The organism is Mycobacterium sp. NTMscope_MAC_12 (assembly GCF_976985675.1).
Genome location: NZ_CDRJYY010000001.1, coordinates 5813029 through 5869346, shown reverse-complemented (window position 1 = coordinate 5869346; position 56318 = coordinate 5813029). Strand labels below are relative to the sequence as shown.

Sequence of the window (56318 nt, the reverse complement as noted above, 5' to 3'; positions counted from 1 at the left end):
TTCCCATCGCGCGAGTCGCCGTCAGCGACTCCGGCGTGCTGGCCAGCGCGAACCGCTCGTCGATCAATTCGTCGGTGATCAGTTTCTGGTCGTAGACCATCACCCGCAGGAACGCCTCGAGGTTTTCCCGCGTGGGCTCGGCCGAGAACTTGCCCAGCCGCTTGACGCCCTCGGTGGGATCCGGGGCGAACAGGTTGATGCTCAGCCCGCCGGGCCCCATCAACACCAGGCGCCCGGCGTGGTCGGGGTAGTCCAGGGCGAACCGCACCGCGGTGCCCCCGCCCAACGAATTGCCCACCAGCGGAACGCGTCCCAGGCCAAGCTGGTCGAAGAGGCCCGCCAGGGCCCTGGCCGCGTAGTGATTGAACTGCCCGTGCTCGGCGCGCTTGTCGGAATGGCCGTAGCCGGGCTGATCGACGGCGAGCACGTGAAACCGCTCGGCGAGCACCGGGATGTTGCGCGACCAGTTCGTCCAGCTCGCCGCCCCCGGACCGCCGCCGTGCAACAACACGATCGTCTGATCGTTGCCGACACCCGCCTCGTGGTAGTGCAGCTTCAGCGGCCCGTCGACGTCCACCTCGGCGAAGCGGGAAGTCGATTCGAACGTCAGCGCTTCGACTGTGGTCATGGGTTAGACCATCGTGTCGCCGGGCGGCAACCCGAACTCGTTGTTCCCGAAGATCTGGTAGGCCCGCTCGGGGTCGTTGGCCGCGTGCACCCGGCCGGCGTGCGCGTCACGCCAGAACCGTTGCACGGGTTGGTCGTTGGCCAGGGCGGTAGCGCCGGACGCCTCGAACAACCGGTCGATGGAGGCGATGGCCCGGCCGGTGGCGCGCACCTGGTCGCGGCGGGCGCGGGCGCGCAGGTCGAACGGGATCTCCTTGCCGGCCGACAGCAGCGCGTACTCGTCGGCGACGTTGCCGCTCAGCTGCCGCCACGCGGCGTCGATGTCGCTGGCCGCCTCGGCGATGCGGACCTTGGCGAACGGGTCGTCCTTGGCCTTCTCGCCGGCGAACGCCGCACGCACCCGCTTGCCCTGGTGCTCGACGTGCGCGTCGTAGGCGCCGTAGGCCATGCCGACGATCGGCGCCGAGATGGTGGTGGGATGCATTGTGCCCCAAGGCATCTTGTAGACCGGGGCGGTGTTGGTCTCGTACCCGCCGGCGGTGCCGTCGTTCATCGCCTTGTAGGACAGGAACCGGTGCCGCGGCACGAAGACGTCCTTGACGACGACGGTGTTGCTGCCGGTGCCGCGCAGGCCGACGACGTGCCACACGTCGTCGATGCGGTACTCGCTGCGGGGGATCAAGAAACTGCCGAAGTCGACCGGGCGGCCGTCCTTGATCACCGGGCCACCCAGGAACGCCCACGTCGCGTGGTCACAGCCCGAGGACCAGTTCCACGCGCCGTTGACCAGGTAGCCGCCGTCGGTCACCACGCCCGCACCCATCGGGGCGTACGACGAGGAAACCCGGGTCTTGGGGTCCTCGCCCCAGACCTCCTCCTGGGCCTGCTGGTCGAACAACGCCAGATGCCAGTTGTGCACGCCGATGATGGAGCTCACCCAGCCGGTGGAGCCGCACGCGCTGGCCAGCCGCCGGACCGCCTCGTAGAACAGCGTCGGATCGCACTGCAGCCCGCCCCACTGTTCGGGCTGCAACAAAGTGAAGAAGCCCACGTCCTGCAGGTCCTGGACGGTCTCTTCGGGCAGCCGCCGCAGATCCTCCGTCGCCTGAGCGCGTTCCCGAATCCGCGGGAGCAGATCATCGATGCCAGCCAAAACCGACTGCGCATCACGCTGTTGAATGGACGTCACTTAAGTTTGCCTCCTGGGCCAGACTTACACAGCGGACTTACACCAGAGACTAGAACACGTTCCGATTTGTGTCGAGCAGGGTATTCCTGCGGCTGGTAGCGATACGAATCCACTTTTCTGTAACATGTTCTAGTTGCCCGTGGCGATCGCAAGAGCGGCGGAGCCGGTCGCAGCGGGTCGACACGTTTTGCGACGAAAGGAAGGCACGGGCCTTGACCGAGGCGGATCTGGACCAAGCAGCCGACGAGCCACTCGGTGACCACGTCCTTGAACTCAAGATCGCCGAGGTCATCGCCGAGACCGACGATGCGCGCTCTCTGGTGTTCGCGGTGCCCGACGACGAAGGGGATCCCGGCATCCCGCCCGAGCGGCTGCGGTACTCGCCGGGTCAGTTCCTGACGCTGCGCGTTCCCAGCGAGCGCACCGGGTCGGTGGCGCGCTGCTATTCGCTGTGCAGCTCGCCGTTCACCGACGACGCCCTGGCCGTCACGGTCAAACGAACCGCCGACGGCTACGCCTCCAACTGGCTGTGCGACAACGCGCGGGCGGGCATGCGGATCCACGTGCTGGCGCCGTCGGGCAACTTCGTGCCGAAAACGCTGGGCGACGATTTCCTGCTGATGGCCGCGGGCAGCGGGATCACCCCGATCATGTCGATCTGCAAGTCGGCGCTGGCCGACGGCGGCGGACAGGTGACGCTGCTCTACGCCAACCGCGACGAGGATTCGGTGATCTTCGGCGAGGCGCTGCGCGAGTTGTCCGCCAAGTACCCCGACCGGCTCACCATCGTGCACTGGCTGGAATCGCTGCAGGGCCTGCCCAGCGTCGCCGCGCTGGCCAAGCTGGCGGCCCCCTACACGGATCGGCCCGTCTACATCTGCGGCCCCGGCGCGTTCATGGATTCCGCCAAAGAAGCGCTGGAAACGCTGAAAGTCCCTGCGCCGCAAATACATATCGAAGTGTTCAAGTCGCTGGAATCTGATCCGTTCGCGGCGGTGAAGATCGAGGACACCCCCGAGGGCGACCAGCCGCCGGCCACCGCGGTGGTGGAGCTCGACGGCGAGACCCACACCGTGTCGTGGCCGCGCAACGCGAAATTGCTCGACGTGCTGCTGGCCAAGGGCCTCGACGCGCCGTTCTCCTGCCGCGAGGGACACTGCGGCGCGTGCGCCTGCACCCTGCGCGGCGGCAAGGTGAACATGGAGGTCAACGACGTGCTCGAGCAGCAGGACCTCGACGAGGGCCTCATCCTGGCCTGTCAATCCCACCCCGAATCTGATTCGGTAGAAGTGACCTACGACGAGTAGTCGCGGGGTTAGGTTCACCCTTGGCGTCAGCAAACGGGGAAGGGGAGCATCGATGATGCGGCTCGTATCGGGATTCGCGGTCGTCGCAACGCTGCCGATGTTGCTGCCCGTTGGGGTGTGCGCCGCGGCGAGCAACACCGCCACCACGCTGTTCCCGCTCGACGGACCCAACCAGCTGGAGACGCGGGTCGTCCTCAACTGCTTCAAATCCGACGGCCACTGCGACTTCACCGCCGGCGCGGACATGCTCACGCCCGACGGCGTGAGCGGCTTCCCGCCCGGCCTGTGGGCCCGCCAGACCACCGAGATCCGATCCTCAAATCGGCTGGCCTATCTCGACGCGCACGCCGACGGTCAGTACGAGCGGGTCCACAAGTCGATGGGTTCCGACGAGATCACCACGATCTACATGGGTGAGGGCCCGCCGGAGAAGTACCAGACGAACGGGCGCATCGACTCCACCGATTGGCAGACGGGACAACCCAAGACCGACAACAACGTCATCGCCTGCAGCCACATCCAGGTCGTCTACTCCGGGGTCAACATCACCTCCCCCAGCACCTGCGCGCAGACGACGTTCTCCTGATTTCTCAGTCCGGGTAGTCGCCGATCGCCAGGTCGTCGAGCAGGCTTGGGCCCGTCGGTTTCCATCCGAGTCGCCGGCGGGTCAGCGCGCTGGACGAGGGCTGGTCGGCGGCGAATATGGCGCCGAGCGGGCCGAAGGCCTCGGCCGGGGCGGATTCGACGGGCACACCGAGCCGGCGGCCGATCACCTCGGCGATCGCCCGCATCGGGTCTCCTTCGTCACCCACCGCGTGCAGTACCGACCCGGCGGGCGCCTGTTCGAGGGCGAGCCGGAACAGCGACGCCGCGTCGTCGCGGTGCACCGCGGGCCAGCGTTGCGCGCCGTCGCCCACGACGGCCGACACGCCGCGCTGCCGCGCAATCTGAATCAGAATGCCGGCGAAGCCGTAGCGCCCGCCGGCGTCGTGGACCGACCGCGGCAGCCGCACCACGGCCGATCGGACGCCTCGCTCGGCCAGGTCGATGACGGCTTGCCCGGTGCGGCCACGCCCGGCCATCGGCGCCTCGGCGTTGAACGGGTCGTCCTCGGTGCTGGCTCGACCGGCCACCGCGGGGGTGCCGCTCGCGACCACCAGCGGCTTGCCGGTGCCGGCCAGCACGTCTCCGAGCGCGGCGACCGCGCGGGCCTCGTCGCCGATCGCGTCCCCGATGGCGTCGCTCGCGGTGAAGTCGTGCGAGAACGCCAGGTAGGCGACGCCGTCGGCGTCGGCGGCGGCGTCGCGCAACACGTCGAGGTCGGCGATGTCGCCGCGCAGCGGCTCGGCGCCGAGTCCGCTGATGGTCGCCGCCGCGGCCTCCGAGCGGGCCAGGCCCACGACCTTGTGATCGGCGGCGATCAATTCCGAGACGACGGCCGAGCCGATTCCTCCGCTGGCGCCGGTGACGAATACACGCACGAGAAGCTCCTTCAGCTGATGCGACAATTGTCCCATCACCCTACACCCCTGATGGGACAATGGTCGCATCACTAGGGTGGGGCCATGGCTCGTTGGGAACCCGATGCGCGCGAGCGCCTGGTCGCCGCGGCACTCGACCTGTTCAACGAACGGGGCTACGACGAGACGACGGTCACGCAGATCGCCGAGCGCGCCGGGCTGACGAAAAGCACGTTCTTCCGGCACTTCCCGGACAAGCGGGACGTGCTGGCGGCCGGCCAGGACGCGATCGCGCAACTTCTGCGCGAGGGCATCGGCGCCGCGCCCGCCGACGCGACACCGCTGGCCGCCGTGTGCGCGGGCATGAGGTCGGCCGCGGCGGCGTTCACGTCGTTCAACCGGGATCTGGCGCCCAGGCTCAAGGCCGCGATCGCGGCCAGCACCGAACTTCAGGAACGCAACGCGCTCAAACAGATTGGGCTAGCGCGCGCGGTGGCCGACGCGCTCCAGGCCCGCGGCGTGCCCGAGCCGACGGCAGTATTGGCCGCCGAGCTCGGTGCGCTGGCGTTCAAGACCGCCTACGCCCGCTGGGGCGAACCGGACGAAGACCGAGACTTGGGCTCGATGGCGTGCGAGGCGCTGCACGAATTGCACGCCGCCGCGGCCGATCTCGACTAGCGGGGCAAACCGAGCAGGCGCTCGGCCGCCACGGTCAGCAGGATCTGCTCCGTGCCGCCCGCGATCGTGAGGCAGCGGGTGTTGAGGAAGTCGAAGACCGCGGGGTCCCCGTCCGCCCGGCGGTCGACCAGGCCGCCGCCTTCGGCGACATCCATCGTGAATTCGGCCAGCGCCTGGCGGTAGCGGACGCCGATCAGTTTGCGCACGCTCGATTGCGCGCCGGGGTCCTGGCCGCCCACCGCGAGCTGAGCGATGCGCTGGTCCAGCAGCGCGCCGGTCTGCGCCAGGATGATCAGGCGCGCCAGCCGATCCTGCTCGGCGACGTCGAGATCCCTTGCCGCCAAGAGCTTCAACAGCTCTTCCATCGGGTTGCCGAGCGCCGTGCCGTTGGCCATCGCCACCCGCTCGTTGGCCAGCGTGGTGCGGGCCAGCCTCCAGCCGTCGTTGACCTCACCGACCACCATCTCGTCGGGCACGAACACGTTGTCCAGGAACACCTCGTTGAACAGCGAGTCGCCGGTGATCTCGCGCAGCGGCCGGATATCGATGCCGGGCGACTTCATGTCGACCAGAAAGTAGGTGATGCCTTTGTGTTTCGGGGCATCGGGGTCGGTGCGCGCCAGGCACACGCCCCAGCGCGCCTTGTGCGCCGCGGACGTCCACACCTTTTGTCCGGTCAGTAGCCAGCCGCCGTCACCGCGCACCGCTTTGGTGCGCAGCGACGCCAGGTCGGAGCCCGCGCCGGGCTCGGAAAACAGTTGGCACCACAGGAATTCACCGCGCAGCGTTCCCGGCACGAATTGCTCGATCTGCTCCGGTGTGCCGTGCTCGAGGATGGTCGGCGCGGCCCACCAGCCGATCACCAGGTCCGGCCGTTCGACGCCGGCGGCGGCCAGCTCCTGATCGATCAGCAGCTGCTCGGCCGGGGACGCGGCGCGCCCGTACGGCTTCGGCCAGTGCGGCGCCTGCAGGCCCGCCTCGGCCAGACCCACCTGTCGCTTTTCGGCGGGCAGCTCGGCGATCTCGGCGACGGCGGCGGCGATCTCGGCGCGCCGGCTCTCGACCTCGGTGAGGTCGATGCTCAGTCGCCGGCGCACGCCGCCCTGGGTGAGCGCGGTGATGCGCCGCTGCCAGCGCTCGGCGCCACCCAGGAACCGGCCGATGGCGTGCGCGCGGCGCAGGTACAGGTGCGCGTCGTGCTCCCAGGTGCAGCCGATGCCGCCGAGCACCTGGATGCAGTCCTTGACGTTGGCCTTCACGGCGGTGATGCACGTGCTCGCGGCCAGCGCCGCCGCGATGGAGAACTGGGATTCGTCGCCCTCGGCTGCGGCGCGCGCGGCGTCGGCCGCGGCCACCTCGGCCTGCTCGGCGCGGCACAGCATCTCCGCGCACAGGTGCTTGATGGCCTGGAAGCTCCCGATCGGCTTGCCGAACTGCTCGCGCACCTTGGCGTAGTCGACGGCGGTTTCCAGCGCCCATCGGGTGATGCCGGCCGCCTCGGCCGCCAGGACGGTCGCGGTCAATTCCGCGACGCGCGCGCCGTCTTCCGATACCAGCGTGGCCGGGGCCGAGCTGAGCACCACCCGGGCCAACGGCCGGGAGAAGTCGGTGGCCTGCAGCGGCTCGAGCTGCACGCCCTCGCCGGCGGTGTCGATCAGCAGCCATTTCCCGTCGGCCGGAGCCAACAACACGGCGCCGTCGGCGACGCCCAGCGCAAGCGGCAACGTGCCCGACGCCGTCGACGTCGCGCCGTCGAACCGCACGTCACCGTCGAGCGCCAGCCCGGCGAAGCGCTCCCCGCCGGCCAGCGCTTCCAGCAGTTCGGGGTCGGCGACGACGAGCGTCGCCAGCGCGGTCGTCGCGACCGGCCCGGGGATCAGCGCTTTGGCCGCCTCCTCGACCATCGCGCACAGGTCTTCGACGCTGCCGCCCGCCCCGCCGGATTCCTCCGGGATCGCGACGCCGAAGATCCCCAGCTCGGTCAGCCGGGAGAACACCGGTCGCCACGCGTCGGGCTCGCCCTGCTCGACGTCGCGGATCGCCGCGGTGCCGCCCGGTCCCGACGTCGCATTGCGGGCCCAATCGCGCACCAGGGCGCGCGCGGCAAACTGCTCATCGGTGACGGTCGCTACCACCTGAGGGGGCCTCCGATCTTTCCGCAAGCGGGGACATCTCCACCGCGAGTTGGCGCGCAACCCGCTCACCGGAGACTAGAACGTGTTCTAATAGTGCCAGTGATCGACCGTGAAGTCGAACGCCATCGCAGCAGCACATGCGCTTGTCCCCGGCGGTATGGAGGTGGGAAATTCACACGCAGAATGCGTATCGTTTGCAAACGAACCGCCCGGAACAGGAGCAAACCGTCACATGCCAGCCAGCGCCAACGCCAAGGCCACTTCCAAGGCTAGTTCCGACTCGCAGCCGCGCGAGGTCATAAACGTGGCGGTGCTGGCGGAGTCTGAACTCGGGTCGGAGGCGCAGCGGGAACGCCGCAAGCGCATCCTCGATGCCACCATGGCCATCGCGTCCAAGGGCGGCTACGAGGCGGTTCAGATGCGTGCGGTGGCGGATCGCGCCGACGTGGCGGTGGGGACGCTGTACCGGTACTTCCCGTCGAAGGTGCACCTGCTGGTGTCGGCGCTGGGCCGCGAGTTCGGCCGCATCGACGCCAAGACCGACCGCTCGGCGATGACCGGGGGCACGCCCTTTCAGCGGCTGAACTTCATGGTGGGCAAGCTCAACCGCGCGATGCAGCGCAACCCGCTGCTGACCGAGGCCATGACGCGCGCCTACGTGTTCGCCGACGCGTCGGCGGCCAGTGAGGTCGACCAGGTCGAAAAGCTGATCGACTCCATGTTCGCGCGCGCGATGGCCGACGGCGAACCGACCGAGGACCAGTACCACATCGCCCGGGTGATCTCCGACGTGTGGCTGTCGAACCTGCTCGCCTGGCTCACCCGCCGGGCCTCGGCCACCGACGTCAGCAAACGGCTCGACCTGGCCGTGCGGTTGCTGATCGGCGACCAAGACTCCAAGTAGCGGCGCTCACCCCGGCGGGCCGGCGGTGCGGCCGCGGATCAGCTCGGTGTCGAGGAGTTCGGAAATTTCCGTGACCGGCAGACCCGATCGCGGGGGCGTCAACAACAGCTCGCCCGCGCGGCGGCCCTTTTGCAGGCTCGACTGCGACACCGTGGTCAGGCCGCGGTTGATGGCCTCGGGCACGCCGTCGAATCCGGTGACGGTCAGCTGGCCGGGCACGTAAATGCCATGTGCCCGTAGGTAATCCATCGCGGACAGGGCCAAGATGTCCGCGGTGCACAGCAGCGCGGTGATGCGCGGATTGGCTTCCAGTGCCACCCTGGCGGCCGTGCCGCCCGATTCGGCCAGGTGCTCGTAGCTTTCCACCACGGTCAGCGAATCCGGGTCGATGCCGGCGGCCGTCATCGCCTCCCACACGCCGATGATGCGCTCGCGTTGCACGTCGAAGGCGGGCGAGCGCAACCGCTCGGCGTCCACCAGGCCCTGCCGCCGGTCCCGGCCCAGCCGCATGGTCAGCAGCCCGATCTCGCGATGCCCCAGGCCGAGCACGTATTCGGCGAGCTCACGCATGGCCGCGCGGTCGTCGATGCCGACCCGCGAGGCGCCGGCCAGACCCTTGGGCTGATCGACCACCACCACCGGCAGCCGTCGCTGCAACACCACCTGCAGGTAGGGATCGTCGTCGCACACCGAATACACCACGAAGCCGTCCACGCCGGCCGACAGCACCGCGTCCGTTCCCTCTTTCAGGCTGCGGCTTGGCCCCACGGCCACCAGTAGCAGCCCCTGCCCGACCGCCTCGCATGCCTGCGCCACCCCGGTGACGAAATCGCGGGCGGCGGGGTCGCTGAAGAAATAGGTCAGCGGCTCGGCCATCACCAGACCGACCGCGCCGGCCTTGCGGGTCCGCAGCGATCGCGCCACCGGGTCGGGGCCGGCGTATCCCAGCCGCTTGGCCGTCGCGAGCACGCGTTCGCGCAGGTCGGCGGAGAGCTGATCGGGACGGTTGAAGGCGTTCGAGATCGTCGTGCGCGACACGTTGAGCTCGTCGGCCACCGACGCCAGGGTCGCTCGCCGGCGCGGTGTGGGGCTCACGTTCGGTGACGCTACAGCGGATCGGTCCGCGGCCCATGCGCTTCCGCCCGCGGCTTTGTAATGGAAACGATTTTCATTAGTATTGTGGATCGGCTTGCTGGCGGGCGGGAGGAAATCGGACGTGCGCATGGCACTGACGCGTGGGCTGGCGGCCGTCCTGGCCGTGGCCAGCTCGTCGGTGCTGATCGGCTGCGGCGGCCACCAGGCGCATCCGCACGCGTCCGCCGTCGTCGCGTCGACCGACGTGTGGGGCAGCGTCGCGCGGGCCGTCGCGGGCCGCCATGTGCCGGTCAAGTCCATCCTGAGCGGGGCGGAAACCGACCCGCACTCCTATGAGGCCAGCCCCTCGGACGCCGCCGCCATCGCCGACGCCGCGCTGGTCGTCTACAACGGCGGCGGCTACGACGGATGGGTCGACGACGTGCTGGCCCGCCAGCCCGGGGCCAAGCCGGTCAACGCCTACTCGTTCCTCGAGAACGACGGGCAACCGCGCAACGAGCACGTCTTCTACGACCTGGGCGTCGCGAAGTCGGTGGCCGCCACGATCGCCGACCGGCTCGCGACGATCGACCCGGGCAACGCCGCGGACTACCGCGCCAACGCCGCCGCGTTCGAGCGCGACGCCGACGCCATCGCCGGCACCGAACACGGCGTCGCCGCCACCCATCCGCACACCCCGGTCGTGGCGACCGAACCGGTCGCCTTCTACCTGCTCAAGGCGACGGGCCTGCTGAACCGGACTCCGCCCGCCTTCGCCGCGGCCATCGAGAACGAGACCGACCCCGCGCCGGCCGATCTGGCGTTGGTCCTCGACCTGATCGACCGGCACCAGATGTCGGCGCTGATGGTCAACCCGCAGACGTCGACGGCCGCGATCGCCAGCCTGCGCGACACCGCGCGGCGCGCGGGTGTGCCGGTCACCGAGGTGGCAGAGACTCTGCCGGACGGCGCGGATTACCTGAGCTGGCAACGCAATACGGTCGACCAGCTGCTGGCCGCGCTCCAGTCGAGCCGGCCCGTCTAGCCGTGACGATCGAAACGGCGCCCGCCGTTGACGGGCAAGCGGACACCGTCTCACTGCGCGGGGCCCGCCTGGCGTTCGGCGACCGGGTGTTGTGGGACCACCTGGACCTGTCGGTGCCGCGCGGCGAGTTCATCGCGGTGCTCGGCCCCAACGGCAGCGGCAAGACGTCGCTGCTCAACGTGCTCCTCGGGCAGCTGCCACTGAGCGCCGGCGTCGGGTTGGTGGACGGAAGACCGATCTCCTCGGGCAGCCGGCGCATCGGCTATGTGCCGCAACACCGCCCACTGGATCACGACGTGATGCTGCGGGGGCGGGATCTGGTTCGGCTGGGTATCGACGGGGCACGCTGGGGCGCCGTCCCGCTGCGGCCCCGCGACCGCGCCCGGCGGCGCGAAACCGTCGCCCGGGCACTGAGCCAGGTCAACGGCGAGCACCTGGCGGATGTGCGGGTCGGCGTGATGTCGGGCGGCGAGCTGCAGCGGGTGCGCATCGCCCAGGCACTGGTCAGCGACCCGACGCTGCTGCTGTGCGACGAGCCGCTGCTGACGCTGGACCCGGCGAACGCGAAGCTGGTGTCGGCGCTGATCGAGCGGCGCCGCCGGGAGGCGGGGACCACGGTCATCGTCGTCACCCACGAGATCAACCCGATCCTGCCGTATGTGGACCGGGTGCTATATCTGGTCGACGGCCGGTTCAGGATCGGTGCCGTCGACGAGGTGATGACCAGCCAGACGCTGTCTGCGCTGTATCGATCCGACATCCAGGTGGTGAAGGTCAAGGACGGCTACGTGGTGGCCGGCGAGCGCACCGACGGGCACGGCTGATGGAGCATCGGCTCGCCGACATGGGACACCACCTATTCTCCTTCGACATCACCGCGCATCTGCTCAGCCACGACTTCGTGCAGCAGGCGCTGGTGGCGGCCGCCCTGCTGGGGTTGGTGGCCGGGCTGATCGGTCCGTTCATCGTGATGCGGCAAATGTCGTTCGCCGTGCACGGGTCCAGCGAATTGTCGTTGACCGGAGCCGCTTTCGCGCTGCTGGTCGGGTTCGGGGTGGGTGTGGGCGCGCTGATCGGCAGCGCCCTGGCGGCGGCGCTGTTCGGCGTCCTCGGCCGGCGCGCCCGGGAACGCGATTCGGTGATCGGGGTGGTGCTGGCGTTCGGCCTGGGCCTGGCGGTGTTGTTCATCCACCTCTACCCGGGCCGGACCTCGACCAGTTTCGCCTTGCTGACCGGCCAGATCGTCGGGGTCGGCTACACGGGGCTGACGATGCTGGCGCTGGTCTGCGTGCTCGTCATCGCCGTGCTCGCAACGTGTTACCGCCCCCTGCTGTTCGCCACCGTCGACCCCGACGTCGCCGCCGCCCGCGGCGTGCCGGTGCACGCGCTGGGGATCGTGTTCGCCGCCCTGGTCGGGGTGGTGGCGGCCCAGGCGGTGCAGATCGTCGGGGCGCTGCTGGTGATGTCGCTGCTGATCACGCCGGCGGCCGCGGCGGCCCGGGTGGTCACCTCACCGGCGGCGGCCATGCTGACCTCGGTGGTGTTCGCCGAGGTGGCCGCGGTCGGCGGGATCGTGTTGTCGCTGGCGCCGGGCGTGCCGGTGTCGGTCTTCGTCGCGAGCATCTCGTTTCTGATCTACCTGGTCTGCTGGCTGGTGGGGCGCCGACGGGAGGCGGCCACTTAGGCTGGCCGCACACATCGTCGGAAAGGCCGGGAAAGGCTGGGAAAGACCATGGCGCGCAGGCGAATCGCGGTTCTGGTGCAGGCGGCGGTGTCCACCCTCGCGGTCGGCTGCACCACCGTCGTCGCCGGCAGCGCTGTGACCGCAGACACCTCCGGACCGCTGCCGCGGACCCCGGTGGCCGTCGCGGCCCTGGACGGCCTGCTGCTCGACGTGAACGAGATGAACTCCGCGCTCGGGGCGGGGATGCGGCTTAGGAACCGGACGGAGGCGATGTGGGACGCGAGCCCGACCTTCAGCGACAGGGGCTGCCTGGCGATGGACGGCCCCGCCCAGCAAGCCGTGTACGCGGACACCGGCTGGACCGCGATGCGCGGCCAGCACTTCGACGACAGCTTCGACGACCCCAGGGTCCGCAATGATTCGGCCACCGAGGCGGTGATCGCCTACCCCACCGCGCGCCAGGCCAACACCTTCTACGACGCCTCGGTGCGACGATGGTTCGCCTGCGCCAATCGCAAGTTCTCCGAACATCCCATGGACAAACCCGAAGTCGTGTGGACCGCGGGCGACGCGCACAAAGTCGGCGGCACGCTCAGCACGTCGGAAGTTCAGGAATCCAGCGACGGCTGGACGTGCCAGCGGGCGCTGACCGTGCGCAACAACGTCGCCATCGACATCGCCACCTGCGGCTCCTTCCTGGCCGGCGGGTCCGCCGTCGACATCGCCCAGCAGATCGCGGCCAGGGTCGCCGGGCAGTAGCCCGACCCATAAGCTGATCGGGTGGCCGGTATCGACCTCAACGCCGACTTGGGCGAGGGCTTCGGCGTCTGGCACCTCGGAGACGACGACGCCATGCTCGAAATCGTCACCAGCGCCAACGTGGCGTGCGGGTTCCATGCCGGGGACCCCGCCGGGCTGGTGCGGGTATGCACCTCGGCCGCCCGGCGCGGGGTGCGCATCGGGGCGCAGGTGAGCTACCGCGACCTGGCCGGGTTCGGCAGGCGCTTCATCGACGTCGCCGCCGATGACCTGATCGCCGACGTGGTGTATCAGATCGGCGCGCTGCAGGCGATCGCGCACGCGGCCGGTTCTCGCGTGTCCTACGTCAAACCGCATGGGGCGCTGTACAACACGATCGTGACCAACGGCGAACAGGCCGCCGCGGTCGCCGAGGCGGTGCGCCTGGTGGACGACGGCCTGCCGGTACTGGGCATGGCCGGTTCGGCGTTCTTCGACGAGGCCGCCCGCCGCGGTCTGCGCACCGTGGACGAGGCGTTCGCCGATCGGGCCTACCGGCCGGACGGCCGGCTGGTCCCCCGCCGCGAACCGGGCGCGGTGCTGCACGATCCGGCGGCGATCGCGGAGCGCGTCGCCACCATGGTGGCCACCGGCCAGGTCACCGCGGTCGACGGAAGCCGGCTCGATGTGAGCGTGGAATCGGTTTGCGTGCACGGTGATTCGCCGGGAGCGGTGCAGATCGCCGCCGCGGTTCGCGATCGCCTCACCGCGGCCCGCACCGACCTGCGGGCCTTCTGCTGATGCGGCTGAAACTCGGGCGCCCCGACATCGCCCGGTACGCGGACCGATTCGACGCCCCCGCGGCCGGACCCGACGCGCTCTCGGTGACCTGGATGGGCGTGGCGACGCTGCTGATCGACGACGGCTCGTCGGCATTGCTGACCGACGGCTACTTCTCCCGGCCTGGCCTGGCCAAGATCGCGGCCGGCAAGGTGGCGCCGTCGCCGGCGCGCGTCGACGGATGCCTGGCCCGGGCCAAGGTGTCGCGACTGGCGGCCGTCATCCCGGTGCACACCCACATCGATCACGTGCTGGACTCCGCGTTGGTCGCCGACCGCACCGGAGCCCAGCTGATCGGCGGGCAGTCCGCGGCCAACGTCGGGCGCGGCTACGGCCTGCCGGAGAATCGGATCGTCGTCGCGGTCGGCGGGAAGCCAATTCGGTTGGGCGCCTATGAGATAACGCTGGTGGAGTCCCACCACTGCCCGCCCGACCGGTATCCCGGGGTGATCGACGAACCGCTGATCACCCCGGTGAAGGCCTCGGCGTACCGCTGCGGGGAGTCGTGGTCGACGCTGGTGCACCACCGGCCGACGGGCCGGCGGCTGCTGATCCAGGGCAGCGCCGGTTTCGTCAAGGGGGCGCTGGCCGGCCATCGCGCCGACGTCGCCTACCTGTCCGTTGGACAGCTGGGGCTGCAGCCGCGGTCGTATCTGGTCGACTACTGGGCCGAGACCGTCCGCGCGGTGGGGGCCCGCCGGGTGATCCTCATTCACTGGGACGACTTCTTCCGCCCGCTGACAAAGCCGTTGCGCGCCTTGCCCTATGCGGGCGACGACCTGGACGTCTCCATCCGCATCCTCGACGAGCTGGCCGCACAGGACGGTGTCGCGCTGCACCTGCCCACGGTGTGGCGGCGCGAGGACCCGTGGAGCGAAGCGGTCTAGACATTGGCCCTGACCGTTGCGCTGTTGCTGCTCGCCGTTGTCCTGGGGTTCGCGGTAGCGCGCCCGCGGGGCTGGCCGGAGGCGTTGGCCGCGGTTCCGGCCGCGCTCATCCTGATCGGGATCGGCGCGATCTCGATCCATCAGGCGGAGAAGGAGATTGCCGACCTGTCCGGGGTGGTCGCCTTCCTGGGCGCGGTGCTGGTGCTGGCCAAGCTGTGCGACGACGAGGGCCTGTTCGAGGCCGCCGGCGCGGCGATCGCGCGTGGACGCGTCGGGTCGGGCGCGCTGCTGCGGCGGGTGTTCGTGATCTCCTCGGTGATCACCGCCGTGCTGAGCCTGGACGCCGCCGTGGTGCTGCTGACCCCGGTGGTGCTCGCCGCCGTGCGGCGACAGCGCACCCGGGTGCGGCCCTACGCCTACGCCACCGCCCATCTGGCCAACGGCGCCTCGCTGTTGCTGCCGGTGTCCAACCTGACCAACCTGCTGGCCTTCCACACGGCGAACATCTCGTTCACCAAGTTCACGCTCGTGATGGCGCTGCCGTGGCTCGGCGCGGTGGCCACCCTCTATGTGATCTTCCGGTGGTTCTTCGCCAAAGACCTGCGGGTGCAGCCGGAGCCGGAGCAGCTCGGCGCGCCACCGCGCCCACCGGTGTTCGTGCTGACGGTGGTCGCGCTGACGCTCGCCGGGTTCGCGGTCGCCCAGTCCGTGGGGGTGGCGCCGGCCTGGGTGGCGCTGTGCGGCGCCTCGGTGCTGGCGGTGCGCAGCCTGCGCCGCAGGCACACGTCGGTGTCGGAGATCGCGCGCTCGGTCAATGTGTCGTTCCTGGTGTTCGTGCTGGCGCTGGGCGTCGTGGTACAGGCGGTCATGCTGGGCGGGATGGACCGGGCGATGTCGGCGGTGCTGCCGTCGGGCTCGAGCCTGCCCGCCTTGCTGGCGATCGCCGCGATCGCCGCCACGCTGGCCAACGTCGTCAACAACCTGCCGGCCACGCTGGTGCTGCTGCCGCTGGTCGCGCCGGCCGGGCCGGTGGCGGTGCTGGCGGTGCTGATCGGGGTCAACATCGGGCCGAACCTGACCTACGTCGGGTCACTGTCGAACCTGTTGTGGCGACGCGTGCTTCGCAAGCACGACGTCGACGCCGGTGTCGGCGAATACACCCGCCTCGGGGTGTGCACCGTGCCCGCCTCGCTGGCGGTGGCGGTGCTCGCGCTGTGGGCGTCGGCGCGGCTGCTGGGCCTCTAGCGCCGAGGGTATGCCGGCGGCAACGACATGGACAGCTCGGCGAGGACGCCGCGCAGCACCGTCGGATAGTCGGTGATGATGCCGTCGACCCCGTACCCGATCTGCCGGCGCATCGCGTCGGCGTCATCGACGGTCCACGGAATGACCTTGAGCCCCAACGCATGCGCGCGCTCGACGTAGGGTTCGCCGGTGACCAGACGGTAATCCGGTGAGACGGTGTCGGCGCCCACCGCCAGCGCGTCGATCACCGGATCACCGGGAGTCTGCTCGTCGTACAGCGCCACCAACGGAATCGACGGTTCGGCCCGGCGCACCAGCGGCAGGGTGCGCCAGTCGAAGCTCTGTATCTCCACACGCTCGGTCTTGCCCGCGGCCCTGACCGCGGCCAGTATCACGTCGACGAACTCCTGCGGCTCGGCCGACGCGCCGGGCTCATCGGCCTCCACCTTGGTTTCGATGTTGTAGCGCACGGCGTCGGCGCGGTAGGAGTCGGCGAGCGCGAAAACCTCGGGCAGCGTGGCGATCTTGTTGCCCCGCACCACTTCGGCGTGCGGGAAGTCATCCAGCCGGCGCCCGCAGTCCAGGGTGCGGAGCTGCGCCAGGGTGAGCTCGTGCACGAGTTTGCCGACGTAGGGATACTGCGGGTCTCCGGCGAACGCGGGCGCGGTGTCGCTGCATTTCTGGGCGGCGATCGCCGGATCGTGCCACACCAGCGGTTGCCGGTCCCGGGTGAGCACGATGTCGAATTCCAGTGTGGTGACGCCCAATTCGAGCGACCTGGCGAAGGCCCGCAACGACTGCTCGGTGGCCTCCCCGCGTCCGCCGCGGTGGGCCTGCAGGTCGAAGCCGAGTGCTTGCGCTGATGCGGCCGGCGACGCCACGAGCACCGTCGCCGCCAGCAGGGCGGCGACGAGGCGGGCGATCACCTAACCCCTGCGCTGACGGGAGATTTCGGCGAGCACCACCCCGGCGGCCACCGAGGCGTTCAGCGATTCGGCATTGCCGGCCATCGGAATGGACACCACCTCGTCGCAGTTCTGCCGCACCAGCCGCGACAGCCCCTTGCCTTCCGACCCGACGACGACCACCACCGGGTCGGTGCCGTCGAGGTCGTCGAGCGTGGTGCCTCCGCCGGCGTCCAGCCCGATCACCCGCAGGCCGCGATTCGCCCAATCCGTCAGTGTCCTGGTGAGATTGGTGGCCCGGGCCACCGGGACCCGGGCGGCCGCCCCGGCACTGGTGCGCCAGGCCACCGCCGTCACCGAGGCCGACCGGCGCTGTGGGATCAGCACACCGTGACCGCCGAACGCCGCGACCGAACGCACGATGGCGCCCAGGTTGCGCGGATCGGAGATGTTGTCGAGCGCGACCAGCAGCGCGGGTGGCGAACCGGTCGCCGCCTCGAGCAGGTCGTCGGGGTGGGCGTAGTTGTACGGCGGCACCTGCAACGCGATGCCCTGGTGCATGTGGTTGCTGGTCATCCGGTCCAGGTCGGTGCGCGGCACCTCGAGGATCGCGATGCCCAAATCTGCTGCGCGGGAGACGGATTCGGTGAGCCGCTCGTCGGCTTCGCTGCCCAGCGCCACGTAGAGCGCGGTCGCCGGCACACCGGCGCGCAGGCATTCCAGCACCGGGTTGCGCCCGAGCACCGTCTCGGTCTCGTCGGTCCTACCCCGCGCGGGCCGGCGTGACGCCGACTGGGCGCGCTTGGCGGCGGGGTGGTTGGGGCGCATGTGTGCGGGAGGCGTGGGGCCGCGGCCCTCCAGCCCGCGGCGACGCTGGCCGCCCGAACCGACGGTCGGGCCCTTCTTGGTGCCTGCCTTGCGGATTGCGCCACGGCGTCGCGAGTTGCCGGCCATATACGTGGTCCCTTACTGTTCCGGGCCGGCCTGCAGCGACCACTGCGGCCCGTCGGCGGTGTCGGTGACCTCGATGCCGGCGTGCTTGAGCCGGTCGCGGATCTCGTCGGCGAGGGCCCAGTTGCGCTGCTCGCGCGCCTTCTCCCGATTCTCCAGCTCCGCGTGCACCAACACGTCGACGGCGGCCAGCGCCGCCGACGTCTCGTCGCGGGATTCCCAGCGCTCGTCGAGCGGGTCGCAACCCAGGATGCCCATCATCGCGCGGATCGCCCGGGCATGGCGCAGCGCGCCCTCGTGATCGCCGGTGTCCAGCGCGCGGTTGCCTTCGGCGCGGGCGGCGTGCACCTCGGCGAGCGCGGCCGGCACCGCGAGGTCGTCGTTGAGGGCCTCGGCGAACCGCGGCGTGCATTCGCCGGGCTCGACGGCACCGACCCGTACCCGCACCCGGTGCAGGAATTCCTCAACGCCGACATAGGCTTTCACCGCGTCCTGCAGGGCGGTCTCGGAGAATTCCAGCATCGACCGGTAGTGGGCGCTGCCCAGGTAGTAGCGCAACTCGGCGGGGCGCACCCGCTGCAGCATCGCCGGGATGGCCAGCACGTTGCCCAGCGATTTGCTCATCTTCTCGCCGCCCATGGTCACCCAGCCGTTGTGCAGCCAGTAGCGGGCGAACCCGTCGCCGGCGGCCCGGCTCTGGGCGATCTCGTTCTCGTGATGCGGGAACACCAAATCCATTCCGCCGCAATGGATGTCGAATTCGGTGCCCAGATAGGTGCGGGCCATCGCCGAGCATTCCAGATGCCAGCCCGGCCGGCCCCGGCCCCACGGGGTGGGCCAGGACGGCTCGCCGGGCTTGGCGGACTTCCACAGCGTGAAGTCGCGCTGATCGCGCTTGCAGGTGGCCGAGCCCTCGCCCTGATGGACGTCGTCGATCTTGTGGCCGGACAGTTGCCCGTATTCCGGGTAGCTGAGCACGTCGAAGTAGACATCGCCGCCGGCGGCATACGCGTGCTCGGTTTCGATCAGCCGTTCCATCAATTCGACCATCTGGGTGATGTGGCCGGTGGCCCTCGGCTCGGCCGACGGCGGCAGCACGTCCAGGGCGTCGTAAGCGGCGCTGAAGGCGCGTTCGTAGGTGGCCGCCCACTCCCACCACGGCCTGCCCGCCGCGGCGGCCTTGTTGAGGATCTTGTCGTCGATGTCGGTGACGTTGCGGATGAAGGCGACGTCGCAGCCGCGCGCGATCAGCCAGCGGCGCAGGATGTCGAAGGCCACCCCGCTGCGGACGTGGCCGATGTGCGGCAGGCCCTGCACGGTGGCACCGCACAGGTAGATCGAGACGTGGCCCTCGCGCAGCGGAACGAAATCACGCACGGCACCGGCTGCCGTGTCGTGTAGCCGCAAGCGGGCGCGATCGGTCACGACGTGCCAGCTTACCGGGTAGTTCCCCGGCGCCCGGCGCTGCGCGGGCTTAGCCGGTGGGGACCACGAGCGCGGTGGCGATGGCGGCCAGGCCCTCACCGCGTCCGGTCAGCCCTAACCCGTCTGTGGTCGTCGCCGACACCGACACCGGCGTCCCCAGCAATTCCGACAACACTCGCTGCGCCTCGGCGCGGCGCGGGCCGACCTTCGGCCGGTTCCCGATCACCTGCACGGCGGCGTTGGAGACCCGGAAGCCTTCGCCCGACGCCAGGTCGGCGACGTGGCGCAGCATGTCCGCGCCGCTGATGCCCTCGAAGCGCGGATCGTCGACCCCGAACACGGCGCCCACGTCGCCGAGCCCGGCCGCCGACAGCACCGCATCACACAGCGCGTGCGCCCCCACGTCGCCGTCGGAATGGCCGGCGCAGCCGTCGGCCTCGGCAAAGAGCAGACCGAGCAGCCAGCACGGCCGGCCGGGTTCGATCGGGTGCACGTCGACGCCGAGGCCGACCCTGGGAAGGGGAAGGGGCGCGCTCACCGGCGCACGATCGCGTCGGCCAGCATCAAATCGAGCTGAGTGGTGATTTTGAAGGCCAGCGGATCGCCGTCGACCACCTGAACCTGCCCGCCGACGTGCTCGACCAGCGACGCGTCGTCGGTGAATCCGGTCGCGCCGGCGGCGGCCCGATAGGCGCGCAGCAGCAGTTCGGTGGCGAACCCCTGTGGCGTCTGCACCGCCCGCAGCCCGTCGCGCTCCGGCGTCCCCAGGACCACCCCGTTGGCGTCCACGGCCTTGATGGTGTCATGCAGCCGCAACGCGGGCACGACGGCGTCGTGGCCGGCGCGCAGGGCGTCGACCACGCGGGTGATCAACGTCGGGGGAGTGAGCGCGCGCGCCGCGTCGTGCACCAACACGAACGCGGGGCTACCGGCGAGGGCGGCCAGGGCCAGGTCGACGGATTGGGTGCGGTCGGGCCCGCCGGCCACGACGGTGGCCCGGTCGGCAAGGACGCGCTTGGCCTCATCGATCCGGTCGGCGGGGACCGCCGCCACGACGTGATCGACCACGCCGGATTCCAGCAGGCCGGCGACGGCGCGCTCCAGCAGGGTGCGGCCGGCAACCTCGCAGAATGCCTTGGGAATTCCCGCCGCCAGCCGTTCGCCCGACCCTGCGGCCGGGACGACGGCGATCACGTTGCCCGAGGTGCCCGTCTCCGGGGCCACCGAAGCGTCAGGGCCTTCAGGAAGCGGCGGCCAGAACCTCGTCGAGGATGGTCTCCGCCTTGGCGTCGTCGGTGCTCTCCGCCAACGCCAATTCACCGACGAGAATCTGGCGGGCCTTGGCCAGCATGCGCTTCTCACCTGCCGACAGGCCACGCTCCTGGTCGCGGCGCCACAGGTCGCGCACTACCTCGGCCACCTTGTTGACGTCGCCGGAGGCAAGCTTTTCGAGATTGGCCTTGTAGCGGCGCGACCAGTTGGTCGGCTCCTCGGTGTGCGGGGCGCGCAGCACCTGGAACACCTTGTCGAGACCTTCCTGTCCGACGACGTCACGGACGCCGACATATTCGGCGTTCTCCGCGGGAACTCGAACGGTCAGGTCTCCCTGCGCCACCTTCAAGACGAGATATTCTTTTTGTTCCCCTTTGATCGTCCGGGTTTCGATCGCCTCGACTAACGCAGCACCGTGATGTGGGTAAACAACGGTGTCGCCGACCTTGAAGATCATCTGATTCGAGCCCCTTTCGTTACTTCATCCTAACACGGCCGCCTAACCACGCGCGAAGCAACGATGCAGGTCAGGGGCACAACACGCGCAGATTAGGGGTTGACATGGGGAGCAAGTCGTGCAATGGAGCACATTACCAACGCCCCCGTTCGGCCTTCGAGGCGGCTCGGAGGAGGTTTGGGAAGCGGCCTCGAGGCGGCTTGGGAAGCGGTTTGGGAAGCGGCTCCGGCGGCGGCGCGAAAGCCCTCGCGCCGCGCTCCCGCGCTGGTCCCGCGCCCCGCGCTACCGCGGGCACGGCGTGCCTACTACTGTGCATAGTTGCATTAGTCGAACGGGCCGAGCAGGAGGCTGTAGAGAGTGAACCGCTTCAAGATCCGCCTCGGCCTCCCCGCGTTCGCGTCCCGGGTCGCTATCGCCGGCGTGGTGGCCGTCGCGGCCGCGCTACTCAGCGGTTGCGGCGCCGGTCAGGTCTCGCAGATGGCGGTGCAGGAGCCCGCCATCAACGGCAACAAGGTCACCTTCAACAACGTGGCGTTGCGCAACATCCACATCCAGGCCACGCAGACGGGTGACTTCCTGCGGCCGGGCCGGGCGGTGGACCTGGTGCTGGTGGCCGTCAACCAGTCGCCAAGCGCCCCAGACAGACTGGTGGGCATCACCAGCGACATCGGTACCGTGGCGGTCAGCGGCGACACCCGGTTGCCCGCCGGCGGAATGCTGTTCATCGGCACGCCGGAGGGCCAGAAGGTGGCGCCGGGCCCGATCGATTCCAGCACCGCGGCCAAGGCGACCGTCACCTTGGCCAAGCCCATCTCGAACGGCCTCACTTACAACTTCACCTTCACTTTCGAGAAGGCCGGACAGGCCACCGTGCAGGTCCCGATTTCGGCCGGAGTGACCCCGCCGCACCAAAATCACGCGGGGTGACCGCCTGTCGTGACGGGGGCTTGTCGTAGCGGCTCGATACCGTCATCACGTGGCAACCGCGCGCTCGCAATACCGCTGCTCGGAATGCCGGCACGTCACCGCGAAGTGGGTCGGCCGCTGCCTCGAGTGCGGCACCTGGGGCACCGTTGACGAGGTCCCGGTGCTCAGTACCGTCGCCGGGCGCCGCGCCGCCCGGGCGGCCGGGTCGCAGGCCGTGCCGATCACATCCATCGAGCCGGGCGCCAGCCAGCACCGCACGACGGGCGTAGACGAACTCGACCGGGTGCTCGGCGGCGGCGTGGTTCCCGGCTCGGTCACGCTGCTGGCGGGCGATCCGGGCGTGGGCAAGTCGACGCTGTTGCTCGAGGTCGCCCACCGCTGCGCGGAGTCCGGCCGCCGCGCGCTGTACATCTCCGGTGAGGAGTCCGCCGGCCAGATCCGGCTGCGCGCCGACCGCATCGGCTGCGGCGGGGACGAGGTGTACCTGGCGGCCGAATCCGACCTGCACACGGTGCTCGAGCACATCGCCACGGTCAAGCCCGCGCTGGTGATCGTGGACTCGGTGCAGACCATGTCCACCACCGAGGCCGACGGCGTCGCCGGCGGCGTCACGCAGGTGCGCGCGGTGACGTCGGCGCTGACGGCCGCGGCCAAGGCCAACGGGGTCGCGCTGATCCTCGTCGGACACGTCACCAAGGACGGGGCCATCGCGGGGCCGCGTTCCCTCGAGCACCTCGTCGATGTGGTCCTGCACTTCGAGGGTGACCGCAACGGCTCGCTGCGGATGGTCCGGGGCATCAAGAACCGGTTCGGCGCCGCCGACGAGGTCGGGTGTTTCCTGTTGCACGACAACGGGATCGAAGGCGTCGCCGATCCGTCGAACCTGTTCCTGGATCAGCGCCCGGCGCCGGTCCCCGGCACCGCGATCACGGTGACGCTCGACGGCAAACGTCCGCTCATCGGCGAAGTGCAGGCGCTGCTGGCGACGCCGTCGGGCGGCTCGCCGCGCCGCGCCGTCAGCGGCATCGACAATTCGCGGGCCGCGATGATCACCGCCGTGCTGGAAAAGCACGCCAAGTTGCCCGTCGCCGCCCACGACATCTACCTGTCTACCGTCGGCGGCATGCGGCTGACCGACCCGTCATCGGATCTAGCGGTCGCGGTCGCGCTGGCCTCCGCGCTGGCCGATCTGCCGCTGCCCACCACCGCGGTGATGATCGGCGAGGTGGGACTGGCCGGGGACCTGCGGCGGGTCAGCGGCATGGAGCGGCGGCTGAGCGAGGCCGCGCGGCAGGGCTTCACCATCGCGCTCATCCCGGACGGCGACGACCCGCGGAGCGACATCGTGCCGCGCGGGATGCGGGCGCTGCGGGCGCCCACCATCGGCGCGGCGCTCGAGCACATGATCGACATCGCCGGCCGCCGCGGCGGGCCCGCCAAGCCGTACCGGCTGGACGCATGACGCGATGGGCCGCAGAATGCACGCTGTGACCCGTCCGACGTTGCGTGACACCGTTGCCCGCCTGGCACCGGGGACCGGGCTGCGCGACGGTCTGGAACGCATCCTGCGCGGCCGCACCGGCGCGCTGATCGTGCTCGGCAACGACGAAAACGTCGAAGCCATCTGCGACGGCGGCTTCGCCCTGGACGTGCGTTACGCGCCGACCCGGCTGCGCGAGCTGGCAAAGATGGACGGCGCCGTGGTGCTGTCCACCGACGGCAGCCGCATCGTGCGGGCCAACGTGCAGCTGGTTCCCGATCCGTCGATCGCCACCGATGAGTCGGGGACTCGGCACCGCTCGGCGGAGCGGGCGGCGATCCAGACCGGATACCCGGTGATCTCGGTGAGCCACTCGATGAACATCGTGACGGTGTACGTGGGCGGGGAGCGTCACGTCGTCGCAGATTCCGCGACCATCCTGTCGCGGGCCAATCAGGCCATCGCCACCCTCGAGCGGTACAAGATCAGGCTCGACGAGGTCAGCCGGCAGCTATCGCGGGCCGAGATCGAGGACTTCGTCACCCTGCGCGACGTCCTGACGGTGGTGCAGCGGCTCGAGCTGGTCCGGCGGATCGGCCAGGTGATCGACAACGACGTGGTCGAACTCGGCACCGACGGGCGCCAGCTGCGGCTGCAACTCGACGAACTGCTGGGCGGCAACGACATCGCCCGGGGGTTGATGGTGCGGGACTACCACGCCAGCCCGGAACCGCTGTCCGAAGCGCAGATGACCGCGACGCTGGACGAGCTGGATGCGCTCTCGGATACCGAGCTGCTCGACTTCACCGCTCTGGCAAAGGTTTTCGGCTACCCGACGACGACGGAGGCGCAGGATTCGGCGGTCAGCCCGCGTGGCTACCGCGCGCTGGCCGGCATCCCCCGGTTGCAGTTCGCCCACGCCGACCTGCTGGTCCGCTCGTTCGGGACGCTGCAGAACGTGCTGGCGGCCAGCGCCAGCGACCTGCAATCGGTCGACGGCATCGGCGCGATGTGGGCGCGCCACGTGCGGGAGGGCCTCTCGCAGCTGGCGGAGTCGACGATCACCGACTCACTGAGCTGATACGCGTTGGGCTCAGCCGGCCGGGGGCATCGGCGGGGCCTCCGGCTGCGGCACGGCCCCGGGCTGGCCCGGCCCGGGCACGGGGCCCGGCGGCGGTGGGGGCTGGTTCATGATGAACGGCACCGGCATCGAGCGCAGGTTGCCCAGCTGTACGACCAGGTTGTAGGTGCCCGGCCCGATCGCCGGCCGCGGCAGCGGGCAGTGCGGCGCCGAACCCATGCCCGTCCAGGTCACCGCGGTGGTCACCTGCTCGCCCGGCGTGAAGGTCTTGATCAGTGTCTCGTTGGACGGCGCGCAGTCCAGGTTCGACCACAGCCGCTTGTTGTCCAGCGAGTAGACGTAGGCCGCCAGCACCGCGGCGCCGACGTCGCGCTTGCAGGCGACCAGCCCGATGTTGGTGACGACCATGGTGAACTTCGGCTGGTCACCGATGAAGTACTGGGGCGCGTTGGTCAGGCCCTTGACCGCCAGCGTCGAGTCGGGGCAGTCGTCGCCCTCCTTCAGCACCGGCGGCGGCTGCACGGCGGCGGTGGGGGTGGGCGTCTCGGGGCTCTGGCCCTGCGCCGGCGGCGCCCCCGGCGCGGGGCTTTCCGGTCCCGCCGGTGGGGGCGCCTGGGGCGCAGGCGATCCCGGCTTGCTCTGAGCGGAGTTCGGCTTGTCGGTGCTGGCGGGCTTGGCGCCCGAGCTGTGTCCCATGAACGCGATGACGGTGGCGGCCACGATCCCGATCACGACGACCGCGATGCCCACGGCCAGGCCTCTGCGCCGCCAATAGATCTCGGTGGGTAGCGGGCCACGCGGTTCCAGATCGAGCACGTTCGCAGCGTAGGCCCAGGTCACGCCGATTTGGCTGACCCGACTCGGCGTGTCGCTAGGTTTGCCGGCCAATCGCCGTGTTAGTGGCGGCCGATCGCGTGCCCCATTCGCCCGCGATCCGGCCCGCTATTCGCCGCCTATTCGCCGCTTATTCGCCGATGTCGCCGACGTGGTCGCACAACGCCGCCTGCCCGTCGGCGAGGTGGTAGGTGACACCGGCGACCGCCACCGTGCCGTCGGCGATGCGCTCGGCGATCGCCGTGGACCGCGACACGAGCTGCGCCACGGTTTCGCGCACGTGTCGTTCCACGAACTCTTCGACGCGGCTCAGGCCGTCGCGGCGGCCCATGAGGATGGACGGAGCCACCCGCTCCACCACATCGCGCACGAAACCGCCGGGGATGGATCCCTCATCGATCGCGCCCAGGGCGGCCTTGATCGCGCCGCAGCTGTCGTGACCCAGCACGACGATGAGGGGCACGTTGAGCACGCTCACCGCGAACTCGATGGAACCCAGGACCGCGGTGTCGATGGCCTGCCCCGCGGTGCGCACCACGAACATGTCGCCCAGGCCCTGATCGAAGATGAGCTCGGCGGCGACCCGGCTGTCCGAGCAGCCGAACACGACCGCGGTGGGACTCTGACCGGCGGCCAGGCTGGCCCGGTGCTCAACACTTTGGCTGGGATGCTGCGGCTTACCGGCGACGAATCGCTCGTTACCCTCTTTGAGTGACTTCCATGCGGTTACCGGACTGGTGTTAGGCATGGCTGCCATCATGCCGGAACACCCAGAGCCCGGCCCGGCATACATACCAGTTACCAATCTTTTGGCCTGGTATGAGCGATCCCGCCGCGACCTGCCCTGGCGAGAGCCCGGGGTCAGCGCCTGGCAGATCCTGGTCAGCGAGTTCATGTTGCAGCAAACGCCGGTGGCCCGGGTGTTGCCGATCTGGTCGGACTGGGTGCGGCGCTGGCCGACCCCGTCGGCGACGGCCGCTGCCAGCGCCGCGGATGTGTTGCGCGCCTGGGGCAAGCTGGGTTATCCGCGGCGGGCCAAGCGTTTACACGAGTGCGCCACCGTCATCGCGCGCGATCACGACGACGTCGTTCCCGATGACGTCGACACGCTGCTGACGCTGCCCGGCGTCGGCAGCTACACGGCGCGCGCCGTCGCCTGCTTCGCCTATCGCCGGCGGGTGCCGGTGGTCGACACCAACGTGCGCCGGGTGGTGGCGCGCGTCGTGCACGGCCTGGCCGACGCGGGCGCGCCGTCGGCGAACCGTGACCACGCCGACGTGGCCGCGCTGCTGCCCGACGACGAAACCGCACCGCAGTTCTCCGTCGCGCTGATGGAGCTGGGAGCGACGGTGTGCACCGCGCGCGCCCCGCGGTGCGGGCTGTGTCCGCTGGGCCGGTGCGCCTGGCGGCACGCGGGCTTTCCCGCCGCGCAAGGACCGCCGCGACGCGTCCAGACCTACGCGGGCACCGACCGGCAGGTCCGCGGCCGGTTGCTGGATGTGTTGCGCGCCAAGGATTCCCCGGCCACCAGGGCCGAGCTGGATGTCGCGTGGCTGACCGATACCGCGCAGCGCGACCGGGCGCTGTATTCGCTGCTCGCCGACGGTCTGGTGACGCAGACCCGCGACGGCCGGTTCGCGCTGGCCGGCGAGGAGTAGCGCGTCAGGCCCGCGAATCCGGCGCGGCCAGGAAAGCCTCCACCGCTGCGCGGTATTCCTCGGGCGCTTCGTCGTGGATCAGGTGACCCGCCTGCGGAACCTGCAAATACGTTGCCGCGGTGGCGCTTTCGGCCATCCGTTGCATCTGGCCCGGCGGGGTGACCGAGTTGCCGGCCTCGATGAGCAGCGACGGCACACGCACCGCCCGCCACTGCGCCCAGTAGTCGCGGGTACCCCATTCCGCGGCGATCTCGATCCATCGCGAGGTGTGCCCGTGCAGCCGCCAGCCGGTTTCGGTGCGGTCGAACGCCTCCAGGAAATACTGCCCGGCGACGGGCCCGAATTCGGCGAACACCTGCTCGACGGAATCGAATTCGACCGGAAGCGCGTGCAGCCACGGCTCCCACGGGCCGGTGGTGCGGCCACGGAAGTCCGGCGCCATGTCCTCGAGCACCAGGGCGGAAACAAGTTCGGGGCGCTCGGCGGCCAGGCACCACGCGTGCAGGGCACCCATCGAATGCCCGACAATCCTGACCCGCGCGCCCAACGCGCTCACCGCATCACCCAGGTCGGCCACGAACCGCTCGGTGCTGATCGGGTGCGGATCGTTGACGTCGCGTCCCCGATGCCACAGCGCGTCGTAGCTGTAGACGGTGCCCAAGCGGGTCAGCCACGGCAGTTGACGCGTCCACGTGGTCCCGCGCCCCATCAGACCGTGCACCAGCACCAATGGTTCGCCGCGCCCCCCGCGGCGAGTCAACAAATCGCTGGGCATGCCACCATCTTGCGTGGACCGCCCTCGTTGAACGGTGCGGGGGGCGGGGTAGCCTAGCGGCATGCCGCCAGTGGTGAAGATCAACGCAATCGAAGTTCCCGCCGACGCCGGCCCCGAACTGGAGAAGCGGTTCGCCCACCGCGCGCATGCGGTGGAGAATCAGCCCGGCTTCCTCGGCTTCCAGTTGCTGCGTCCGGTCCAGGGCGAGGACCGCTACTTCGTGGTGACGCACTGGGAGTCCGATGAGGCGTTCCAGGCGTGGGCGAAGGGTCCCGCCATCGAGGCCCACGCCGGCCATCGGGCCAACCCGGTGGCGACCGGGGCGTCCCTGCTGGAATTCGAGGTTGTGCTGGACGTTGCCGCAAACAAGCAGGCTGGCTAGCGGGCGGTCGGCCTGGCGCCGCGCGCTGGCGCTGAGCGCCGCCACCACACTGATCGTGACCTCGGCGCCCGGTTGCGCCCCCTCCCCCTCGCCGCAGGCGAACGCGGCGAACGCGGGACGCCAAATCGACACCCGGACCCCGCCCGGCATCCGGGCCCAGCAGACGTTGGACATGCTCAACTCGGATTGGCCCATCGGGCCGGTCGGGGTCGGCACGCTGGCCGCTGCCGACAAGGTCGAGTCGGTGGAAACCACCATGGAGGCGCTGTGGTGGGATCGTCCGTTCAGCCTGGACGGCGTGGACATCGGTGCGAGCGTGGCCACGCTGCACCTGACGTCGTCTTACGGTGCCCGCCAAGACATCCGGATCCACACCGACGACGGCGGGTGGGTGGACCGGTTCGACCTGGACACCCGGGCGCCCACGGTCAGGTCGTGGCAGGACATCGACGCGGTGCTGAGCAAGACCGGCGCGCGCTACTCCTATCAGGTCGCCAAGGTCGATGACGGCCACTGCAACCCGGTGGCGGGCACCAACACCCGCGAATCCCTGCCGCTGGCATCGATTTTCAAGCTGTACGTGTTGCACGCCCTGGCCGGCGCCATCAAAAACGGCACGGTGTCCTGGGATGACCAGCTGACCGTCGCCGACAAGAGCCGGGCCGTCGGCTCGTCGGGTCTGGCGCTGCCCGCCGGCGCCCACGTCTCGGTCCGCAAGGCCGCCGAGAAGATGATCGCCACCAGCGACAACATGGCAACCGATCTGCTGATCGAAAAGATGGGCACGCACGCCATCTCCGAAGCGCTCGCCACGGCCGGCCATCACGACCCGGCCAGCATGACGCCCTTCCCCACCATGTACGAGCTTTTCTCGGTCGGCTGGGGCAGACCCGACCTGCGCGACCAATGGGAGCACGGGTCCCCGCAAGTGCGGGCCCAGCTGCTGGAGCAAGCGAATTCCACGCCGTACGACCCGGATCCGATGCGCGCTCACTCGCCCGCGTCCTCGTACGGCGCGGAGTGGTACGGCAACGCCGAGGACATCTGCCGGGTTCACGCGGCGCTGCAGGCCGACGCGGTCGGCGCGGCGGCTCCGGTGCGCGAGATCCTGTCCGCGGTCGCGGGTATCCAGCTGGACCGCAACGTGTGGCCCTACATCGGCGCGAAAGCCGGTGGCCTGCCGGGTGATTTGACGTTCAGCTGGTACGCCGTCGACAAGACGCGCCAGCCGTGGGTGGTCAGCTTCCAGCTGACCTGGCCGCGCGATCACGGGCCGACCGTGACCGGCTGGATGCTGCAGGTCGCCAAGCAGGCCTTCGCGTTGATCGCGCCGAAGTAGCTGTCACAACCGCAGCGTCCAGCGTTCGTCGCGGAAATGCATGAGGACGCGGCCCGCCGGTGCGACGTCGATGCGCCAGAACGACGCCGGCGGGATGCCCAGCGCCGCCAGGATCGCCGCCCGGATCACCGCGGGGTGCGTCACCGCCACCGCGGGTGAGGTGTTGGCGGTCAACGACTTCAACCAGCCGGCCACCCGGTCGACGAGGTCGGTGATCGACTCGCCGCCGTGCGGCGCCTGGGTGGGATCGGTCAGCCACGCCTCGAGCTCCCCGGGGGGCACGTCCCCGAGCGCCATGCCTCGCCACCGCCCGCAATCGAGGTCGGAGAGCCGCGGCTCCGTGACGGATTGCAGGCCCAGCAACGCCGCCGTCTCCCGAGCGCGCCGCTCGGGTGCGACGAAATAGCGTGCCCCAGCGGGGATTTCGTCGGTCACGGCTTTGGCCTGGCGGCGGCCGACGTCGTTGAGCGGCTCGTCGGCGGGAAACCGCCCGGCCGCCATCGCAGCGGTCATCGCGTGCGAGACGAGCGTCAGCCGGACGACCTGCGTCACGCCGCGGTGCTCGGGGCGCGCTCACTCAGCAGCCGGGACGCCACCACGGAGAAGACCGCGCCGATGCCCGCCCACAGCACCAGCTGAGTCCCCAGCGATACCAACCTGAACTCATAGAGGACGTCGGCGGGAAAACCCGGATAGATGATGGCGCCCGCCGCGTCGCGCAGCGGTCCCGGCGTCTCGTCCACGCCCGGCAGCAGCACCGCCACCACGACGATCGCCACCAGATAGGACCCGGCCGCCAGCAGCCGCGCGTTCCCCACCCCGAAGCGGGCGGTGAGCGAACGCGCCAGCCATGCCGCGCCGATCGCCAACACCATCGACGCCAGCACCATCACCAGATACCAGCCGGTCCGCGCGCCGATCGTGTCGGACTGGCCGACCGCCGGCGGGTTCGGCGGATACTTCAGAAACGGCACCACGTACACCGCCCAGAACGCCCCGGCCGCCAAGAGCAACGAAAGCGCCTGCGGCCGCGCATGATTCGTGCGGGCATAGACGACGCTGAACAGCACGGCGAACAAGGCGCCCATGGCGAGGCCGAAGAGCAGCACCCCGAATCCCAGCCCGGCGTTGGCCTGCACCGTCCGGGTGAACAGCTCGGCGCCGTGCTCGTGCACGCCGTGCGCGTTCTCGGCGTCGGTGCGGCCGTCCTCAAAAGCGATCGCGCGGCCGATGACGGGCTCGGCGCACAGCCGGGCGAATACGAACGCCAGCACCGCGCCGATGGCACCCGCCAGAAGTCCGCCCCCGATCAGGCGTTTCTCCACGAGACCGGCTCAGTGGCAGGGGAAGCCGAGGAGATGGCGCGCGTCGTGCACGAACTCGTGCACATGCGAGTCGCTGCCGAACAGCGACACCGCCCCCTGGTCGACGCCGACGAAGTACAGCGCCAACAAGGCGAGAAAGACGGTCGCCGCCAACCAGAGCGCGGCGCTTGCCGCCGACAGGTCGAGCGAACGGGTGCGGGCTACCTGGGAGTTCGCCACGAGAGCCTCCTTGTGCGGTGCACGCCCTTCTCGACGCGCAAGTGTGAACCCTGCGACGCGGCACACAATCCACGCGCCGCCGGGTTCACCCTACTGCGCGTCCGGCGCCTGCGGTGCGGCGTGCGCCCCGGCCTTGGCCAGGTCCGGCTCGGCCGGCGGCTTGCGGGTGCCGGTGAAGGTGAACTTCGCGTCCTCGCCGGCGCTCTCGCCGTCCCAGTTGTCGACGTCGACCGTGACAACCTGGCCGGGACCGACCTCCTCGAAGAGGATCTTCTCCGAGAGCTGGTCCTCGATCTCGCGCTGGATGGTGCGCCGCAGCGGACGGGCACCCAGCACGGGGTCGAAGCCGCGCTTGGCCAGCAATGCCTTGGCCTTGTCGGTCAGCTCCATCGCCATGTCCTTGCTCTTGAGCTGGTTGCCGACGCGCTGGATCATCAGGTCGACCATCCGGATGATCTCGTCGCGGGTCAGCTGGTGGAACACGATGATGTCGTCGATGCGGTTGAGGAACTCCGGGCGGAAGTGCTTCTTCAGCTCGTCGTTGACCTTCTGCTTCATCCGCTCGTAGTTGTTCTCACCGCCACCCTGGGTGAAGCCCAGGCCGACCGGCTTGGAGATGTCGGACGTGCCGAGGTTCGAGGTGAAGATCAGCACGGTGTTCTTGAAGTCCACCGTGCGGCCCTGACCGTCGGTGAGCCGACCGTCCTCGAGGACCTGCAACAGGCTGTTGTAGATCTCCTGGTGCGCCTTCTCGATCTCGTCGAACAGCACCACGGAGAACGGCTTGCGGCGCACCTTCTCGGTGAGCTGGCCGCCCTCCTCGTAGCCGACGTATCCCGGCGGGGCGCCGAACAACCGCGACGCGGTGAACCGGTCGTGGAACTCGCCCATGTCGATCTGGATGAGCGCGTCGTCGTCGCCGAACAGGAAGTTGGCCAGCGCCTTGGACAGCTCGGTCTTACCGACACCGGACGGGCCGGCGAAGATGAACGAACCCGACGGGCGCTTGGGGTCTTTCAGCCCGGCGCGGGTGCGGCGGATCGCCTTGGAGACGGCCTTGACGGCGTCCTCCTGGCCGATGATCCGCTTGTGCAGCTCGTCCTCCATGCGCAGCAACCGGGTGGTCTCGGCCTCGGTGAGCTTGAACACCGGGATGCCGGTCCAGTTGCCCAGCACCTCGGCGATCTGCTCGTCGTCCACCTCGGCGACCACGTCGAGATCGCCGGAGCGCCACTGCTTTTCGCGCTCGGCACGCTGGGCCACCAGCTGCTTCTCCCGATCCCGCAGGCTGGCCGCCTTCTCGAAGTCCTGGGCGTCGATCGCCGATTCCTTCTCCCGGCGCGCGTCGGCGATCTTCTCATCGAACTCGCGCAGGTCTGGCGGCGCCGTCATCCGGCGGATCCGCATCCGGGCGCCCGCCTCGTCGATCAGGTCGATCGCCTTGTCCGGCAGGAACCGGTCGTTGATGTAGCGGTCGGCCAGGGTGGCCGCCGCGACCAGTGCCGGGTCGGTAATCGAGACCCGGTGGTGCGCCTCGTAGCGGTCGCGCAGACCCTTGAGGATCTCGATGGTGTGCTCCACCGTCGGCTCACCGACCTGCACCGGCTGGAAGCGGCGCTCCAGGGCGGCGTCCTTCTCGATGTACTTGCGGTACTCGTCGAGCGTGGTGGCGCCGATCGTCTGCAGCTCGCCGCGGGCCAGCTTGGGCTTAAGGATCGACGCGGCGTCGATCGCTCCCTCGGCGGCACCGGCACCCACCAGGGTGTGCAGCTCGTCGATGAACAGGATGATGTCGCCGCGGGTGTTGATCTCCTTGAGCACCTTCTTCAGGCGTTCCTCGAAGTCACCGCGGTAGCGCGAGCCCGCGACCAGCGAGCCCAGGTCCAGGGTGTAGAGCTGCTTGTCCTTCAGCGTCTCCGGGACCTCGCCGTGCACGATGGCCTGCGCCAGGCCCTCGACGACGGCGGTCTTGCCGACGCCGGGCTCGCCGATCAGCACCGGGTTGTTCTTGGTGCGCCGGCTCAGCACCTGCATCACCCGCTCGATTTCCTTCTCGCGGCCGATGACCGGGTCCAGCTTGCCTTCCATCGCGGCGGCGGTCAGGTTGCGGCCGAACTGGTCGAGCACCAACGAGGTGGACGGGCTGCCGGACTCGCCGCCACGGCCACCGGTGCCCGCCTCGGCGGCCTCCTTGCCCTGGTAGCCGCTCAGCAGCTGGATGACCTGTTGGCGCACCCGGGTCAGCTCCGCGCCCAGCTTCACCAGCACCTGCGCCGCCACGCCCTCACCCTCACGGATCAGGCCCAGCAGGATGTGCTCGGTGCCGATGTAGTTGTGGCCGAGTTGCAGCGCCTCGCGCAGGCTCAGCTCGAGAACCTTCTTGGCGCGCGGGGTGAACGGGATGTGGCCCGACGGGGCCTGCTGGCCCTGGCCGATGATCTCCTCGACCTGGCTGCGGACGCCCTCGAGCGAGATGCCCAGCGACTCCAGCGACTTTGCGGCGACGCCTTCGCCCTCGTGAATCAAACCCAGCAGGATGTGCTCGGTGCCGATGTAGTTGTGGTTGAGCATCCGGGCCTCTTCTTGCGCCAGGACGACGACCCTGCGGGCACGGTCGGTAAATCTTTCAAACATCGGGTTACCTGCTCTCCCTCAACATCGGTACAAACTGGTTAGCGGCCCTTCTAGCAACCCTGCCGGTTCCCTGTGGCCGGAATCGCGTACCTGCCATCCACTGTAATGGTCGGCTTGCCAGCGGGCCTAACCTTGTGCGGCCTCGTTCGCTGCGGACGCAACTTGGTCCTTCCGGCCGTAAATCTCTCCTGCGACTGCCTGCGGCGTTACGCGCCGTATGGACGCCGTACGGAGAAGAAACGTCGCAAAGTCTCAATTCGTTTCCCGGGACCCCCGTCGATCATTTCGCGGCCAGCGAAATGACAAACCGGCGCCCGGGCGTGGACCCGAGCGCCGGTTCGAAGACTGTCAGGTTGCCGCGTGGAACGCGTCGATGACGTCGGCCGGGATGCGGCCGCGCGTCGACACGTTGTGCCCGTTCCGGCGAGCCCATTCGCGGATCGCTGCGCTCTGCTCGCGGTCGATGGCGCCGCGGCCGCGTCCCGAGCCGGAACGCCCGCGCCGGCGGCCGCCGACGCGGCGGCCGGCTTCCACCCATTGCTTCAGATCTCCGCGAAGTTTCGCGGCATTCTTGGACGAAAGATCAATCTCATAGGTCACCCCGTCAAGCCCGAATTCGACCGTTTCGTCGGCTGCGCCGGCACCGTCGAAATCATCGACCAACGTGACGGTCACTTTTTTTGCCATTGGCTTACCCTCGCATTTCGTCCTGAGCAGTTGCTGAGCAGATTGGAACGACCTCCCCGGTCACCAATGTGCCATAACAACGCAGCATACTCAATCTGTACGGACGCTGCAGCGTTGAGCTTTTCGACTACTAGTGCGGGCGAACAATGGGGAACAAAACTGTCTCCCGAATTGACAGTCCGGTCAAAGTCATCAACAACCGGTCGATACCCATTCCCGTTCCGGTGCATGGCGGCATCGCATACTCGAGTGCGGCGAGAAAATCTTCGTCGAGCACCATGGCCTCGTCGTCGCCGGCGGCCGCCGCGCGCGCTTGGGCGGCGAACCTCTCCCGCTGCACCACCGGATCGTTCAACTCCGAGTACCCGGTGGCCAGTTCGACCCCACGCACATACAGGTCCCACTTCTCTGTGACGCCCGCGATGCTGCGGTGCTGGCGCGTCAAAGGTGTTGTCTCGACTGGGAAATCCCGCACGAACGTGGGTGCGACGAGCGCGTTGCCCACCGTGTGCTCCCACAGTTCCTCAATGATCTTTCCGTGTCCGTAGCCGCGGTCACGCGGAATCTCGACACCGAGCCGGTCGGCGATGCCGAGCAGCTTTTCGACCGTCGCCTCCGGTGTGATCTCTTCACCGAGCGCCGCCGACAGCGACGGGTACATTTCTATAGAAGCCCATTCTCCGTCTATGTCGTAGACACTGCCGTCGGGCAGCGGTAGTTGTCTCGTTCCGATCGCCTCGTCGGCGACCTCTTGAATAAGCTCGCGCGTCACTACCGCCGAATCGTCATACGTTCCGTAGGCCTGGTAGGTCTCGAGCATGGAAAATTCGGGAGAATGCGTGGAATCCGCACCTTCGTTTCGAAACACGCGATTTAGTTCGAAAACTCTGTCGAAGCCACCGACGACGCAGCGCTTGAGGAACAGTTCCGGTGCGATCCTCAGGTAGAGATCGATGTCCAGTGCATTGGAATGCGTGATGAAGGGCCGCGCGGCCGCGCCGCCGGCCAGCGTCTGCAACATTGGGGTTTCGACTTCGAGAAAGCCGCGCCGTTCCAATGCGTTGCGGATGGCGCGGATGACCGCGATTCGCTGCCGGGCCACGGTGCGCGCCTGCGGGCGGACGATCAGGTCGACGTAACGCTGCCGCACCCGCGCTTCTTCACTCATCTCCTTGTGCGCGACGGGCAGCGGGCGCAACGACTTGGACGCCATCCGCCACGAATCGGCCAGCACCGACAATTCGCCGCGCCGCGAGCTGATCACGTTGCCGTGCACGTAGACGATGTCGCCCAGGTCGACGTCGGCCTTCCACGCGTCGAGGGAATCACGACCCACCTTGTCGAGGCTGACCATCACTTGCAGGGTGGTGCCGTCGCCCTCCTGCAGCGTGGCGAAGCACAGCTTTCCCGAGTTGCGGGCGAAGATCACCCGGCCCGCGACGCCGACGAGGTCGTCGGTCGCCGTGTCGACCGGCAGGTCGGGGTGGGCGGCGCGGACCTGCGCCAACGTGTGGGTGCGTTCGACGGCGACCGGGTAGGGATCGCGCCCCTCGGCGAGCAGCCGAGCGCGCTTATCCCGGCGGATCCGGTACTGCTCGGGGATATCTAGGTCGTCGGCACTCACGACGTGCCAGCTTAAATCAACTCTGGTCGCGCCTTTGACCGGCGGGCCGCCCTAGCGGGCCGTCTTCAGCCGGCCGCGCTGGGCGTCGCGGTTGCGTTCGAAGACCAGCCGGAGGCCGTGCAGGGTCAGGTGCTGTTCGTAGTGGCTGACGGTTTGCAGCTCGGGCAGCAGCAGGGGCGCGGTGTGTCCGGTGGCCACGATCGCGACCTGATCTCCCAGGTCGGTGCCGAATCCCGCCACGTCCTCGCGGATGCGCCCGACCAGGCCGTCGACCAGCCCGGCGAATCCGAACACCGCCCCGGCCTGCATGCACTCGACGGTGTTCTTGCCGATCACGGATCGGGGTCGGGTCAGCTCGACGCGGCGCAGCGCGGCCGAGCGGGCCGCGGCGGCGTCGGAGGAAACCTGCAACCCGGGCGCGATCGCGCCGCCGAGGAACTCACCCTTGGCCGACACGACGTCCACGCAGATCGAGGATCCGAAGTCGATGACGATGGCGGCCGTGCCGAACTTGTGAAAGGCCGCCAGGCAGTTGACTATTCGGTCGGCGCCGACCTCTTTGGGATTGTCCACCAGCAGCGGGATGCCCGTGCGCACCCCGGGCTCGATCAGCACGTGCGGCACCGACGGCCAGTACTGGTCGAGCATGAGCCGCACCTCGTGCAGCACCGAGGGGACGGTCGACAGGGCGGCGGCGCCGGTGAGCCGCTCGGAATCGTCGCCGATCAAACCGTCGATGGTCAGGGCCAATTCGTCCGCGGTGATTTCCGCTTCGGTGCGAATCCTCCACTGCTGCACGACGTTTGCGTGCTCTTTGGCGCCCGATATCAGCCCGACGACGGTGTGGGTGTTACGGACGTCGATCGCCAGCAGCACGGCTACCGCGCAACGATCCGGGGATCCAGCAGCTCGGCCGCGTCTGCGGGCACGAACGCCGGGTCGTTGCCGAGGTCGATCGGCTTGTTGTCGGCGTCGACGAAGACGATCCGCGGCTGATAGGTCCGGGCCTCCGCCTCCTCCATGGTCCCGTACGCGATCAGGATCACCAGATCGCCGGGGTGGACGAGATGTGCTGCTGCACCGTTGATTCCGATCACTCCGCTGCCGCGTTCGCCGGTGATGGCGTAGGTGACGAGCCGGGCACCGTTGTCGATGTCGACGATGGTCACCTGTTCGCCTTCGAGCAGGTCCGCGGCGTCCATCAGATCGGCGTCGATGGTCACCGAGCCCACGTAGTGCAGGTCGGCCTGCGTGACGGTGGCCCGGTGGATCTTCGACCTGAGCATCGTCCGTAGCATCAGTTCCTCCAAGGTGATTGGGCGTATTCGTGATTACCGTCCGGCCCGGAGGTGCCGGCGGGAGTTTCGATCTGCATTTCGACGTTGTCCAGCAGCCTGGTGGTGCCCAGCCGCGCCGCGACCAGCAGCCGGGCCGACCCGTGGGCGGGCGCCGGACCGAGCCCGGCGTCGCGCAATTCGAGGTAGTCGACCGTGAGCGCGGGCACGGCGTCGAGCACCGCGCGCGCCGTGTCCAGCGCGGCCGCCCCGCCGCGGTGGGCGGCATGGGCGGCGGCGGTCAGCGCGGCCGAAAGCGTCACGGCCAGTTCACGTTGCGTGGGGTCCAGATAGCGGTTGCGCGACGACATCGCCAGCCCGTCGACTTCCCGCACGGTCGGCACTCCGACGACCTGCACGTCGATGTTGAGGTCGGCGACCATCTGGCGGATCATCACCAGCTGCTGATAATCCTTCTCGCCGAAGAAGATCCGGTCCGGGCGCACGATCTGCAGCAGCTTGCACACGACGGTGAGCACGCCGGCGAAATGGGTGGGCCGGTGGCGGCCCTCGAGTTCGGCGGCCAGCGGCCCGGGCTGCACCGTGGTGCGCAAACCGTCGGGGTACATCGCCGCGGCCGTTGGGGCGAAGACGATTTCGACGCCTTCTTCGCGCAGCAGCGCGAGGTCGTCGTCCATGGTCCGGGGATAGGCGTCGAGATCCTCGCCGGCGCCGAATTGCAGCGGATTGATGAAGATCGAGACCACGACCACCGACCCGGGCACCCGCTTGGCGGCACGCACCAGCGCCAGATGGCCGTCGTGCAGCGCGCCCATGGTGGGCACCAGCATCACCCGGCGGCCGGTGTGGCGCAGGGCGCGGCTGACGCCGGTGACGTCGCGCGGGTTCGGGTACAGGTTGAGTTCGCCCGCCTTGAAGGCCGGGGGCTTGCCGGGGGTCATGGCGCCAGCACCTCGACGACGTCTTGGGGAGCGCGTGCGCGCTGGGCGGTGCGCAGGGCGTTCACCCGATACGCCTGCGCCAGTTCGGGTCCGACCTGGGCGAGCGCGGCCAGATGCCCGGCGACCGCGGCCGCGTCGCCTCGCGCGACCGGGCCGGTGAGCGCGGCTTGCCCGCGTTGCAGGGTGTTCTCCAGCGCGGCCCGGGCCAGCGGCCCGACGATGCGTTCGGCGATGCCGCCCGGCTGGTCGTCGACGGACTGTTGGCCGAGCAGCTCGCTGCCGCGCAGCGCGGCGCGCAACGCCTCCAGGGCGTCCGCGAGCACGGTCACGATGTGGTTGCCCGCGTGGGCCAGCGCCGCGTGGTAGAGGACGCGGGCGTCCTCGGCGACGCAGAACGGCTCTCCGCCCATCTCCAGGACGAGCGATTGACCGATCGCGTATCCGACCTCGTCGGCCGCCGTGACGCCGAAGCAGGTGTCCGGCAGCCTGCTGATGTCCTCGTCGGAGCCGGTGAACGTCATGGCCGGGTGGATCGCCAGCGGGATGCAGCCCTGTTCGGCCAGCGGAGCGAGGACGCCCACCCCGTTGGCGCCGGACGTGTGGACCACGATGGTGCCGGGCCGCACCGCCGAGGTCGCCGCCAGCCCGGACACCAGGCCGGCCAGTTCGGCGTCGGGAACCGCGAGCAGCAGCAGTTCGGCGGCGGCGGCGACGTCCGGCGGCGTCGCCACCGGGGTGTCGGGCAGCCGGCGCTGGGCCCGCTGCCGCGACGCATGGGAGATGGCGCTGCACGCCACCACGACGTGGTCCGCGCGCTCCAGCGCGACACCGAGCGCGGTGCCCACCCGGCCGGCGGAGATGATGCCCACCTTGAGCCTGGCCGGGCGCAGACCGTCGAACTGCACCATCGCAGACGACCTCACAGATTCTTGGTTCGTTCCGGTCCCACCGGGTGGGTACCGTTCGGTCACTGAGACTCTAGTCGATTACCAGGCGTTTCCCAATGTGAGGAAGCTCCCAGCTCAGCCTTCGCGGCTATTCACGTCTGCGGCGCCGGCCGCCTTCGGAGGGCTGCACCTGCAGGCGGGCCAGCAGGTCGGCGACCGACTGGCCGCCCGTCGAGGTGGTCTCGCCGACGGCGTCGGCGTCCTCGGGCTGCGGTTCACCGCCGTGCCGGGGCGCGTGCTCCGGTACCGGCGGTGGCGCCAGCCGCGGTGGCGGGGGCGCGGCGGCGGGCGGGCCCTGGTGCACCGGGGGTGGCGGCGCCTGCGGCTCGCTGCCGGGAGCGAAATTGCGCATCCCGTAGTCGCGGTACTCCGCCGAGTGGCGGGACCGTGCCCGGCGGCCGGACTCGGTGTAGGGCGGTGGGGGTGGTGGCTCGACGGGCAGGCCGTCCCAGGCTTCGTCCCGGGGTTCGCCTCGGGATTCCTCGGGGCCCGAATGCCGTGCGCGCCGCCGCCCGCCCGCCGATTCGCCGGGGGCGTCCGCGGCCCAGTTGCTGCCCGGCGCCCCGGGCGGCAACCACTGCCCTTCGGTGGCCGCCGGCTGCCATTCCTGGCGTCGCCGTTCCGCCTGCGGTTGCGGTTCGGGCTCCGGCGGGGGCTGCGGTTCGGGTTGCGGTTCCGGCGGCGGCGGTTGGTGACGAGGTTCGAACCGCGGCTCCGGCGGTGCGGAGTAGGTGGGCTCCTGCGGTGCGGCGTAGGCGGGATCCGGCGCCGGATACGCGGGTTCTTGGGCCGGTTCGTACTGGTAGCGGGCACGTTCCCGCCGGGGAGGCGGCGGCTGACGGGGCGGCAGCAGGGGTTCTTCGGGCACGTCGATGATGGCCGTCTCGTCGGCGCGGCCCCGCGCGTTGTCCTGGGGCACCGACGTGACCCGATCGCTGGACACCCAATCGACGGGGTTGTCGCGCGGGGTCTCCCCGTTGCGATCCCACTCGCTGTACGCGCGCTCCGGTTGCGGCTCGGTCTCGACCGTCCCGAGGGCCGGGCGGTGCGCGAGGTCGGTGTCGAACAGAATCTCCAGGCTGGTGCGCAATGAACTCAGCTCCGCGCGCAGCTCGGCCAGATCGTCGGCGGCCTGGGCGCGCAGCTCCGAGGCCAGCTCGCGACGCAGCTGGGACTCCACGGTCAGTTCGTATTCGCGCCGGGCCGAGATCTCGCGGTCGAGCTGGAGGTCGTAGACCAACTTGAGGTCGCGGACACGGGCCTGGTCGGCGTCGCTTTGGCGGCGATAGAGCACGGACACGAAGGCGCCGGCGACCGCGGCCCACAGCGCCAGGATCACAGCGAGCTTGAGGAGTTCCACCCGATTGGTGAAAACCAATGCGGAACTGGCACCTATCGCGAGGACCAGCAACGCGGTCAAGAGCACCCACCCCGGCCTGCGGCCGCCGCGCCGGACCCGGGCGCCGCGGGACAGAACGGTCATGGCCTGACTGTACCTGCGCGAGGTCAATCCGCGTGTCGCCCTACTCCGGCGATTCTCACGTGGGTTGATCCGCGACTCGATCGGCGCTAGGTTTCGGCGCCCTCGCCGTGATCGGTCGGGTCGTACGGGGACTTGCAGCAATGTTGCAGCCACAGCGCGGCAACCACCAATGCCAGCGCGCTGATGGCCGCCACCACCGTTCCGGAGGTGTCCTCGGCGGCGGCCCGCAGCCAGGACCGGCGCGGCAGGAAGTACACCAGCAGTCCCACCCACCAGCCCAGCATCAGCGCCCCCACCCAGGCCGAGGCCTTGGCGACCATCAGGCTGCGCGCCACCGCGAGCGGGTGCAGCCTGCCCGGACCGGGGCCGATTTCGCCGTCGCTGATCTTGGCGCGCACGTAGCGCGCCCACAGCGCCTCTCCGATGGCCACCGCCAGCAGCGACAGGCCGGTCAACACCGTGATCGGGGGAAACCACCGGTACAGGCCCGTGACCAGCAGGTAAGCCAGCACGGCAGCGCCGACGACCGCGGCCGACAGGTCACGCTTGCGGGTGGGTCCCATCAGGTTTTGCGCTCGAGCGTCAGGCTGGTCGGCCGCACACCCTCGCGGTCGGCATCTTCCAACTGGGCGAGCAGGCCGGCGACCGGTTGCGGACCGCCGGCCAGGGTCAGCCGCGCGTCCGGGTCGACGGCCAGCCACGGGATCAGCACGAAGGCCCGTAAATGGGCCAGCGGATGCGGCAGCGTCAGGTTGTTCTCCCGGGAGGTCACCTCGGTTTGCCCGTAACAGGCGATGAGATCGACGTCGAGGGTGCGCGGCCCCCAGCGCTCGCCGCGGACCCGGCCCGCCGCCCGCTCGAACTCCTGCGCCCGGGCCAGCCAGCCCTGCCCGTCGCAGGCCGGGTCGTCGGCGATCAGCACCGCGTTGAGGAACGGCGCCTGATCCACCCGGCCCCAGGGGTCGGTCTCGTACACCGGCGACACGGCGAGCACCGTGTCCCCCAGCCCGTCGACGACCGACTGCAACCGCGCCAGCCGGTCCCCCAGGTTGGAGCCGACGGACAACACCACACGCGTCATAACGGCACCACCGAACCTCGACCCCGCCGCGACCGCCGCACCACCACCGAGACGTCGGCGAACTGCTGCGGGATCGGGGCCTGCGGCTTGTGCACCACCACCTCGACGGCGTGCACGCGTTCGTCGTCCATCACCTGATCGGCGATCTGGGCGCCGACGGTTTCGATCAGGTTGCGCGCGGGTCCCGCCACGACGTCGGCCGCCAGCTGGGCCAGCGCGGCGTAGTCGTAGGTGTCGACGAGGTCATCGGTGGCGGCGGCCGACGCCAGGTCGATCCACACCGTGACGTCGATGACGAAGTCCTGCCCGTTCGCGCGTTCGTGGCCGAAAACCCCGTGTTGTCCGCGAACCTTCAACCCGCGCAACTCGATTCGATCAGACATCGTGTTCAGCCAGCCCAGTGTGAGTTTCATCGTTCCACGCCGCCACCACCTTGAGCGCATCGACCGTGGCGCGCACGTCGTGCACCCGCACGCCCCAGGCCCCGTGCAACGCGGCCAGCGCGGAAATCACCGCGGTCGCCGTCTCGCGCCCGTCGGGCGGGCGCGGAGAGCCGTCGGGCCCGGCCAACAACGTACCGAGGAACCGTTTGCGCGATGCGCCCAGCAGCACCGGGATCCCGGTGCCGACCAATTGCGGCAACGCATGCAGCAGCGCCCAATTGTGTTGTGCCGTCTTGGCGAATCCCAGCCCGGGATCGATCATCAGCTGGGCGGGATCGACACCGGCGCACACCGCGGCGTCGACGCTGGCCAGCAACTCGGCGCGCACCTCGGCGACCACGTCGCGGTAGCTCGGGGCCGCGTGCGGACGCTCGGCCGAAACCGAGCGCCAATGCATCAGCACCCAAGGCACTTTCGCCTCGGCCAGCAGCGGCGCCATGGCGGGATCGGCCCGGCCGCCGGACACGTCGTTGACGATCCGCGCGCCGCTGCCCAGTGCCGCCCGCGCGACATCGGCGTGCATCGTGTCGATGCTCACCGTAACGCCTTGTGACGCAAGCTCTTTGATGACGGGGACGACCCGGGAGGTCTCGACGCGGGAGTCGACGCGTGTGGCGCCGGGGCGGGTCGATTCCCCCCCGACGTCGACGATGTCTGCGCCGTCGGCGACCAATGCCAGTCCCTGTGCCACGGCTTTGTCGGGATCGAGATAGCGGCCGCCGTCGGAGAACGAATCGTCAGTGACGTTCAGAACCCCCATTACCTGCACAGGCGCCAGGCTCACTTACGCAGGATGAGGTCGAGCGCTTCGGCTCGAGAAGCGGCGTTGGTTTTGAACAGACCGCGCACCGCCGAGGTCGTGGTCGTCGCCCCGGGTTTGCGGACACCGCGCATCGCCATGCACAGGTGCTCGGCCTCGACCACGACGATCACCCCGCGCGGATTGAGCTTTTTCACCAGGGCGTCGGCGATTTGGCTGGTGAGCCGTTCCTGCACCTGGGGCCGCTTGGCGTACAGGTCGACCAGCCGTGCGATCTTCGACAGGCCGGTGACCCTGCCGTCGTTGCCCGGGATGTAGCCGACGTGGGCCACCCCGTGGAACGACACCAGGTGGTGTTCGCACGTGGAGTACAGCGGGATTTCCTTGACCAGCACCAGCTCGTCGTGATCCTCGTCGAACATGGTGTTCAACACGGAGTCCGGATCGGTGTAGAGCCCGGCGAACATCTCCTGGTAGGCGCGGGCGACGCGGGCCGGGGTTTCCCGCAGGCCGTGCCGGTCCGGGTCTTCGCCGATCGCGCACAGCAACTCGCGGACCGCGGCCTCGGCACGCTCCTGGTCGAAGACCCGCATCTGGAACATCGCGGTGTCCGGCAGTGCCATCGAATCCTCCGTTTGCTCAGCCGTGGGCCGGCGGATTGGACCGGCTTACGTCGTCATCCTGCCGGTCGGGTGAGCCACCCTCCGGGGCGGGCTGGCCCGGTGGGGGATACGGCGGATACGGCGGATACGGCGGGTACGACGGCTGCGCCTGACCCGGCTGACCGGCACGACCCGGCCCGCCCGGATATCCCTGCTGGTGGCCGGCGTGGCCCTGCTGTCCGGGATACGGCTGCGGCCCCGGGTAGCTGGGCGCCGGTTGCTGCCAGTACGGCTGCTGGGGCGACTGTGCCGGCGGATGCCAATAGTTGGGCTGCGGCTGCTGCGGCTGCTGCGATTGCTGCGGCGGCCATCCCGGCGCGCGCCAACCGGCCGGCGCGCCGTAGTCGGGTTGGGTGGGCCCGGGCGGCGCACCCTTACCGCTGCCCTGGCTCCCGTGAGAACCGTTGCCGCCGTTGGCATTTCGGGCGGCCTCCAGTCGTGCCGCTTCGCTGGCCCGTGCGATGGCCGCCTTGAAGGCCGGCTCGGGGGTGGGCGGCGGCCAGGGCTCGCCACGCTCGATGGCCAGCTCGCCGGGGGTCTTGATCGGCGGCTTGTCCGACGGGATGCGGCCACCGAAGTCGTCGAACATGGTGAGCCGCGGGCGCTTCTCGACGCCGGAGAAGATGCCTTCCAGCTCGGCCCGGTGCAAGGTTTCCTTTTCCAGCAGCTCGCCCGCCAGGGTGTCGAGGATGTCGCGGTATTCGGTGAGGATCTCCCACGCCTCGGTGTGCGCGGCCTCGATCAGCTTGCGGATCTCGTCGTCGATGTCGCGGGCGACCTCGTGCGAATAGTCCGCTTGCGTTCCCATGGTGCGGCCCAGGAACGGGTCGCCGTGTTCCGAACCATATTTGACCGCACCGAGTTTGGAGCTCATCCCGAATTCGGTGACCATTGCGCGCGCAATCTTGGTGGCCTGCTCGATGTCTGACACCGCGCCCGTGGTCGGCTCCCGGAAAACCAACTCCTCGGCGGCGCGCCCGCCCATCGCAAACACCAACTGCGCGATCATCTCCGAGCGGGTCCGCAGTCCCTTGTCTTCCTCCGGTACCGCCACCGCGTGGCCGCCGGTGCGGCCCCGCGCCAGGATCGTCACCTTGTAAATCGGCTCGATGTCGGGCATCGCCCAGGCCGCCAGGGTGTGGCCGCCTTCGTGATAGGCGGTGATCTTCTTTTCCTGCTCGCTGATGATGCGGCCCTTGCGGCGCGGGCCGCCGATCACCCGGTCCACCGCCTCTTCCAAGGCGGCGCTGGTGATGACGGTGCCGTTCTCCCGGGCGGTGAGCAGCGCCGCCTCGTTGATCACGTTGGCCAGGTCGGCGCCGGTCATGCCGACGGTCCGCTTGGCCAGCCCGGCAAGGTCGGCGTCCGGGCCGATCGGCTTGCCCTTGGAGTGCACCTCCAGCACCGCTTTGCGACCCGCCAGGTCCGGGTTGGACACCGGGATCTGCCGGTCGAAGCGGCCGGGCCGCAGCAACGCCGGGTCCAGGATGTCCGGCCGGTTGGTGGCCGCGATCAGGATGACGCCGGCCCGCGGGTCGAACCCGTCCATTTCGACCAGCAACTGGTTCAGCGTCTGCTCGCGCTCGTCGTGCCCGCCGCCCAGGCCCGCGCCGCGCTGGCGGCCCACGGCGTCGATCTCGTCGACGAAGATGATGCACGGGTTGTTCTGTTTGGCCTGGTCGAACAGGTCGCGTACCCGGGACGCGCCGACACCGACGAACATCTCGACGAAGTCGGAGCCGGAGATGGTGAAGAACGGGACGCCGGCCTCGCCGGCCACCGCGCGGGCAAGCAGGGTCTTACCGGTCCCGGGCGGGCCGTAGAGCAGCACGCCCCGGGGGATCTTGGCGCCCAGCGCCTGATAGCGACCGGGGTTCTGCAGGAAGTCCTTGATCTCGTAAAGCTCCTCGACCGCCTCGTCGACGCCGGCGACGTCGGCGAACGTGGTCTTGGGCATGTCCTTGGAAAGCTGCTTGGCGCGCGATTTGCCGAATCCGAAGCCCGTGCGGGCGCCGCCCTGCATGCGGGAGAACATCACGAACAGCCCCACCAGCAGCAGCAGCGGCAGGACGTAGACCAACAGCTCGCCCAGGATGCTGCCCTGGTTGACGACGGTGCTGACCTTCGCGTTCTTGGCGGTCAGCGCGTTGAACAGGTCGACCGCGTACCCGCTGGGATATTTGGTGATGACCTTGTCGGAATTGTCCGTGTCGCCATTGCCCTTCTTCAGGGTCAGGCGCAGCTGTTGTTCACGATCGTCGATTTGTGCGCTTTTGACGTTGTCGCCGTTGATTTGGGACATCGCCACGGACGTGTCGACGGGCTTATAGCCGCGAGTGTCGTCGCTGAAGTAGAAGAACGACCAGCCGAGCAGCACCACGACAGCGATCGCCGTGATGGTGCGAATAACGTTTTTCCGGTTCATCAATCATCGGCCTTGCTGGCCAGGTCCTTCCCCGATATACACGCAGCTGGAAAAGTCCAGGCTACCGCCTGTGGCGATCGCCAGCTCCGGCAGAGCCGGGGCGAAGCGGGTCGCCACCATCTGCCCTGTGGCGATCGCCAGCTCCGGCAGAGCCGGGGCGAAGCGGGTCGCCACCGTCTGCCCCGCGGCGATCGCCACCTCCGGCAGAGCCGGGCTGTCCAGTTAACGATCGGCAGTTCCCAGGCCGACGGGCTCACTCGTAGTAGCGGGCCTCGATGACATTGCCGTCTGGATCGGCGAAGTAGTACGTGTGCGGCGACCAACCCCGCGCGCCGAAACTGTGGTGCAGCCGCACGCTGGTGTCCACGCCTGCCGCCTGCAGGCGCGCATCGAGGGCGTCGTATTCGGGTTTCGACAGGGCAAGGCAGACGTGATTGACCGGTTGGCCGGCGCTCCCTTCGACCACCGCGGACGACGCCGCGCCGGAAGCCATCTCGAGTGGCATCAGGTCGATGATGGAGTCCTCGGAAACCCGCACGCTCGGGAAGGGCGCCTCGCCGGCCTCGAACTCGGCGAACCGCACCGGCGTCAGGCCGACGATCCTCGAGTAGAAGTCCATCGCCGCGCGCGGATCCTTCGTCCACAGAACTACGTGGTCCAATCGCATGCACAAATTATGCTGCGCGGAGGCGAAGAGACCCTTCTCAGTCCGCAACCGTTGTGCTTTGGTGAGACGGTGCCCCCAACCCAACGGTTAGTAGATACCAATGGTGTGCGGCTGCGGGTGACCGAAGCGGGCGACCGCGGCGCGCCCGTGGTGATCCTGGCCCACGGCTTTCCCGAACTGACCTACTCCTGGCGCCACCAGATAGACGTCCTCGCGCAAGCCGGCTATCACGTGCTGGCGCCCGATCAGCGCGGCTACGGCGGTTCGGATCGCCCGGATGCCGTCGAGGCGTACGACATTCACCAGTTGACGGCGGACCTTGTCGGTCTGCTCGACGACGTCGGCGCCGAGCGCGCCGTGTGGATCGGGCACGACTGGGGCGCGGCCGTGGTGTGGAACGCTCCGCTGCTGCACCCCGACCGGGTCGCGGCCGTCGCCGCGCTCAGCGTGCCCGTGACGCCCCGGCCCAAGGCGGCACCCACGGCCAGGTGGCGGAAAATATTCGGCGAGAACTTCTTCTACATCCTGTATTTCCAGGAGCCCGGCGTCGCAGATGCCGAACTCAATGGTGCTCCCGCGCTTTTCCTGCGGCGGATGATGGCCAGCGCAGGAACGTCGGGCGACCAAGCCGCGGCGCTGCGGATGGCGGCCCCGGGCCCGGAAGGCTTCATCGAACGCCTTCCCGAACCCAATGGTCTGCCGGACTGGATCAGCCAGGCCGAGCTCGACCACTACATCGGCGAGTTTTCCCGCACCGGATTCACCGGCGGGCTCAACTGGTACCGCAACTTCGACCGCAACTGGGAGACCACCGCCGAACTCGACGGGGTGAAGATCTCGGTGCCGTGTTTGTTCATCGGCGGGACGGCCGATCCCGTCCTGTCCTTCACTCCCGCCGACCGCGCATCGGAGATGGTGTCCGGTCCGTATCGGCAGCTGATGATCGACGGCGCCGGGCATTGGCTGCAACAGGAGCGCCCCGACGAGGTGAACGCGGCGTTATTGGAATTCCTCAACGGATTGGAGCTTTGATGAGCGCGCCCCTGCGTTTCGGTGTCTTTATCACGCCATTTCACCCGGTCGGTCAATCCCCAACGGTGGCACTGGAATACGACATGGAACGCGTCGTCGCGCTGGATCGGCTCGGGTTCGACGAGGCGTGGTTCGGCGAACACCACTCCGGTGGCTACGAGCTGATCGCCTGTCCGGAGGTATTCATCGCCGCGGCGGCCGAGCGGACCAAACACATCCGGCTGGGTACCGGAGTGGTGTCGCTGCCCTACCACCATCCGCTGATGGTCGCCGACCGCTGGGTGTTGCTGGACCACCTGACCCGCGGCCGGGTCATGTTCGGCGCCGGTCCGGGGGCGCTGCCGTCGGACGCGTACATGATGGGCATCGATCCCGTCGATCAGCGACGGATGATGCAGGAGTCCCTCGAGGCCATCCTGGCGCTGTTCCGCGCCGCACCCACCGAACGAATCGACCGCCACTCCGACTGGTTCACCCTGCGTGACGCCCAGTTACATATCCGGCCCTACACCTGGCCCTATCCCGAGATCTCCACGGCGGCAATGATTTCACCGTCAGGACCGCGGTTGGCCGGCGCGCTGGGCACCTCGCTGCTGTCGCTGTCGATGTCGGTGCCCGGCGGCTACGCGGCGCTGGAAACCACCTGGGACGTGGTGCGCGAGCAGGCCGCGAAAGTCGGACGCGACGAGCCGGACCGCGGCGACTGGCGCGTCCTGAGCATCATGCACATCGCCGACAGCCGCGAGCAGGCGATCGACGATTGCACCTACGGGCTGCAGGATTTCGCCAATTACTTCGGCGCCGCCGGGTTCGTCCCACTGGCCAACAGCGTCGAAGGCACCCAGACGCCACACGAATTCGTCGCCGACTATGCGGCCAAGGGAAATTGCTGCATCGGCACGCCCGAGGACGCCATCGCCCACATCGAGGATCTGCTCGACCGCTCCGGCGGCTTCGGCACCCTGCTGATGCTCGGCCACGACTGGGCTTCGCCCGAGGCGACGCACCACTGCTACGACCTGATGGCGCGCAAGGTGATTCCCCACTTCAAACGCCAACTCGAAGCCTCCCGCGCATCCCACGACTGGGCTAAGGGCAAGCGCGACCACTTGATCGGCCGGGCGGGCGAGGCCGTGGTCAAAGCCATCACCGAGCACGTCGACGAACAGAAAGATGCGGTGCACTGATGCGCGCCTCGGTATTGCGCGACGGACGCATGGTCTACCGCGACGACGTGCCCGACCCGATACCCGAAGCCGGCCAGGTGCTCGTCGGCGTGCGGGCGTGCGGAATCTGCGGCTCCGACCTGCATTTCGCCGCCCACGGCGCCCAGGTGTTGGAAATGACCGATCGGGCGGCGGGCGGCACGGGGGGCATGCACGTCGACCTGAACCACGACATCTTCATGGGGCACGAATTCAGTGCCGAGATACTCGAAGCCGGTCCCGACACCGAGACACATCCACCGGGCACGCTGGTCACGTCGCTGCCGGTGCTGTTGTCCGCCAAGGGAGTCGAGCCGATTGTGTACAGCAACAGCACAATCGGCGGCTACGCCGAACGGATGCTGCTGTCGGCGCCGCTGCTGCTGCCCATCCCCAACGGCTTGGACTTCAAACACGCGGCCCTCACCGAGCCCATGGCGGTCGGGTTGCACGCCGTCAACAAGTCCAACATCGCACCGGGCGAGACGGCCCTGGTGTTGGGCTGCGGCCCGATCGGGATCGCCATCGTCGCCGCCCTTCGGTCCAAGGGCGTCGAAACCATTGTGGCGTCGGACTTTTCGCCCAAGCGGCGCGAGCTGGCCACCGCGATGGGAGCCCACCAGACGCTGGATCCGGCGCAGGGCTCGCCCTTCGACACCGTCAAGCCCGCGGTGGTGTTCGAGGCCGTCGGGGTGCCCGGCATCATCGACGACGTCATGCTCCGGGCGCGGCCGGGCACCCGCCTGGTGGTCGCCGGGGTGTGCATGCAACCCGACACCGTGCATCCGTTCTTCGCGATCGCCAAAGAGATCAACGTGCAATTCGTGCTCGCCTACACACCCGACGAGTTCGGCGACTCGCTGCGCGCGCTGGCGGAGGGCGAGATCGACGTCAGCCCGCTGATCACCGGCGAGGTGGGCCTGGATGCGGTCGGCGCGGCCTTCGACGACCTGGCCGACCCCGAACGGCACTGCAAGGTTCTCGTCACGCCCTGAAAATTGTCGGAGGGGCCACCTATAATCGAACACATGTTCGAAGCACCGTCGGATCCCGCCGCTCTGGTAGCGCTGATCGAGTCCACGTATCGGGAGGAGTCGATGCTGGTGGCGCGGCGGTTGGCGGCGGTGGCGGCGCTGCTGCGGCATCGGGTGGCCACTGCCGACGGGGCCGATCGGGAGTACGCCGAGATCGACGGCTTCGAGCAGACCGCCGCCGAGGTCGCCGCGGTGATGAACCTGTCTGCGATGGGTGCCAGTTTCCTGGTGTCGCACGCCGAGGCGCTCGATACCCGCCTGCCGCGGGTGGCGGCGCTGTTGGCCGAGGGGCGAACGGATTGGCGCACGGTGCGTTTGGTCATCACCCGCACCGATCTGGTCACCGACCCGGAGGTGATCGCCACGCTCGATGAGTCGTTGGCCGCCCGGCTCGGGAATTGGCACAGTTGGTCGCGGCAGCGGATCGTCAACGCGGTTGATGCCGCGGTGCGGGTCGCCGATCCCGACGCCGCCCGGGAGCGTCGGGTGGCCGCCGAGGAGGACCGTTACGTCGCCATCAGCGCCGCGGACAACGGGATGGCCGAGATCCGCGGTTCGGTGGCGGCCACCGCCGCGACGGCCTTTGATCGCCGGCTGTCCCAACTCGCCAAGCAGGTGTGCCCGGCCGATCTACGGACGATGGATCAGCGCCGCGCCGACGCACTGTCGGCGCTGGCCGAGGGCCGCGGGTTGGGTTGTGCGTGTGGGCAAGCCGACTGCCCCACCCGGGCCGGCGAGCACGCTCGCGAAGGTGAGCCGACCGGGGCGCGGATGGTCGTCAACGTGGTGGCCGGCGAGCAGACCGTTTACGCCGATGGGGCTGAGCCCGGCTATCTGGAGGGCTATGGCGTCATCGATGCCGATCAGGTGCGCCGGTTGGCGGCCGCCGCGTCGGTGCTGGTGGCCAGCCCGGTGACCAGTCCGGTCGAGGCCTTGCGCTATCAACCGTCGGCGGCGCTGGAGCGGTTCGTGCGCTGCCGCGATCTCACCTGCCGCTTCCCCGGATGCTCCCGCCCGGCGATGATCTGCGATGTCGACCACACCATTCCGTTCAACCATCAAGATCCGCGGGCGGGTGGGCGCACCGTCGCGGAGAACCTGAAATGTCTGTGCCGCCAGCATCATCGGCTCAAAACCTTCGGGGGTTGGCGCGACAAACAGTTAGCCGATGGAACCGTGATCTGGACCTCGCCGACCGGCAACACCTATCGGACCTCGCCGGCGGGTGCGGATTTGTTTCCGGCGGCGCGCGCCCCGGCCTGCGCCGCCCCCGAGCCGAGACGACGCAGCCGATCCCGGCAGCGCAGCGCGCGGATCACCCAGGCGCGCACCCACAATCGCGAGCAGCGCCCGATCAACGAGGCCCGCCGTCGACTCGAACAGGACCGCAAAGACGAAATCGCGGCACGCAAGTTCCGAAACCACATGCGCGACATGCTGTTCCTGTTCAAGGGAACACCGAGTACCAGCCCCTACTGCACCTGGGTCAACGACCCCCGAGAACCCGAAGAACTGCCCCCCGACTGGGAACCCGACCAAACCACCCTGCAGCCCCTACCCGACGACCCACCCTTCTGACGCATCACCCACCCGCGGGGGGCTGCGCGATGACCGTGGGCTTGAAACCGTATCGGGGAGTGACGAAGTGGGCCGCGACGCCGCGCCCCGCCCCGGCGGCGGGCACCATCGGCACCCCGCCCACCGCGTTCGTGGCACGTTCGACGGCCCCCGCGGCGGTGGCACCGTTGAGCGCCACGGCGACCGTCGGTGCCGGGGCCGCGCTCGCCCAGGCGGCGGGCACCGATAACCCGCCGATCGACGCCGCCTTGCCGACGGCTCCGCCGATTGCGCCGATCGAGCCCAGGCCCGCACCCGAAACGGCGGGAAGGGCCGCTTCTGCGGCCTTGGCGACGCCCTCGGCGGCGGACTTCGCGGCGGGCATGAAGCCCTGCGCGAGGCTTTGGATGTCCTTGAACGCGGTGGTGAACAATCGCGTCGGCGAAATCAATCGGATGAACGCATCGAAAGGCGTGCTGGCATCCAAGGTTTGCGACCCGGTCAGTCCCTCCAACAGGTCACCCAGCGGACCCCCGACGACGATCCCATCGCCCTCCGGGTTCAGGCCGATCCCGCCCAAGGACAGCGTGGGATTGGCGGACGACGGGGACGTGTTCGTCGACCCGGCCAGCGCCGAAAGGGCTTGGGGCACCGCGTCCAGGCCCTGCGCGCTGTTGCTTCCGGTGGCGCCGGCCGCCTGGGCCACCGCAGCGGCCTGACCCGCGACGCCGGTCGGGTTCGTGGTCGGCGCCGCCAACTCGAACGCCGGCAATGTCGACGCCGCCGCCGAGGCGCCAGCATATTCGTACATCGCGGCGGCGTCCTGGGCCCACATCTCGCCGTATTGCGCCTCGGTGGCCGCAATCGCCGGGGTGTTCTGCCCGAGGAAGTTCGTCGCCAGCAACTCCATCAGCAACGCCCGGTTCGCCGCGATCACCGGTGGCGGCACCGTTTCGGCGAACGCCGCCTCGTAGGCACCGGCCGCCGCCACGGCTTGATGCGCCGCCTGTTCGGCCTGCCCACCCGTGCCGCTCAGCCACACCAGTTGCGGCACGGCCGCGGCGAGCATGGATGCCGCGGCCGGCCCCTGCCATGGTCCGCCCTCGAGGCCCGCGATCACCGACCCATACGAGGATGCCGCGGAATGCAGGCCGGCGGCCAATCCATTCCAGGCCGCCGCGGCGGCGAGTAGCGGCCCCGAACCGGGCCCCGAATACATCAGCGCGGAGTTGATCTCCGGCGGTAACTGCGCGAAGTCCAGCATCGGGTCCTCGCCTAACCGACCGCGGCGGCGTTGGCCAATTCCGTGGCGGCGTACGAACCGGCGCTGATGCCAAGCGTCGTCGCCAACTGCTCTCGAACCAGAGCTGCCTGCGCACTGATCTCCTGGAAGAGCTGTCCGTGCCGGGAGAACCGTGCGGCCGTCAGTATCGACACCACATCGGCGGCGGCGGGGGCCACCGCGGTCGTCGCCGCGATCAACGCCGAATTGTTTTCCTGCACTGCGGCATTGATGCCGTGCAGATCACGCGAAGCCGCATCCAGTATTTCCGGCTGTGCCATCAGAAACGACATGGTGAGTCCTCAAAACCCTTTCAATTAACCAGCTTTCGGTGCCCATCACCGGCACCGAGTTCGACGCTCGTCACGTTAGGCCGGTGACCTCGGATGATGACAGCCTGCGGGCCGCTATTTCATGGCCGGTTGGACAACTATTCATTTAGCTGGCCGCAAGCGCTGCGACTTTTGGATTCGGCATGAATCTCGCTATAATCCAATATGATTGGAGTCATATATGTTCCTATATGAGCGCGCTTACGCCTCCGCCTAGATTTGCTGGCTCAGGATTCTGGGCTAAACATGCCGTCGCACAAGGTAATTCGCGACCACGATCGACTGGATCCGACGGCGGGGCCTGGGGCGCCGGCCATGCCGCCGCGCACCGACACAGGAATCCGCCACACGGACGACGGCCCAGCGGCTAGGGTGCCAGGCATGCCGGTCGCAACCAACGCCTCGAGTTTTGTCCGCCGATCGATTGCGGTGGCCGCGGCCTGCCTGACCGTCGCCGCGGCGTCGGCGTGCGACGAACCCAGCCCGTCACGCCCGGGCGCGAATCCCCGGCAGGTAACGGTTTTGGGTACCGGGCAAGTTCAGGGCGCCCCGGACACCCTGACCGCCGACGTCGGTATCGAATTCACCGCCCCCGACGTCACCACCGCCATGAACCAGACCAACGACCGCCAGCAGGCGGTGCTCAACGCGCTGCTCGGCGCCGGCGTCGACCACAAGGACATCAGCACCACCGAGGTCACCCTGGCGCCGCAGTACAACAACCCCGGACCCAGCGGCACGGCCGACATCACCGGGTACCGCGCCACCAACGCCGTCGCCGTCAAGATCCACCCGCCCGATGCGGCGTCGCGGCTGCTGGCGCTCATCGTCGGCACGGGGGGCGACGCCACCCGGATCAGGTCGGTCCGCTATTCCATCGCCGACGATTCGCAGCTGGTCAAGGATGCCCGCGCGCGGGCGTTCAACGATGCCAAGAGCCGCGCCGAGCAATACGCCCAGCTGTCCGGGCTCCGGCTGGGCCGGGTGCTGTCCATCTCGGAGGCCACCGGCAACCCCCCGCCGGGCGGGCCGCCGACGCCGCGGGCCATGCCGTCGATGGTCCCGCTGGAACCCGGCCAGCAGACCGTGAACTTCTCGGTCAGCGCGGTGTGGGAGCTGGACTGACGCAGCCGGATGGCGGCGACCCGCCGCGCCCGGCTTCGCCGCGCTTGCGATCGCCGCGAGCTACTGCTGGTAGACCCTGGGGTCCAGGGTGCCGATGTAGGACAGGTCGCGGTAGCGCTCGTCGTAATCGAGGCCGTAGCCGACGACGAAGTCGTTCGGGATGTCGAAGCCCACGTAGGAGATGTCGACGTGGGCTCCCTTCGCGTCCGGCTTGCGCAGCAGCGTGCACACCTTCAGCGACCGCGGATGCCGCGTTTTGAGGTTGCGCAGCAGCCAGGACAGGGTCAGGCCCGAGTCGACGACGTCCTCGACGATCAGCACATCGCGGCCCTGAATGTCGCGGTCCAGGTCCTTGAGGATGCGCACCACCCCCGACGAGGACGTCGATGAGCCGTACGAGCTGACGGCCATGAACTCGAACTGGGTGGGCACCGGGATCGCGCGGGCCAGGTCGGTGACAAAGATCACGGCGCCCTTGAGCACGGTGATCAACAGCAGGTCCTGGCCGGTCTCGCTCACGGCGTCGCGGTAGCTCTCCCCGATTTCGCGGCCGAGTTCGGCGATTCGCGCCTGAATTTGCTCCGCCGTCAGCAGGACAGACTTGATATCCCCGGGGTAGAGCTCCGCGGGCTGGGCGGGGGTGATCGCCGAGGAGATCTGGGCCACGCCCACAGAGTGCCACGCCGGCGGGCGGATAACCAACGGCGGCCCCGATTTTGCGGTCAGTGGACCGGTTCGCGCCACAGCGTCAAAACACCGTCCCGGCGGCCCGCGAACAGCCGCTCGTCGGGCAGGGACGACCCCACCGCCACCCCGCCCTGGCCGCGCCATCCGGTGACCAGGGCGTCGACCCCCCGAATCTGCTTGTCGGTCAGCCCCGTTGCGCCGCCCGCCAGGAGCCAGGCCCGGATCACCCGGCGCCGAACGGGCGCGTCCAGCGTCGCCAGCGCCGAGACCCGCAGCCCCGGGCCCTCCTTGGCGCCGGGCAGCGCCCGGGCGGCCAGGGTGTCGATCAACTCGTTGTCCTCCCGCAACGCGGTCGCGGTGCGGGCCAGCGCCTCGGCGACGCCCCCGCCGAGCACGTCTTCGAGCAGCGGCAACACCTCGGCACGCAGCCGGGTCCGGGTGAAGCGGCGGTCGCTGTTGTGCGGATCGCGCCACGCGGTCAGGCCCAGCTCCCGGCACGCGTCGTGCGTCACCGCGCGCCGGACCCCCAACAACGGCCGGCACCACGGCGGATCGTAGGAGCGCATCCCGGCGATCGAGCGCACCCCGGACCCCCGGCCCAGCCCCAGCAGCACCGTCTCGGCCTGGTCGTCGAGCGTGTGGCCGAGCAGCACCGGGCCGTCGTGGTAGGCGGCCAGCGCGGCATAGCGGGCGGCACGCGCGGCCGCTTCCGGACCGCCTTGGCTGCCGACCTGCACCCGAACCACTTGCGCCGCAACACATCCCAGTGCCATGGCCTGCGCCCGGGCGGTTTCGGCGACGTCGGCCGAGTCGGGTTGCAGGCCGTGGTCGACCACCACCGCGGCGGTGGGTCGCAGCTGGGCCGCCACCGCGGTGAGCGCCAACGAATCCGGGCCACCGGACAGGGCCACGCACCATTGGTCGACGGTGGCCACATGCGTCTTGATGAACGCCTCGACCGCCGCGCGCAGCCGGCCTACAGCACCCTGTCGATCCATCGCCGGGGCTCTTCGATCTCGTTGGGCTGCGGCAGCGTCTCGGGCCCCGTCCAGATGGCGTTGAAGCGCGCCATTCCCACCTGGCCCACGACGTCATCGACGAACGCCTTGCCACGGGTGTATTGGCTGAGCTTGGCGTCGAGTCCCAGCAGTGCGCGCAGCAGGCGCTGCAGGGGCGGTTGCTTGCGGTGGCGGCGCTCGTCGAAGCGGCGGCGGATGGTGGCCACCGACGGCACAGCCATCGGCCCGACGGCATCCATGACGTGGTCGGCGTGGCCCTCCAGCAGCGTGCCCAGCACCAGCAGCTGATCCAGGGCGTGGCGCTGGGGCTCCGACTGGACCGCCCGCACCAGACCGAGGATCCCCGCCGAGTTGGCGTCCGAGGCCGGATTGCCGCGATTGCGGGCGTAGTCGGCGAGCCTGCTCACCACCTCCCCCAGGTCGTCGCCGGCGTCGCGGGTGAGCAGGCCCAGCGCCTCCGACATGTAGTCGGGCAGCCACGGGTTGGCGGTGAACTGGACCCGATGGGTGACCTCGTGCAGGCACACCCACAGCCGGAAATCGGACGGGTCGA

58 protein-coding genes and 1 pseudogene (2 of these 59 only partly in view) are annotated in these 56318 nt (G+C 69.4%); 22 read left to right on the top strand and 37 right to left on the bottom strand.

From position 1 onward, the window contains the following. Both hsaD and hsaA read right to left on the bottom strand, forming a co-directional pair. Window positions 1–628, bottom strand: partial view of a 4,5:9,10-diseco-3-hydroxy-5,9,17-trioxoandrosta-1(10),2-diene-4-oate hydrolase gene (gene hsaD / locus AC0KS4_RS27415; RefSeq protein ID WP_225326241.1) — the 5' portion only. It extends 248 nt beyond the left edge of the window; the window shows 628 of its 876 coding nt (coding positions 1–628); it begins with the start codon at window positions 626–628; its stop codon lies beyond the left edge, outside the window. 3 nt (window positions 629–631) lie between these two features. Beyond that, window positions 632–1816, bottom strand: coding sequence for a 3-hydroxy-9,10-secoandrosta-1,3,5(10)-triene-9,17-dione monooxygenase oxygenase subunit (gene hsaA, locus AC0KS4_RS27410; RefSeq protein ID WP_225326240.1), 1185 nt, complete (start codon window positions 1814–1816; stop codon window positions 632–634). A 212-nt stretch (window positions 1817–2028) separates the two neighbouring features. Between hsaA and AC0KS4_RS27405 the strand changes: the two genes are divergently transcribed. After that, window positions 2029–3123 carry a ferredoxin--NADP reductase gene (locus AC0KS4_RS27405; RefSeq protein ID WP_238955674.1) on the top strand — a complete coding sequence of 365 codons (1095 nt, stop codon included), beginning with the start codon at window positions 2029–2031 and terminating at the stop codon, window positions 3121–3123. A 52-nt stretch (window positions 3124–3175) separates the two neighbouring features. Beyond that, the gene (locus AC0KS4_RS27400; protein WP_225326238.1) at window positions 3176–3709 is read left to right on the top strand and encodes a hypothetical protein; all 534 of its coding nucleotides are present in this window, start codon (window positions 3176–3178) and stop codon (window positions 3707–3709) included. Between the two features lie 4 nt (window positions 3710–3713). Here the strand turns inward: AC0KS4_RS27400 and AC0KS4_RS27395 are convergent, their stop codons facing one another. Then, a complete protein-coding gene (locus AC0KS4_RS27395; protein ID WP_472408540.1) occupies window positions 3714–4604 on the bottom strand; it encodes an SDR family oxidoreductase in 891 nt (296 codons plus the stop codon). 84 nt (window positions 4605–4688) lie between these two features. Here AC0KS4_RS27395 and AC0KS4_RS27390 point away from each other — a divergent pair, with 84 nt between their 5' ends. Then, the gene (locus AC0KS4_RS27390) at window positions 4689–5261 is read left to right on the top strand and encodes a TetR/AcrR family transcriptional regulator (protein ID WP_238955672.1); all 573 of its coding nucleotides are present in this window, start codon (window positions 4689–4691) and stop codon (window positions 5259–5261) included. Here AC0KS4_RS27390 and AC0KS4_RS27385 read toward each other — a convergent pair. Further along, complete coding sequence (locus tag AC0KS4_RS27385) at window positions 5258–7396, bottom strand: acyl-CoA dehydrogenase (RefSeq protein WP_238955671.1); 2139 nt, start codon at window positions 7394–7396, stop codon at window positions 5258–5260. The two genes, AC0KS4_RS27390 and AC0KS4_RS27385, sit on opposite strands and share 4 nt — an antisense overlap. 304 nt (window positions 7397–7700) lie before the next feature. Between AC0KS4_RS27385 and kstR the strand changes: the two genes are divergently transcribed. Next, entirely contained in the window at window positions 7701–8300 is a 600-nt protein-coding gene (kstR, locus tag AC0KS4_RS27380; RefSeq protein WP_008263559.1) for a cholesterol catabolism transcriptional regulator KstR, read from the top strand. Window positions 8301–8306: 6 nt separating this feature from the next. On the opposite strand, the gene AC0KS4_RS27375 is transcribed toward kstR, so the two are convergent. After that, the gene (locus AC0KS4_RS27375; RefSeq protein WP_238955670.1) at window positions 8307–9395 is read right to left on the bottom strand and encodes a LacI family DNA-binding transcriptional regulator; all 1089 of its coding nucleotides are present in this window, start codon (window positions 9393–9395) and stop codon (window positions 8307–8309) included. A gap of 127 nt (window positions 9396–9522) precedes the next feature. Between AC0KS4_RS27375 and AC0KS4_RS27370 the strand changes: the two genes are divergently transcribed. Genes AC0KS4_RS27370 through AC0KS4_RS27340 form a run of 7 tightly spaced genes read left to right on the top strand, consistent with a single transcriptional unit; the run spans window position 9523 to window position 15813 of the window. Further along, window positions 9523–10419, top strand: a complete 897-nt coding sequence (locus AC0KS4_RS27370) for a metal ABC transporter solute-binding protein, Zn/Mn family (protein WP_238955669.1) — start codon at window positions 9523–9525, stop codon at window positions 10417–10419. Between the two features lie 2 nt (window positions 10420–10421). Next, window positions 10422–11243 carry a metal ABC transporter ATP-binding protein gene (locus tag AC0KS4_RS27365; RefSeq protein WP_238955668.1) on the top strand — a complete coding sequence of 274 codons (822 nt, stop codon included), beginning with the start codon at window positions 10422–10424 and terminating at the stop codon, window positions 11241–11243. Then, complete coding sequence (locus AC0KS4_RS27360; protein WP_238955667.1) at window positions 11243–12103, top strand: metal ABC transporter permease; 861 nt, start codon at window positions 11243–11245, stop codon at window positions 12101–12103. Before AC0KS4_RS27365 ends, AC0KS4_RS27360 begins: the two co-directional genes overlap by 1 nt. A 48-nt stretch (window positions 12104–12151) precedes the next feature. Then, window positions 12152–12862, top strand: a complete 711-nt coding sequence (locus AC0KS4_RS27355) for a sensor domain-containing protein (RefSeq protein ID WP_225326231.1) — start codon at window positions 12152–12154, stop codon at window positions 12860–12862. Window positions 12863–12883: 21 nt separating this feature from the next. Further along, window positions 12884–13642: a LamB/YcsF family protein gene (locus AC0KS4_RS27350; protein ID WP_238955666.1), complete on the top strand. Its 759-nt coding sequence runs from the start codon at window positions 12884–12886 to the stop codon at window positions 13640–13642. After that, the gene (locus tag AC0KS4_RS27345; protein WP_238955665.1) at window positions 13642–14568 is read left to right on the top strand and encodes an MBL fold metallo-hydrolase; all 927 of its coding nucleotides are present in this window, start codon (window positions 13642–13644) and stop codon (window positions 14566–14568) included. Before AC0KS4_RS27350 ends, AC0KS4_RS27345 begins: the two co-directional genes overlap by 1 nt. A gap of 3 nt (window positions 14569–14571) precedes the next feature. Next, window positions 14572–15813 carry an SLC13 family permease gene (locus AC0KS4_RS27340; protein ID WP_238955664.1) on the top strand — a complete coding sequence of 414 codons (1242 nt, stop codon included), beginning with the start codon at window positions 14572–14574 and terminating at the stop codon, window positions 15811–15813. On the opposite strand, the gene AC0KS4_RS27335 is transcribed toward AC0KS4_RS27340, so the two are convergent. The 6 genes from AC0KS4_RS27335 to carD are packed head-to-tail and all read right to left on the bottom strand — an operon-like array spanning window position 15810 to window position 20823. Then, window positions 15810–16739: a glycerophosphodiester phosphodiesterase gene (locus AC0KS4_RS27335; protein WP_238955663.1), complete on the bottom strand. Its 930-nt coding sequence runs from the start codon at window positions 16737–16739 to the stop codon at window positions 15810–15812. The two genes, AC0KS4_RS27340 and AC0KS4_RS27335, sit on opposite strands and share 4 nt — an antisense overlap. After that, window positions 16740–17672 carry a 23S rRNA (guanosine(2251)-2'-O)-methyltransferase RlmB gene (gene rlmB / locus AC0KS4_RS27330; protein WP_225326226.1) on the bottom strand — a complete coding sequence of 311 codons (933 nt, stop codon included), beginning with the start codon at window positions 17670–17672 and terminating at the stop codon, window positions 16740–16742. It abuts the gene before it with no gap. A 12-nt stretch (window positions 17673–17684) separates the two neighbouring features. After that, complete coding sequence (gene cysS, locus AC0KS4_RS27325) at window positions 17685–19094, bottom strand: cysteine--tRNA ligase (protein WP_238955662.1); 1410 nt, start codon at window positions 19092–19094, stop codon at window positions 17685–17687. 49 nt (window positions 19095–19143) lie between these two features. Then, window positions 19144–19632: a 2-C-methyl-D-erythritol 2,4-cyclodiphosphate synthase gene (gene ispF / locus AC0KS4_RS27320; protein ID WP_238955661.1), complete on the bottom strand. Its 489-nt coding sequence runs from the start codon at window positions 19630–19632 to the stop codon at window positions 19144–19146. Beyond that, window positions 19629–20318 carry a 2-C-methyl-D-erythritol 4-phosphate cytidylyltransferase gene (gene ispD / locus AC0KS4_RS27315; RefSeq protein ID WP_225326223.1) on the bottom strand — a complete coding sequence of 230 codons (690 nt, stop codon included), beginning with the start codon at window positions 20316–20318 and terminating at the stop codon, window positions 19629–19631. The genes ispF and ispD overlap by 4 nt, the downstream gene beginning before the upstream one ends. A gap of 16 nt (window positions 20319–20334) precedes the next feature. Then, window positions 20335–20823, bottom strand: coding sequence for an RNA polymerase-binding transcription factor CarD (gene carD, locus AC0KS4_RS27310; RefSeq protein ID WP_003419482.1), 489 nt, complete (start codon window positions 20821–20823; stop codon window positions 20335–20337). 357 nt (window positions 20824–21180) lie between these two features. Between carD and AC0KS4_RS27305 the strand changes: the two genes are divergently transcribed. From AC0KS4_RS27305 to disA, 3 genes and pseudogenes are all read left to right on the top strand, one after another. Then, on the top strand, window positions 21181–21750 hold the full coding sequence (locus tag AC0KS4_RS27305) for a copper chaperone PCu(A)C domain-containing protein (RefSeq protein WP_238955660.1): 570 nt from the start codon (window positions 21181–21183) through the stop codon (window positions 21748–21750). Between the two features lie 49 nt (window positions 21751–21799). Further along, window positions 21800–23231, top strand: a pseudogene (radA, locus tag AC0KS4_RS27300) (DNA repair protein RadA); the annotation flags it as partial. After that, the gene (gene disA / locus AC0KS4_RS27295) at window positions 23229–24311 is read left to right on the top strand and encodes a DNA integrity scanning diadenylate cyclase DisA (RefSeq protein WP_225326322.1); all 1083 of its coding nucleotides are present in this window, start codon (window positions 23229–23231) and stop codon (window positions 24309–24311) included. The pseudogene radA and the gene disA, both read left to right, overlap by 3 nt. 12 nt (window positions 24312–24323) lie before the next feature. On the opposite strand, the gene AC0KS4_RS27290 is transcribed toward disA, so the two are convergent. Then, a complete protein-coding gene (locus tag AC0KS4_RS27290) occupies window positions 24324–25127 on the bottom strand; it encodes a hypothetical protein (protein WP_225326221.1) in 804 nt (267 codons plus the stop codon). Window positions 25128–25275: 148 nt separating this feature from the next. Next, a complete protein-coding gene (locus AC0KS4_RS27285; RefSeq protein WP_225326220.1) occupies window positions 25276–25893 on the bottom strand; it encodes a carbonic anhydrase in 618 nt (205 codons plus the stop codon). Here AC0KS4_RS27285 and AC0KS4_RS27280 point away from each other — a divergent pair. Further along, window positions 25892–26803 (top strand): HhH-GPD family protein, encoded by a 912-nt coding sequence (locus tag AC0KS4_RS27280; protein ID WP_225326219.1) that lies wholly within the window; start codon window positions 25892–25894, stop codon window positions 26801–26803. The genes AC0KS4_RS27285 and AC0KS4_RS27280 overlap by 2 nt on opposite strands. Before the next feature lie 4 nt (window positions 26804–26807). On the opposite strand, the gene AC0KS4_RS27275 is transcribed toward AC0KS4_RS27280, so the two are convergent. Then, window positions 26808–27578, bottom strand: coding sequence for an alpha/beta fold hydrolase (locus tag AC0KS4_RS27275; RefSeq protein WP_238955659.1), 771 nt, complete (start codon window positions 27576–27578; stop codon window positions 26808–26810). Window positions 27579–27639: 61 nt separating this feature from the next. Here AC0KS4_RS27275 and mhuD point away from each other — a divergent pair, with 61 nt between their 5' ends. Together mhuD and AC0KS4_RS27265 are read left to right on the top strand one after the other, a co-directional pair. Next, on the top strand, window positions 27640–27960 hold the full coding sequence (gene mhuD / locus AC0KS4_RS27270) for a mycobilin-forming heme oxygenase MhuD (RefSeq protein WP_003875625.1): 321 nt from the start codon (window positions 27640–27642) through the stop codon (window positions 27958–27960). Then, window positions 27935–29299 carry a class A beta-lactamase-related serine hydrolase gene (locus AC0KS4_RS27265; RefSeq protein WP_238955658.1) on the top strand — a complete coding sequence of 455 codons (1365 nt, stop codon included), beginning with the start codon at window positions 27935–27937 and terminating at the stop codon, window positions 29297–29299. The genes mhuD and AC0KS4_RS27265 overlap by 26 nt, the downstream gene beginning before the upstream one ends. Window positions 29300–29302: 3 nt before the next feature. On the opposite strand, the gene AC0KS4_RS27260 is transcribed toward AC0KS4_RS27265, so the two are convergent. From AC0KS4_RS27260 to AC0KS4_RS27175, 18 genes are all read right to left on the bottom strand, one after another. Beyond that, a complete protein-coding gene (locus AC0KS4_RS27260) occupies window positions 29303–29851 on the bottom strand; it encodes a histidine phosphatase family protein (RefSeq protein ID WP_238955657.1) in 549 nt (182 codons plus the stop codon). Further along, window positions 29848–30624 carry a CbtA family protein gene (locus AC0KS4_RS27255; protein WP_238955656.1) on the bottom strand — a complete coding sequence of 259 codons (777 nt, stop codon included), beginning with the start codon at window positions 30622–30624 and terminating at the stop codon, window positions 29848–29850. Before AC0KS4_RS27255 ends, AC0KS4_RS27260 begins: the two co-directional genes overlap by 4 nt. 9 nt (window positions 30625–30633) lie before the next feature. After that, window positions 30634–30843, bottom strand: coding sequence for a CbtB domain-containing protein (locus AC0KS4_RS27250; protein WP_238955655.1), 210 nt, complete (start codon window positions 30841–30843; stop codon window positions 30634–30636). A gap of 90 nt (window positions 30844–30933) precedes the next feature. Next, entirely contained in the window at window positions 30934–33477 is a 2544-nt protein-coding gene (clpC1, locus tag AC0KS4_RS27245) for an ATP-dependent protease ATP-binding subunit ClpC (protein ID WP_020821484.1), read from the bottom strand. Window positions 33478–33825: 348 nt separating this feature from the next. Further along, a complete protein-coding gene (lsr2, locus tag AC0KS4_RS27240) occupies window positions 33826–34164 on the bottom strand; it encodes a histone-like nucleoid-structuring protein Lsr2 (RefSeq protein ID WP_008263502.1) in 339 nt (112 codons plus the stop codon). A gap of 130 nt (window positions 34165–34294) precedes the next feature. Further along, window positions 34295–35788 carry a lysine--tRNA ligase gene (lysS, locus tag AC0KS4_RS27235; protein WP_238955654.1) on the bottom strand — a complete coding sequence of 498 codons (1494 nt, stop codon included), beginning with the start codon at window positions 35786–35788 and terminating at the stop codon, window positions 34295–34297. Between the two features lie 51 nt (window positions 35789–35839). Beyond that, entirely contained in the window at window positions 35840–36664 is an 825-nt protein-coding gene (locus AC0KS4_RS27230) for a type III pantothenate kinase (RefSeq protein WP_225326212.1), read from the bottom strand. Between the two features lie 2 nt (window positions 36665–36666). Continuing rightward, the gene (gene panD / locus AC0KS4_RS27225; protein ID WP_225326321.1) at window positions 36667–37086 is read right to left on the bottom strand and encodes an aspartate 1-decarboxylase; all 420 of its coding nucleotides are present in this window, start codon (window positions 37084–37086) and stop codon (window positions 36667–36669) included. After that, entirely contained in the window at window positions 37086–38024 is a 939-nt protein-coding gene (panC, locus tag AC0KS4_RS27220; RefSeq protein WP_238955653.1) for a pantoate--beta-alanine ligase, read from the bottom strand. The genes panD and panC overlap by 1 nt, the downstream gene beginning before the upstream one ends. Further along, window positions 38021–38932 carry a Rossmann-like and DUF2520 domain-containing protein gene (locus AC0KS4_RS27215; protein WP_238955652.1) on the bottom strand — a complete coding sequence of 304 codons (912 nt, stop codon included), beginning with the start codon at window positions 38930–38932 and terminating at the stop codon, window positions 38021–38023. The genes panC and AC0KS4_RS27215 overlap by 4 nt, the downstream gene beginning before the upstream one ends. Window positions 38933–39059: 127 nt before the next feature. Next, window positions 39060–40454, bottom strand: a complete 1395-nt coding sequence (locus tag AC0KS4_RS27210; protein WP_225326209.1) for a DUF6779 domain-containing protein — start codon at window positions 40452–40454, stop codon at window positions 39060–39062. Between the two features lie 86 nt (window positions 40455–40540). Beyond that, window positions 40541–41017 carry a DUF3180 domain-containing protein gene (locus AC0KS4_RS27205; RefSeq protein ID WP_225326208.1) on the bottom strand — a complete coding sequence of 159 codons (477 nt, stop codon included), beginning with the start codon at window positions 41015–41017 and terminating at the stop codon, window positions 40541–40543. After that, complete coding sequence (gene folK, locus AC0KS4_RS27200) at window positions 41017–41535, bottom strand: 2-amino-4-hydroxy-6-hydroxymethyldihydropteridine diphosphokinase (RefSeq protein ID WP_225326207.1); 519 nt, start codon at window positions 41533–41535, stop codon at window positions 41017–41019. The genes AC0KS4_RS27205 and folK overlap by 1 nt, the downstream gene beginning before the upstream one ends. Then, on the bottom strand, window positions 41532–41918 hold the full coding sequence (gene folB, locus AC0KS4_RS27195) for a dihydroneopterin aldolase (protein WP_225326206.1): 387 nt from the start codon (window positions 41916–41918) through the stop codon (window positions 41532–41534). Before folB ends, folK begins: the two co-directional genes overlap by 4 nt. Further along, on the bottom strand, window positions 41911–42762 hold the full coding sequence (folP, locus tag AC0KS4_RS27190) for a dihydropteroate synthase (protein ID WP_238955651.1): 852 nt from the start codon (window positions 42760–42762) through the stop codon (window positions 41911–41913). The genes folB and folP overlap by 8 nt, the downstream gene beginning before the upstream one ends. Beyond that, entirely contained in the window at window positions 42759–43361 is a 603-nt protein-coding gene (gene folE / locus AC0KS4_RS27185; RefSeq protein WP_225326204.1) for a GTP cyclohydrolase I FolE, read from the bottom strand. Before folE ends, folP begins: the two co-directional genes overlap by 4 nt. A gap of 16 nt (window positions 43362–43377) precedes the next feature. Continuing rightward, window positions 43378–45825, bottom strand: a complete 2448-nt coding sequence (gene ftsH, locus AC0KS4_RS27180; RefSeq protein WP_238955650.1) for an ATP-dependent zinc metalloprotease FtsH — start codon at window positions 45823–45825, stop codon at window positions 43378–43380. A 253-nt stretch (window positions 45826–46078) separates the two neighbouring features. Then, a complete protein-coding gene (locus AC0KS4_RS27175; RefSeq protein WP_225326202.1) occupies window positions 46079–46492 on the bottom strand; it encodes a VOC family protein in 414 nt (137 codons plus the stop codon). A gap of 51 nt (window positions 46493–46543) precedes the next feature. Here AC0KS4_RS27175 and AC0KS4_RS27170 point away from each other — a divergent pair, with 51 nt between their 5' ends. Genes AC0KS4_RS27170 through AC0KS4_RS27155 form a run of 4 tightly spaced genes read left to right on the top strand, consistent with a single transcriptional unit; the run spans window position 46544 to window position 51341 of the window. Next, window positions 46544–47524, top strand: a complete 981-nt coding sequence (locus AC0KS4_RS27170; protein WP_238957263.1) for an alpha/beta fold hydrolase — start codon at window positions 46544–46546, stop codon at window positions 47522–47524. Beyond that, complete coding sequence (locus AC0KS4_RS27165) at window positions 47524–48711, top strand: LLM class flavin-dependent oxidoreductase (protein WP_238955649.1); 1188 nt, start codon at window positions 47524–47526, stop codon at window positions 48709–48711. Before AC0KS4_RS27170 ends, AC0KS4_RS27165 begins: the two co-directional genes overlap by 1 nt. Beyond that, complete coding sequence (locus tag AC0KS4_RS27160) at window positions 48711–49724, top strand: zinc-binding dehydrogenase (protein ID WP_238955648.1); 1014 nt, start codon at window positions 48711–48713, stop codon at window positions 49722–49724. Before AC0KS4_RS27165 ends, AC0KS4_RS27160 begins: the two co-directional genes overlap by 1 nt. Window positions 49725–49757: 33 nt before the next feature. Beyond that, entirely contained in the window at window positions 49758–51341 is a 1584-nt protein-coding gene (locus tag AC0KS4_RS27155; RefSeq protein WP_238955647.1) for an HNH endonuclease signature motif containing protein, read from the top strand. Window positions 51342–51345: 4 nt separating this feature from the next. Here the strand turns inward: AC0KS4_RS27155 and AC0KS4_RS27150 are convergent, their stop codons facing one another. Together AC0KS4_RS27150 and AC0KS4_RS27145 are read right to left on the bottom strand one after the other, a co-directional pair. Next, window positions 51346–52584, bottom strand: coding sequence for a PPE family protein (locus tag AC0KS4_RS27150; protein ID WP_238955646.1), 1239 nt, complete (start codon window positions 52582–52584; stop codon window positions 51346–51348). 11 nt (window positions 52585–52595) lie between these two features. After that, window positions 52596–52895, bottom strand: a complete 300-nt coding sequence (locus tag AC0KS4_RS27145; RefSeq protein WP_238955645.1) for a PE family protein — start codon at window positions 52893–52895, stop codon at window positions 52596–52598. A 420-nt stretch (window positions 52896–53315) separates the two neighbouring features. On the opposite strand from AC0KS4_RS27145, the gene AC0KS4_RS27140 reads away from it, so the two are divergent. Then, window positions 53316–54059 (top strand): SIMPL domain-containing protein, encoded by a 744-nt coding sequence (locus AC0KS4_RS27140; RefSeq protein ID WP_238955644.1) that lies wholly within the window; start codon window positions 53316–53318, stop codon window positions 54057–54059. Between the two features lie 60 nt (window positions 54060–54119). On the opposite strand, the gene hpt is transcribed toward AC0KS4_RS27140, so the two are convergent. The 3 genes in view from hpt to AC0KS4_RS27125 are tightly spaced (at most 50 nt apart) and all read right to left on the bottom strand, a layout consistent with a single transcriptional unit that may run on beyond the window. Then, a complete protein-coding gene (gene hpt / locus AC0KS4_RS27135) occupies window positions 54120–54731 on the bottom strand; it encodes a hypoxanthine phosphoribosyltransferase (protein ID WP_238955643.1) in 612 nt (203 codons plus the stop codon). Between the two features lie 50 nt (window positions 54732–54781). After that, complete coding sequence (gene tilS, locus AC0KS4_RS27130) at window positions 54782–55744, bottom strand: tRNA lysidine(34) synthetase TilS (protein WP_238955642.1); 963 nt, start codon at window positions 55742–55744, stop codon at window positions 54782–54784. Beyond that, on the bottom strand, window positions 55723–56318 hold the 3' portion of the coding sequence (locus AC0KS4_RS27125; RefSeq protein WP_238955641.1) for a zinc-dependent metalloprotease. The gene runs 460 nt beyond the window's last position; the window shows 596 of its 1056 coding nt (coding positions 461–1056); its start codon lies beyond the right edge, outside the window; the stop codon is at window positions 55723–55725. Before AC0KS4_RS27125 ends, tilS begins: the two co-directional genes overlap by 22 nt.

Coding starts and splice junctions, on each gene's coding strand:
- AC0KS4_RS27400 (WP_225326238.1), top strand. CDS start 3,176: ATGATGCGGCTCGTATCGGGATTCGCGGTCGTCGCAACGCTGCCGATG.
- AC0KS4_RS27390 (WP_238955672.1), top strand. CDS start 4,689: ATGGCTCGTTGGGAACCCGATGCGCGCGAGCGCCTGGTCGCCGCGGCA.
- AC0KS4_RS27370 (WP_238955669.1), top strand. CDS start 9,523: ATGGCACTGACGCGTGGGCTGGCGGCCGTCCTGGCCGTGGCCAGCTCG.
- AC0KS4_RS27360 (WP_238955667.1), top strand. CDS start 11,243: ATGGAGCATCGGCTCGCCGACATGGGACACCACCTATTCTCCTTCGAC.
- AC0KS4_RS27355 (WP_225326231.1), top strand. CDS start 12,152: ATGGCGCGCAGGCGAATCGCGGTTCTGGTGCAGGCGGCGGTGTCCACC.
- AC0KS4_RS27345 (WP_238955665.1), top strand. CDS start 13,642: ATGCGGCTGAAACTCGGGCGCCCCGACATCGCCCGGTACGCGGACCGA.
- rlmB (WP_225326226.1), bottom strand. CDS start 17,672: ATGGCCGGCAACTCGCGACGCCGTGGCGCAATCCGCAAGGCAGGCACC.
- carD (WP_003419482.1), bottom strand. CDS start 20,823: ATGATCTTCAAGGTCGGCGACACCGTTGTTTACCCACATCACGGTGCT.
- disA (WP_225326322.1), top strand. CDS start 23,229: ATGCACGCTGTGACCCGTCCGACGTTGCGTGACACCGTTGCCCGCCTG.
- AC0KS4_RS27280 (WP_225326219.1), top strand. CDS start 25,892: ATGGCTGCCATCATGCCGGAACACCCAGAGCCCGGCCCGGCATACATA.
- AC0KS4_RS27285 (WP_225326220.1), bottom strand. CDS start 25,893: ATGCCTAACACCAGTCCGGTAACCGCATGGAAGTCACTCAAAGAGGGT.
- AC0KS4_RS27275 (WP_238955659.1), bottom strand. CDS start 27,578: ATGCCCAGCGATTTGTTGACTCGCCGCGGGGGGCGCGGCGAACCATTG.
- mhuD (WP_003875625.1), top strand. CDS start 27,640: ATGCCGCCAGTGGTGAAGATCAACGCAATCGAAGTTCCCGCCGACGCC.
- clpC1 (WP_020821484.1), bottom strand. CDS start 33,477: ATGTTTGAAAGATTTACCGACCGTGCCCGCAGGGTCGTCGTCCTGGCG.
- lsr2 (WP_008263502.1), bottom strand. CDS start 34,164: ATGGCAAAAAAAGTGACCGTCACGTTGGTCGATGATTTCGACGGTGCC.
- panD (WP_225326321.1), bottom strand. CDS start 37,086: ATGCTACGGACGATGCTCAGGTCGAAGATCCACCGGGCCACCGTCACG.
- panC (WP_238955653.1), bottom strand. CDS start 38,024: ATGACCCCCGGCAAGCCCCCGGCCTTCAAGGCGGGCGAACTCAACCTG.
- AC0KS4_RS27215 (WP_238955652.1), bottom strand. CDS start 38,932: ATGGTGCAGTTCGACGGTCTGCGCCCGGCCAGGCTCAAGGTGGGCATC.
- AC0KS4_RS27210 (WP_225326209.1), bottom strand. CDS start 40,454: ATGACCGTTCTGTCCCGCGGCGCCCGGGTCCGGCGCGGCGGCCGCAGG.
- AC0KS4_RS27205 (WP_225326208.1), bottom strand. CDS start 41,017: ATGGGACCCACCCGCAAGCGTGACCTGTCGGCCGCGGTCGTCGGCGCT.
- folK (WP_225326207.1), bottom strand. CDS start 41,535: ATGACGCGTGTGGTGTTGTCCGTCGGCTCCAACCTGGGGGACCGGCTG.
- folB (WP_225326206.1), bottom strand. CDS start 41,918: ATGTCTGATCGAATCGAGTTGCGCGGGTTGAAGGTTCGCGGACAACAC.
- folE (WP_225326204.1), bottom strand. CDS start 43,361: ATGGCACTGCCGGACACCGCGATGTTCCAGATGCGGGTCTTCGACCAG.
- ftsH (WP_238955650.1), bottom strand. CDS start 45,825: ATGAACCGGAAAAACGTTATTCGCACCATCACGGCGATCGCTGTCGTG.
- AC0KS4_RS27175 (WP_225326202.1), bottom strand. CDS start 46,492: ATGCGATTGGACCACGTAGTTCTGTGGACGAAGGATCCGCGCGCGGCG.
- AC0KS4_RS27165 (WP_238955649.1), top strand. CDS start 47,524: ATGAGCGCGCCCCTGCGTTTCGGTGTCTTTATCACGCCATTTCACCCG.
- AC0KS4_RS27160 (WP_238955648.1), top strand. CDS start 48,711: ATGCGCGCCTCGGTATTGCGCGACGGACGCATGGTCTACCGCGACGAC.
- AC0KS4_RS27155 (WP_238955647.1), top strand. CDS start 49,758: ATGTTCGAAGCACCGTCGGATCCCGCCGCTCTGGTAGCGCTGATCGAG.
- AC0KS4_RS27150 (WP_238955646.1), bottom strand. CDS start 52,584: ATGCTGGACTTCGCGCAGTTACCGCCGGAGATCAACTCCGCGCTGATG.
- AC0KS4_RS27145 (WP_238955645.1), bottom strand. CDS start 52,895: ATGTCGTTTCTGATGGCACAGCCGGAAATACTGGATGCGGCTTCGCGT.
- AC0KS4_RS27140 (WP_238955644.1), top strand. CDS start 53,316: ATGCCGGTCGCAACCAACGCCTCGAGTTTTGTCCGCCGATCGATTGCG.
- tilS (WP_238955642.1), bottom strand. CDS start 55,744: ATGGATCGACAGGGTGCTGTAGGCCGGCTGCGCGCGGCGGTCGAGGCG.